Annotated in this window: 50 protein-coding genes (2 of these 50 cut by a window edge); 30 read left to right on the top strand and 20 right to left on the bottom strand. The window is 67.1% G+C overall.

Features of this window, described 5'->3' with window-relative positions; all coding sequences use genetic code 11:
* The 10 genes from Q8T13_05530 to Q8T13_05485 form a co-directional block, all read left to right on the top strand.
* A protein-coding gene (locus Q8T13_05530) for an ABC transporter ATP-binding protein (GenBank protein MDP3717216.1) crosses the window boundary here: on the top strand, positions 1-831 show its 3' portion. 135 nt of this gene lie to the left of the window's left edge; the window shows 831 of its 966 coding nt (coding positions 136-966); its start codon lies off the left edge, out of view; it ends in the stop codon at positions 829-831.
* Positions 828-1634 (top strand): ABC transporter permease, encoded by an 807-nt coding sequence (locus Q8T13_05525; protein ID MDP3717215.1) that lies wholly within the window; start codon positions 828-830, stop codon positions 1632-1634. The genes Q8T13_05530 and Q8T13_05525 overlap by 4 nt, the downstream gene beginning before the upstream one ends.
* 5 nt (positions 1635-1639) lie before the next feature.
* The gene (locus tag Q8T13_05520) at positions 1640-2569 is read left to right on the top strand and encodes a hypothetical protein (GenBank protein MDP3717214.1); all 930 of its coding nucleotides are present in this window, start codon (positions 1640-1642) and stop codon (positions 2567-2569) included.
* Positions 2566-3336, top strand: a complete 771-nt coding sequence (locus Q8T13_05515) for a prepilin peptidase (protein MDP3717213.1) — start codon at positions 2566-2568, stop codon at positions 3334-3336. Before Q8T13_05520 ends, Q8T13_05515 begins: the two co-directional genes overlap by 4 nt.
* 6 nt (positions 3337-3342) lie before the next feature.
* Positions 3343-4587 (top strand): ATP-binding protein, encoded by a 1245-nt coding sequence (locus Q8T13_05510; GenBank protein ID MDP3717212.1) that lies wholly within the window; start codon positions 3343-3345, stop codon positions 4585-4587.
* A 263-nt stretch (positions 4588-4850) separates the two neighbouring features.
* Complete coding sequence (locus Q8T13_05505; GenBank protein MDP3717211.1) at positions 4851-5351, top strand: hypothetical protein; 501 nt, start codon at positions 4851-4853, stop codon at positions 5349-5351.
* Entirely contained in the window at positions 5348-6157 is an 810-nt protein-coding gene (locus tag Q8T13_05500; protein MDP3717210.1) for a prepilin-type N-terminal cleavage/methylation domain-containing protein, read from the top strand. The genes Q8T13_05505 and Q8T13_05500 overlap by 4 nt, the downstream gene beginning before the upstream one ends.
* Positions 6154-6858 (top strand): hypothetical protein, encoded by a 705-nt coding sequence (locus tag Q8T13_05495; GenBank protein MDP3717209.1) that lies wholly within the window; start codon positions 6154-6156, stop codon positions 6856-6858. Before Q8T13_05500 ends, Q8T13_05495 begins: the two co-directional genes overlap by 4 nt.
* Before the next feature lie 68 nt (positions 6859-6926).
* Positions 6927-7541, top strand: coding sequence for a hypothetical protein (locus tag Q8T13_05490; GenBank protein ID MDP3717208.1), 615 nt, complete (start codon positions 6927-6929; stop codon positions 7539-7541).
* Entirely contained in the window at positions 7538-8929 is a 1392-nt protein-coding gene (locus Q8T13_05485) for a sigma-54 dependent transcriptional regulator (protein ID MDP3717207.1), read from the top strand. Before Q8T13_05490 ends, Q8T13_05485 begins: the two co-directional genes overlap by 4 nt.
* A 1-nt stretch (position 8930) precedes the next feature.
* On the opposite strand, the gene aroB is transcribed toward Q8T13_05485, so the two are convergent.
* Positions 8931-10016 (bottom strand): 3-dehydroquinate synthase, encoded by a 1086-nt coding sequence (aroB, locus tag Q8T13_05480; protein ID MDP3717206.1) that lies wholly within the window; start codon positions 10014-10016, stop codon positions 8931-8933.
* Positions 10017-10040: 24 nt separating this feature from the next.
* Between aroB and nadB the strand changes: the two genes are divergently transcribed.
* From nadB to Q8T13_05465, 3 genes are read left to right on the top strand one after another with little or no spacing between them, the layout of a single operon-like run.
* On the top strand, positions 10041-11618 hold the full coding sequence (gene nadB, locus Q8T13_05475) for an L-aspartate oxidase (GenBank protein MDP3717205.1): 1578 nt from the start codon (positions 10041-10043) through the stop codon (positions 11616-11618).
* Between the two features lie 9 nt (positions 11619-11627).
* Entirely contained in the window at positions 11628-13091 is a 1464-nt protein-coding gene (proS, locus tag Q8T13_05470) for a proline--tRNA ligase (protein MDP3717204.1), read from the top strand.
* 16 nt (positions 13092-13107) lie between these two features.
* Positions 13108-13470, top strand: a complete 363-nt coding sequence (locus tag Q8T13_05465; protein ID MDP3717203.1) for a DUF1428 domain-containing protein — start codon at positions 13108-13110, stop codon at positions 13468-13470.
* A 127-nt stretch (positions 13471-13597) separates the two neighbouring features.
* On the opposite strand, the gene Q8T13_05460 is transcribed toward Q8T13_05465, so the two are convergent.
* The 3 genes from Q8T13_05460 to Q8T13_05450 are packed head-to-tail and all read right to left on the bottom strand — an operon-like array spanning position 13598 to position 16389.
* A complete protein-coding gene (locus Q8T13_05460) occupies positions 13598-15205 on the bottom strand; it encodes an OmpA family protein (protein MDP3717202.1) in 1608 nt (535 codons plus the stop codon).
* Positions 15206-15261: 56 nt separating this feature from the next.
* Positions 15262-16101 (bottom strand): twin-arginine translocase subunit TatC, encoded by an 840-nt coding sequence (tatC, locus tag Q8T13_05455; GenBank protein ID MDP3717201.1) that lies wholly within the window; start codon positions 16099-16101, stop codon positions 15262-15264.
* Between the two features lie 3 nt (positions 16102-16104).
* On the bottom strand, positions 16105-16389 hold the full coding sequence (locus tag Q8T13_05450; GenBank protein ID MDP3717200.1) for a TatA/E family twin arginine-targeting protein translocase: 285 nt from the start codon (positions 16387-16389) through the stop codon (positions 16105-16107).
* A 145-nt stretch (positions 16390-16534) separates the two neighbouring features.
* Here Q8T13_05450 and Q8T13_05445 point away from each other — a divergent pair, with 145 nt between their 5' ends.
* Both Q8T13_05445 and smc read left to right on the top strand, forming a co-directional pair.
* Positions 16535-18145: a S41 family peptidase gene (locus Q8T13_05445; GenBank protein MDP3717199.1), complete on the top strand. Its 1611-nt coding sequence runs from the start codon at positions 16535-16537 to the stop codon at positions 18143-18145.
* Positions 18146-18299: 154 nt separating this feature from the next.
* On the top strand, positions 18300-22166 hold the full coding sequence (gene smc, locus Q8T13_05440; GenBank protein MDP3717198.1) for a chromosome segregation protein SMC: 3867 nt from the start codon (positions 18300-18302) through the stop codon (positions 22164-22166).
* On the opposite strand, the gene Q8T13_05435 is transcribed toward smc, so the two are convergent.
* A complete protein-coding gene (locus Q8T13_05435; GenBank protein ID MDP3717197.1) occupies positions 22163-24847 on the bottom strand; it encodes a PAS domain-containing protein in 2685 nt (894 codons plus the stop codon). The two genes, smc and Q8T13_05435, sit on opposite strands and share 4 nt — an antisense overlap.
* A 447-nt stretch (positions 24848-25294) precedes the next feature.
* Here Q8T13_05435 and Q8T13_05430 point away from each other — a divergent pair, with 447 nt between their 5' ends.
* From Q8T13_05430 to Q8T13_05415, 4 genes are read left to right on the top strand one after another with little or no spacing between them, the layout of a single operon-like run.
* On the top strand, positions 25295-26134 hold the full coding sequence (locus tag Q8T13_05430) for a BON domain-containing protein (protein ID MDP3717196.1): 840 nt from the start codon (positions 25295-25297) through the stop codon (positions 26132-26134).
* A 1-nt stretch (position 26135) separates the two neighbouring features.
* Positions 26136-26915, top strand: a complete 780-nt coding sequence (locus tag Q8T13_05425; protein ID MDP3717195.1) for an ABC transporter permease — start codon at positions 26136-26138, stop codon at positions 26913-26915.
* A complete protein-coding gene (locus Q8T13_05420; GenBank protein MDP3717194.1) occupies positions 26912-27661 on the top strand; it encodes an ATP-binding cassette domain-containing protein in 750 nt (249 codons plus the stop codon). Before Q8T13_05425 ends, Q8T13_05420 begins: the two co-directional genes overlap by 4 nt.
* Before the next feature lie 16 nt (positions 27662-27677).
* A complete protein-coding gene (locus Q8T13_05415; protein MDP3717193.1) occupies positions 27678-29051 on the top strand; it encodes an MlaD family protein in 1374 nt (457 codons plus the stop codon).
* 14 nt (positions 29052-29065) lie between these two features.
* Here the strand turns inward: Q8T13_05415 and Q8T13_05410 are convergent, their stop codons facing one another.
* Positions 29066-30892, bottom strand: a complete 1827-nt coding sequence (locus Q8T13_05410; protein MDP3717192.1) for a DUF885 domain-containing protein — start codon at positions 30890-30892, stop codon at positions 29066-29068.
* A gap of 89 nt (positions 30893-30981) precedes the next feature.
* On the opposite strand from Q8T13_05410, the gene Q8T13_05405 reads away from it, so the two are divergent.
* From Q8T13_05405 to Q8T13_05395, 3 genes are all read left to right on the top strand, one after another.
* Complete coding sequence (locus Q8T13_05405; GenBank protein ID MDP3717191.1) at positions 30982-32499, top strand: Na+/H+ antiporter NhaC family protein; 1518 nt, start codon at positions 30982-30984, stop codon at positions 32497-32499.
* Between the two features lie 39 nt (positions 32500-32538).
* Positions 32539-33990: a DASS family sodium-coupled anion symporter gene (locus Q8T13_05400; protein ID MDP3717190.1), complete on the top strand. Its 1452-nt coding sequence runs from the start codon at positions 32539-32541 to the stop codon at positions 33988-33990.
* 115 nt (positions 33991-34105) lie between these two features.
* The gene (locus tag Q8T13_05395) at positions 34106-34948 is read left to right on the top strand and encodes a hypothetical protein (GenBank protein ID MDP3717189.1); all 843 of its coding nucleotides are present in this window, start codon (positions 34106-34108) and stop codon (positions 34946-34948) included.
* Positions 34949-34967: 19 nt separating this feature from the next.
* On the opposite strand, the gene Q8T13_05390 is transcribed toward Q8T13_05395, so the two are convergent.
* Positions 34968-35627 (bottom strand): ROK family protein, encoded by a 660-nt coding sequence (locus Q8T13_05390; protein MDP3717188.1) that lies wholly within the window; start codon positions 35625-35627, stop codon positions 34968-34970.
* Positions 35628-35752: 125 nt separating this feature from the next.
* Here Q8T13_05390 and Q8T13_05385 point away from each other — a divergent pair, with 125 nt between their 5' ends.
* From Q8T13_05385 to Q8T13_05360, 6 genes are read left to right on the top strand one after another with little or no spacing between them, the layout of a single operon-like run.
* Positions 35753-37543, top strand: coding sequence for a glycoside hydrolase family 15 protein (locus tag Q8T13_05385; GenBank protein MDP3717187.1), 1791 nt, complete (start codon positions 35753-35755; stop codon positions 37541-37543).
* A 50-nt stretch (positions 37544-37593) separates the two neighbouring features.
* Entirely contained in the window at positions 37594-38970 is a 1377-nt protein-coding gene (locus Q8T13_05380) for an NfeD family protein (protein ID MDP3717186.1), read from the top strand.
* Positions 38963-39940, top strand: coding sequence for a flotillin-like protein FloA (floA, locus tag Q8T13_05375; protein ID MDP3717185.1), 978 nt, complete (start codon positions 38963-38965; stop codon positions 39938-39940). The genes Q8T13_05380 and floA overlap by 8 nt, the downstream gene beginning before the upstream one ends.
* A 3-nt stretch (positions 39941-39943) precedes the next feature.
* Positions 39944-40339, top strand: a complete 396-nt coding sequence (locus tag Q8T13_05370; protein ID MDP3717184.1) for a hypothetical protein — start codon at positions 39944-39946, stop codon at positions 40337-40339.
* A gap of 49 nt (positions 40340-40388) precedes the next feature.
* A complete protein-coding gene (locus tag Q8T13_05365; protein ID MDP3717183.1) occupies positions 40389-41525 on the top strand; it encodes a M48 family metalloprotease in 1137 nt (378 codons plus the stop codon).
* Positions 41515-42462 (top strand): glycerophosphodiester phosphodiesterase family protein, encoded by a 948-nt coding sequence (locus Q8T13_05360; protein ID MDP3717182.1) that lies wholly within the window; start codon positions 41515-41517, stop codon positions 42460-42462. Before Q8T13_05365 ends, Q8T13_05360 begins: the two co-directional genes overlap by 11 nt.
* Before the next feature lie 49 nt (positions 42463-42511).
* Here Q8T13_05360 and Q8T13_05355 read toward each other — a convergent pair whose 3' ends face one another.
* Positions 42512-42871 carry a cupredoxin domain-containing protein gene (locus Q8T13_05355; GenBank protein MDP3717181.1) on the bottom strand — a complete coding sequence of 120 codons (360 nt, stop codon included), beginning with the start codon at positions 42869-42871 and terminating at the stop codon, positions 42512-42514.
* A gap of 69 nt (positions 42872-42940) precedes the next feature.
* On the opposite strand from Q8T13_05355, the gene Q8T13_05350 reads away from it, so the two are divergent.
* On the top strand, positions 42941-43162 hold the full coding sequence (locus Q8T13_05350; GenBank protein MDP3717180.1) for a CopG family transcriptional regulator: 222 nt from the start codon (positions 42941-42943) through the stop codon (positions 43160-43162).
* Positions 43163-43166: 4 nt separating this feature from the next.
* Complete coding sequence (locus tag Q8T13_05345) at positions 43167-43616, top strand: VapC toxin family PIN domain ribonuclease (GenBank protein ID MDP3717179.1); 450 nt, start codon at positions 43167-43169, stop codon at positions 43614-43616.
* A gap of 187 nt (positions 43617-43803) precedes the next feature.
* Here the strand turns inward: Q8T13_05345 and pnp are convergent, their stop codons facing one another.
* The 12 genes from pnp to Q8T13_05285 form a co-directional block, all read right to left on the bottom strand.
* Positions 43804-46008 (bottom strand): polyribonucleotide nucleotidyltransferase, encoded by a 2205-nt coding sequence (gene pnp / locus Q8T13_05340; GenBank protein MDP3717178.1) that lies wholly within the window; start codon positions 46006-46008, stop codon positions 43804-43806.
* A gap of 36 nt (positions 46009-46044) precedes the next feature.
* Complete coding sequence (rpsO, locus tag Q8T13_05335; protein ID MDP3717177.1) at positions 46045-46308, bottom strand: 30S ribosomal protein S15; 264 nt, start codon at positions 46306-46308, stop codon at positions 46045-46047.
* 224 nt (positions 46309-46532) lie between these two features.
* On the bottom strand, positions 46533-47465 hold the full coding sequence (gene truB / locus Q8T13_05330; protein ID MDP3717176.1) for a tRNA pseudouridine(55) synthase TruB: 933 nt from the start codon (positions 47463-47465) through the stop codon (positions 46533-46535).
* 10 nt (positions 47466-47475) lie between these two features.
* Positions 47476-48045: an oligoribonuclease gene (gene orn, locus Q8T13_05325; GenBank protein ID MDP3717175.1), complete on the bottom strand. Its 570-nt coding sequence runs from the start codon at positions 48043-48045 to the stop codon at positions 47476-47478.
* 8 nt (positions 48046-48053) lie between these two features.
* On the bottom strand, positions 48054-48515 hold the full coding sequence (gene rbfA / locus Q8T13_05320; GenBank protein ID MDP3717174.1) for a 30S ribosome-binding factor RbfA: 462 nt from the start codon (positions 48513-48515) through the stop codon (positions 48054-48056).
* A gap of 1 nt (position 48516) precedes the next feature.
* A complete protein-coding gene (gene infB, locus Q8T13_05315; GenBank protein ID MDP3717173.1) occupies positions 48517-51291 on the bottom strand; it encodes a translation initiation factor IF-2 in 2775 nt (924 codons plus the stop codon).
* Positions 51292-51313: 22 nt separating this feature from the next.
* Positions 51314-52537 carry a transcription termination factor NusA gene (gene nusA, locus Q8T13_05310; protein MDP3717172.1) on the bottom strand — a complete coding sequence of 408 codons (1224 nt, stop codon included), beginning with the start codon at positions 52535-52537 and terminating at the stop codon, positions 51314-51316.
* 58 nt (positions 52538-52595) lie between these two features.
* On the bottom strand, positions 52596-53072 hold the full coding sequence (gene rimP / locus Q8T13_05305) for a ribosome maturation factor RimP (GenBank protein MDP3717171.1): 477 nt from the start codon (positions 53070-53072) through the stop codon (positions 52596-52598).
* A gap of 156 nt (positions 53073-53228) precedes the next feature.
* A complete protein-coding gene (gene rimO, locus Q8T13_05300; protein MDP3717170.1) occupies positions 53229-54608 on the bottom strand; it encodes a 30S ribosomal protein S12 methylthiotransferase RimO in 1380 nt (459 codons plus the stop codon).
* 72 nt (positions 54609-54680) lie between these two features.
* The gene (gene asnS, locus Q8T13_05295; protein ID MDP3717169.1) at positions 54681-55976 is read right to left on the bottom strand and encodes an asparagine--tRNA ligase; all 1296 of its coding nucleotides are present in this window, start codon (positions 55974-55976) and stop codon (positions 54681-54683) included.
* Positions 55977-56026: 50 nt separating this feature from the next.
* The gene (locus Q8T13_05290) at positions 56027-56893 is read right to left on the bottom strand and encodes a sugar phosphate isomerase/epimerase family protein (protein MDP3717168.1); all 867 of its coding nucleotides are present in this window, start codon (positions 56891-56893) and stop codon (positions 56027-56029) included.
* Positions 56894-56939: 46 nt separating this feature from the next.
* Positions 56940-57671 carry the 3' portion of a phosphotransferase gene (locus Q8T13_05285; GenBank protein ID MDP3717167.1) on the bottom strand. The gene runs 255 nt beyond the window's last position, so only the last 732 of its 987 coding nucleotides appear in the window; its start codon lies beyond the right edge, outside the window; its stop codon occupies positions 56940-56942.

The raw sequence follows: 57671 nt of genomic DNA, 5'->3' as shown, positions 1-57671 counted from the left end.
CCGAATGGCGCCGGCAAGAGCACGGCGCTCAAGCTGCTGATGCAGTTGCTGTATCCCACCGCCGGCGACGCCCGCATCCTGGGGCGCCCGGTGGGTGACGCCAGCATCCGGCAGCGCATTGGCTTCCTGGCCGAGAATCCTTACTACTACGACTACCTGACCGCCGAGGAACTGCTGGCCTACTTTGCGCGGCTGTTCGGGTATCGCGGCGCCGACGCGACGACGCGCGTCTCGCGGGTGCTCGATGACGTGGGCATTGGCAAGGAGCGGCGGCTGCGCCTGCGGCGGTTCTCCAAGGGGATGCTCCAGCGCGTCGGCCTGGCGCAGGCCCTGCTCAACGACCCGGAGGTGGTCTTCCTGGACGAGCCGATGTCCGGCCTCGATCCGCTGGGCCGCCGCCACGTCCGCGACCTGATTCTCGGCCTGCGCGCGCGCGGCTGCACCGTGTTCTTCAGCTCGCACATCCTGTCGGATGCCGAGGCGCTGTGCACCAGGGTCGGGGTCCTGGTGCAGGGGCGCCTCGTGGCGTCCGGTCCGCTCTCGGCCATCCTGGGCTTCGAGCTGAAGGGCTGGGAGCTGGTCGTGTCGGGCGTGACCGACACGCTCCGCCCGGAACTGGCCGCACTCGCGCGGCGGACTACCGACCTGGGCGACGGCCACGTGATGTTGCACCTGGTGCCCGACGCCGAGCCCGATCGCCTGCTGCCTGATCTGACCCGCCGCGGCGCGCACATCGTGTCGCTCAACCCGGTGCGGGAAACGCTCGAAGACTATTTCGTGGAGGCCGTCGCTGCGACCGCGGCCCGCGACGCGCGCGGGGTAGGCGCGTGAGGACGATCGCGATCGTGGCCGGCGCCGCGTTCCGTGAATCGGTTCGCGATCGTGTGCCCTACACCATGGTGGTGTTCGCGGTGCTGATGATCGCGGCGTCGTTCCTGATCGCCCAGCTCACCGCCGGGCAGGACCTCAAGATCATCAAGGACCTGGGGCTGGCCGCGCTGTCGATCTTCGGCCTGCTGATTGCCGTGTTCATCGGCATTGGCCTGGTGTCGAAAGAGGTCGAGCGCAAGAGCGTCTACGGCCTGCTGACCAAGCCGGTGACCCGCACCCAGTTCATTCTCGGCAAGTACCTCGGCCTGGTGGCCACGCTGGCGGTAAACCTGTCGGTCATGACGATCGCGTATTACCTGGTGCTGGGCTACATGGATGCCACCGCCACCGACAGCCTGCGGGCCGGATGGGCCGCCCCGGCGCTCGACCCGCGGCAACTGGTGGCGATCGTGCTCGTCATGGGCGAGCTGGCGCTCGTGACCGCCGTCGCGTTGTTCTTCTCGACCTTCTCGAGCCCGCTCCTGTCAGCCGTGCTGACCCTCGGCTTGTGGGTGGCCGGGCACTTCAACGCCGACCTGCGCCAGTTCGAGCAGGTGGTGGATCAGCCGGCGGTCGCGTGGCTGGCGCGCTCCCTGTATTACCTGTTGCCGAATCTCGCCCCGTTCAACGTGAGGGCGGAGGTGGTCTACGGAATGCCCGTCACGTTGGCGCACGTCGGCTTCACCCTGCTGTACGCCGCGGTCTACATCGCCGCGTTGCTCGTGGCGGCGGTCGCGGTCTTCCGCCGCCGCGACTTCAAGTAGCCGCCATGTCGCTGACCGCACCGCGCGCCGCCCAACGCCCCTCGAGCCGGCTGCTCGTGGCGGCGATCGTGGGGTTGCTGGCGGGTGCCACCGCCGTGCAGGTGGTCCGCGATCGCGGTTGGCAACCGTATCAGCCGGTCACGCCGGTCCTGTGGTTTCAGTCAGGGCCCCTGCTGAAGCGCGCCTCGCTCGGGTTCGAGAACCTGGTCGCCGATGTCTACTGGATGAGGGCCGTCATCTATTACGGCAGCGCGCGCCTGGCGGAAGGCGAGCGGCGCGACTACGGCCTCCTCGACCCCTTGCTGAACTTCGTCACCACCCTCGATCCGCGTTTCAAGGTGGCTTACCGCTTTGGCGCGATCTTCCTGACCGAGGGCTATCCACGCGGCCCGGGCCGGCCCGATCGCGCCATCGCGCTGCTACAGCGAGGGGCCGAGGCCAGCCCGGAGGCCTGGGAGTACATGCACGACATCGGGTTTGTCTATTACTGGTGGCTGCGGGACTACACGGAGGCCGGCCGGTGGTTCGAGAGGGCGGGCCGCCTGCCGGATGCGCCACGCTGGCTGGCGCCGCTGGCGGCGACGACCCTCGCGCAGGGCGGCGATCGCGAGTCGGCGCGCATGATGTGGCGGCAGTTTCGCGATAGCGTGGACGAGGGCTGGTTCAAGCGCAATGCCGAGATGCGTCTCGTCCAACTGGACGCGATGGATGTCGTTGACGAACTGAACCGCGCGGTGCAGCGGTTCACGGCCAGGGAAGGGCGGCCGCCCCGTGACTGGCGCGAGCTGGTCGTCGGCGAGCGGCTGCGTGGCATCCCGCTCGACCCCACTGGCATCCCTTACGCGCTCGATCCTGCGACCGGCCGCGCCGACGTGTCGCGCGAGTCGGCCCTCTGGCCGTTGCCGGCCGCGCCGATTCCCGGGCCCCCACGATGACTGCCGAAATCCAAGTGTTGATCCTGGCGTTGTTCATGGGCTTATGCATCGGCAGCTTCCTGAACGTCGTCATCTACCGCCTGCCGCTCGGGCAATCGTTGGTGTCGCCCGGGTCCCGTTGCACCAAGTGTGGCTACCAGCTGCGTTGGTACGACAACGTGCCGGTGCTCAGCTGGGCGCTGCTCGGCGGGCGGTGCCGCCAGTGCCGCACGGCCATTTCGATCCAGTATCCGGTGGTCGAAATCATCACGGGGCTGTTGTTCGTGCTGGTCGCGTGGCTCACGCCGGTGGGGCCGCTCCTGTTCAGCCGCTTGATCCTGGTCGCCATCCTCGTGGCGCTTTTCGGGATCGACCTCGAGCACCAGATTCTGCCCAACTCGATCACCCTGCCGGGCATTGTGATCGGCCTGATGTTCAGCGCCATTGCGCCACCGGGCTGGCAAGACGCGCTGCTCGGCACCCTGCTCGGCGCCGGCGTCTTGTATGGGATCGCCGCCGCTTACTACGCAGTGCGGCGTGAAGAAGGCCTGGGCATGGGTGACGTGAAGATGCTGGCGATGATCGGCGCGTTCCTGGGATGGAAGGCCGTGCTGGTCACGCTCGTGTTGTCGTCGTTCTCGGGCGCCCTCATTGGCATGGCGCTGATTGCCGCGCAACGTGGCGGCATGAAGCTGGCGTTGCCGTTCGGAACCTTCCTGGCCGTCGGCGCGGTCGCCGCGATGCTCGTGGGTGATCCGCTGATCGCCTGGTACGCCGGCTTCTTTTAATCCGCCATGGAAACACTGACCACCGCCGGACCGGCGCTGCTTGGCCTTGCGCTCATGGTGGCGTTCCTGCTGATTGTGACCGTGGTCATGGTCGTGCGTGCCGCCAGCGGCCGCCGGCGGGCGCGCCGGACCGATCGCGGCGAGACCGTGCTGTTGTCGGTGGCGCTGCAAGAAGCCGTGACCAAGCTGAAGGCGCAGGAGCGCCAGATGGCGGCGCGGGCCGAGGCGTCGGAGCGGCTGGCCAGCCAGATTGTCGAGGGACTGACGTCGGGCATGGTGGTGGTCGATCGCGACGGCGTGCTGCAGACCATGAACCCCGCGGCCCGGCGCATCCTCGGCCTCGACGCCACCGCCGGCACTGGCCCGGTGGCCGAGGTGCTGAGCCGGGTGCCGGCGCTGGCCGGCGTGATCGACGAGGCGCTGCGTACCACCACGCCGATCGTGCGCCGGACCGTCACGCTCCAGGACGGCGCCCGCACGTCACACCTCGGTGTGACCGTGTCTCCCATCACCGGCGCCGACGGCGCCATGCAGGCCGTGGTCTGCCTCTTCACCGACCTCACCGCCGTGGTCGAGCTCGAGGAGCGGCTGCGGCTGAAAGAGGCGCTGGCGCGGCTGGGCGAGCTGACCGCGGGCCTGGCGCACGAGTTCCGCAACGGGTTGGCCACCATCCATGGGTATGGCCGCCTGCTCGATCCGGCTGCGCTGCCTGAGCCGGCGCGCACCTACGTGGAGGGCATCCGCGCCGAGACCACCGCGCTCGGCGAGGTCGTCACCAACTTTCTGCGCTTCGCCAAGCCCGAGCAGTTCGCCATGGCGCCGGTGGACCTCGGCGCGATCGTGACGCGCGCGATCGACGACCTGCCGGGCGCCGCGGCCGTCACCGTCTGCAAAGGCGACTTCGCCATCGTCAACGGAGACGATGTGCTGTTGCGGCAGGCGTTCAGCAATCTGCTGCGGAACAGTCTGGAAGCCTGTACGGCCGGGCAGACCGCGATCAGCGTCTGTGGCGAGGTGATCGGCAGCGACGTCTACGTGACCGTGGACGACAACGGTCCCGGGCTGTCGCCCGCGGCCCTCAGCCGCTTGTTCCAGCCATTTGCCACGACCAAGGCCGCCGGCACCGGGTTGGGCCTCGCCATCGTGCAGAAGGTGATCGTGTCGCACAACGGCGTGGTGATCGCCGGCAGCAGTGCCGCCGGTGGCGCGCGGTTCCGGGTGCGGCTGCCGATTCATGAAGGGCAGGCCTGAGGGCGCGCGTCGCGCGTGGGGCTCGCGGCTCCGCCGCTCGTCGGGCTCGGCCGCTCCCGCGGCCATCGTAAGACTCGCCGCTCGCGCGGCTCGTGGGGAAGCGTCCCACACCGCAGCAGGATCTGCAACGGGGAAGGTCGACGTCGTACGCAGTAACTGATCGCGTCGGCTTCTCGTGCCAGGGACGGCCAGGTGAATTCCGCCAGTAACCTCACCGAACGCTCGATCCGCGAGCGGGCAGGCCGATTGCACTATCCCTCGGCATGCAGACGCTCACTCGCTCGTCGAACGACGGCTTCACGTTGCTCGAGACGGTGGTCGCGACCGGTGTCCTGGTCACGGCGCTCACTGGCCTCGCGCAACTCTTCGCGCTGACCGCGCGATCCGCCAGAGACGCTGGCGCTCAGGGCGCCGTCCTGACCGCGGCACAAGACAAGATCGAATGGCTGCGGGCGCTGGCCCTTGGCTATGGGCCGCTCGGTGAGGCCATCACCGACCCGGCGCTAGCGGTGTTCAACGCCGGCAGCCTTGGCGACGACACCGACGGCTTCGTGGATTACCTCAGCGCCGATGGAGCAGTCGTGGACATCGAGCGTGATGGACACGGCGCGGTGTGGACCCGGCGCTGGCGGATCACGCCGATCGATACCTACGCGCCGGAAGCGCTGGCGATCGAAGTGTGCCTCTTCTCATACCCGGCCGATGGACTTGCGCCGCGGGCCGCCCAGGTCTGCCTGGCCACGGTTCGGACGAGGCAGCCATGAGGTCGGGCGGGTTTTCGCTGCTTGAACTGCTGGTGGCGCTGACGGTGTGCGCGTTGCTGTCGGGCGCGATCGCTGCGGCGGCGCCGCCGGCACGGGCGCTGTTCCACGCCACCCCCGAGATACTGGACCTGCAGCAGCGCCAACGAACTGTTGCCGATGTCCTCGCCCGCTCGCTTCGGTCGGCCGCCTTCATCAGGGCCACCGACGCCGACGGCCTGGCCGGACCGGCCGCGCCGGCCGTGGCACTGCTCGATCCCGATGAGGCCGAGGAACGGTTCCACGCGCTCCAGGTGATTGCGCTCTCCGGGTTTGGACGCGGTGTGCTGGCGGCCGATCAAGCCACGCCGTCCGGTGCGCTCGTCCTTCGGCCGGGCGCGCCGTGCCCCTCGGCCGGTGACGTGTGCGGCTTCACCACGGGGATGGCGGCCGCGATCGTTGATCTCGAAGGCCGGTTCGACGTCTTCACCATTGCCTCGGTCAACAAGGGCGCCAATTCGATCACGGCCTCGCGCGCGCTCGATCGGGCCTATCCAACCGGCTCGGCGCTGTTCGCCGTGTCGGCCCACACCTACTACCTGGACGAGCAGCCGGACGGTTCGTCGAGCCTGGTGAGGCAAACGGCCGCTGGCGCCATTCAGCCAGTGGTCGATTTCGTCACCGAGTTGAAACTGGCCGGCTCGTATCGAGCCAGCCAGTTGACGCGCGTTGACGTCATGGTCCGTGTCGGCGCGCGGACCTCGTTGCCGCGACGGGCCGTACCCGCTCGCACCAGCCGCCTCGCGGTGGCGTTGAGGAACCCGTCATGAGCGCCAGCGCCCAGCGCGGCATCGCGCTCATTCTCGCGTTGCTGCTCACGAGCTTCCTCTCCGCCGTGGGCCTTGGCCTCGCCATCGTCGTGTTCATGGATCGCCTGGCCACCGGCAACGTCAAGGCAGCCGTCGGACTGATGCACGCGGCCGAGGCGGGCATTGAGCTGGCCGCACATGAACTCGCGCGCGCCGATTGGCCGGCCGTGCTCCAGGGCGCGGAGCAGGCGACGTTCTCGGACGGCAGCCCTACCGGCGTGCGCGCCATTCCCGGCGGCGGCGCCGTCAACCTCACCGCCGAAACCAACATGCTCAACTGCGGCAAGACCACCGCGTGCACGTCGGGGCACATGAATGCGAACTCTGACGAGCGCCCGTGGGGCGTCAACAACCCGCGGTGGCGTCTCTATGCGTACGGCGCGTTCGAAAACCTCGCCGCGGTGGCACGGCCGGTCCCGTGTTTTCTCGCTGTGTGGATCGCGGACGACTCGGCCGAGGTGGATGGTGATCCTGAAACCGATGGCGATCTCGAGGGTCGCGGCGTGCTGCGCGCGCGGGCGGTGGCGTACGGTCCCATGGGCGGACGCCAGGCCATTGAGGCTGAGCTGGCCCGCGTGTGTTTTGGCATCGCCGACGAGGAGATCTGCCAGCCCGGTATTCGTGTGCAATCGTGGCAGGAAGTGCGCCAGCTGGTTCCTTGACCCGCCAGCGCGCGAGGCGTACGATCACGGCAGGGGGAAATCGGCCTTCCGGCCGATAACAAACGCATATGAAGCGCGTGATTGCCATTCTGACCCTCAGCGTCCTGATCGGGCCGGTCGTGGCAGAAGCGGCCCAATCGGGATCGGCGCAGCAGCCGTCGTCGCCGACGCTGGTCGACGTGGCCAAGGCGGAGGAGGAGCGCCGCAAGGGTGTTCGCAAGCCCGCCAAGGTCTACACCAACAACGACCTGAAGCCTGACCACGGGACGGTTCGCCCCCTGCCGCCCACCCCGGCCACGCCCGCGACGCCAGAGACCCCGGGCAACGTCACGCCAGGCGCAGCCGTCGTCAACCTGCCCGGCGGGACCGGCTCCGCGCCGGCGGCCCCGACCGGCGACCAGGAATTTTGGAGCGGCCGGATCACCACCGCGCGCACCGCGCTCGATCGCTCGCGCATGTTTGCCGAGGCGCTGCAGAGCCGCATTAACGCCCTGACCACCGATTTCGTGAACCGTGACGACCCGGCGCAGCGCGCCGTGATTGAAACCGACCGCAAGTCGGCGCTGGCCGAACTGGATCGGGTTCGCGCGGAGATCGAGAAGCAACAGAAGGAGATCGCCGCGATCGAAGATGAGGCCCGCCGGGCCGGCGTGCCGTCCGGCTGGTTGCGACCCGGCGCGTGAGCGCGCGCACGGCACCGGCGGCGTCGATCCTCCTCGTCGAAGACAAGGACTCACTGCGGGCCATGCTGCGCCTGGCGCTCGAGGCGCAGGGCTACGCTGTGATCGAGGCCCGCGACGAGCCGGAAGCGATCGCCGCCCTTCGCCTCTCTCAACCCGCCATCGTGCTGTCCGATCTGCGCCTGCCGAGCGGCGACGGGCTCGGCGTGTTGCGCGCCGCCCGTGAAGCCGACCCCGAGATGCCCGTAATCGTGATGACCGCGCATGGCAGCATCCAGGACGCGGTCGCCGCCATGAAGCAGGGGGCGCTCGACTTTCTCGCCAAGCCGGTCGATCCCGATCACCTGTTGCTGCTGGTGGACCGCGCCTTGGCGCAGAGCCGCCTGCTGAGCGAGTATCGGCTGCTCAAGGAAGAAGCGGCGGCGCGTCGCGGCGGGCCCCACATCATTGGCGACTCGCCGGCCTTGCGCCAGGCCATGACCGCCATCGATCGGGCGGCCGCCAGCGACACCACGGTCTTGCTGGAAGGGGAGAGCGGCACCGGCAAGGAGCTCTGCGCCCGCGCGCTACATAACCGCAGTCCCCGCGCCCAGGGCCCGTTCGTCGCCATCAACTGCGCCGCCATTCCCGACACCTTGCTCGAGGCCGAGCTGTTTGGCTACGAACGCGGCGCCTTCACCGGCGCCAACCAGCGCAAGCTGGGTCGCTTCGAGATGGCGCAGCGGGGCACGTTGTTCCTGGACGAGATTGGCGAGATGCCCATGACCGTGCAGGCGAAGATGCTGCGCGCGATCGAAACCCACAAGATCGAACGGCTGGGCGGCGGCGCCTCGATCCAGCTCGATGTCCGCATTGTGGCCGCCACCAACCGCCGGCTGCGCGAAGCCGTAGCCGCGCGCCAGTTCCGCGAAGACCTCTACTTCCGCCTGTCGGTGTTCCCGGTGGAGGTTCCGGCCCTGCGCGAACGGCTTGAAGACATCCCCAAGCTGGCGCACCACTTCGTCGAACGGGTGGCGAAGGACGTCGGCAGGAAGATCACGCTGTCGCCCGAGGCCGTGGCCACTTTGATGGCGCACGATTGGCCCGGTAACATCCGCGAGTTGCAGAACGCCCTCGAGCGGGCGGTGATTCTGGCCGACGGCGACACCCTGCTGCCGCGTCACTTGAGCCTGTCACCGGTGCCGAGAAGCGGCTCGTCAAGCGACCCGTGGGAGCGCGTCGACCTGCACGGCAGCCTCGCCGAGGCCACCGCGAGGGCGGTGGGCGAGGTGGAACGCCGCAAGGTCCAGCAGGCGCTGTTCGAGGCCGGCGGCGACCGCGGCCGCGCGGCCGACTTGCTTCAAATCAACTACAAGGCGCTCGAAGCGAAGATGCGCGAGCTCAAGCTCTAGGTTAGCTCCGCAGCCCCAGCTTCTTCAGAGCAGCCTTCAACTCCTTGGCAGTCACGTCGGTCAGCGTCGTCGTCTCGCCGCGTCCGGTGGCCGCCACGAAGTGCAGCGTGCCGGCCACCACCTTCTTGTCGCGGCCCATCGCCGCCAGCGCTTCTTTCGACGAGATGTCCGACACCGGTGGCAGCGGCCCCAGGTGGGTGATCAGGTCCAGAACTTCGTCGTACAGGTCGGGCGGGGTCACGCCGCGCGCGGCGCCGAGCGACAACGCCGCCAGCATCCCGTAGCCGACCGCCTCGCCGTGGCGGAACCGCTTGTACTTCGTCGCCGCTTCCAAAGCATGGCCCACCGTGTGGCCGAAGTTCAGGATGCGCCGCAGGCCGCCTTCGTGTTCGTCGGCCGTGACCACCTGTGCCTTGATGCGGCAGGACGCGGCAACCAGCGGCTCCACGGCGCCGGCCTCGCGCGCGAAGATGGCCGGCAAGGTCGTGCGAATGCGATCCAGTAGCGCCGGTTCAGCGATCACGCCGTACTTGATCACCTCGTAGAGGCCGGCCCTGAACTCGCGGCGTGGCAACGTGCCCAGCACGACCGGATCCGCCACCACCAGGCTCGGGGCGTGGAACGACCCAATCAGGTTCTTGCCGAGGGCGTGATTGACGCCGGTCTTGCCGCCGATGGCGCTGTCCACCTGCGCCAGCAACGTCGTCGGCACATGGACGACGCGGATGCCGCGGAGGTAGGTGGCGGCGGCAAACCCGACCAGGTCGCCGATGACACCGCCGCCGACGGCAATGACGACCGTGGCGCGATCGGCGCCGGCCTTGACCAGAGCATCGTGGACGCGCGAGACCGTGGCGATGTTCTTGGCGCGCTCGCCGTCGTCCACGAGCACCGGCGTGCGCCCGGCACCGGCCTGGCGAAAGCGCTTGCCGTGCAGGTCCCAGACTCGCGGGCTCGACACCAGGATGCGGCGTGGGCCGAGTCCCGCGTCGTCCAGCTCGCGGCCGAGCGCGTCGATGGTGTTGGCGCCGATGACCACGGAGTAGGCGCCCGCCGCGGCGGTCACCCCGATGCGGGTGGGTGGCATGTACGACTGCTAGAATAACATTCGGTGCAACGGCGTACGGACTTCCTGGTCATCGGCAGCGGCATTGCGGGATTGCGCGCGGCCGCCGATCTCGCCATGGCCGGCGACGTCCTCATTCTCACCAAGGCCGATCCCGCTGAAAGCAACACCGGCTACGCGCAAGGCGGCATTGCCGCGGCGCTTGGTCCGGGCGACTCGCCGTCGCTGCATGCGGCCGACACGATCGCGGCCGGTGATGGGCTATGCATCGAGCCGGCGGTACGCGTGCTGGTGGAAGACGGCGTGCGTTATACCCGCGAACTGATTGCGAACGGCGCGCGCTTCGACCGCGAGCCCTCGGGCGAACTGTCGTTTGGCCGCGAAGGCGCCCATGGGCTGCACCGGGTGATGCACGCCGCCGATGCGACCGGCCGGGAGATTGGCCGCGCGCTCTGGCACCAGGTGGCCGAGCACGCGCGGGTGCGCGTCGAACGGCACGCCCGCGTCAGCCGGTTGTTGGTACGGGGCGGCCGCTGCGTTGGCGCCGCGTATGAAAACGACCGCGGCACTCACGTGGTGGAAGCTACCGCCGTGCTCGTCGCCACCGGCGGAGCCGGCCAGGTGTTCCGGGAGACCACGAACCCGTCGATCGCGACGGGCGACGGAGTGACCCTGGCCTGGCAGTGCGGCGCCCGGGTCGCCGACATGGAGTTCGTGCAGTTCCACCCCACCGCGCTCAGCGCCCTGGGGGCGCCCCGGTTCCTGCTGTCGGAGGCCATGCGCGGGGAAGGCGCGTTCCTGGTCAACGACGCCGGCGAGCGGTTCATGACGCGCTACGAACCGGCCGGCGACCTGGCGTCGCGCGACCTGGTGTCGCGCGCGATCGTGCGCGAGCAGCAACGCACCGGCAGGCCGGTTTATCTGTCGTTGCAGCATCTCGACCCGGCGTGGGTGCGAGACCGGTTCCCGACGATCGCCAGGGCTTGCCGGGAGGCCGGTTTCGACCTGGCCACCGATCACGTGCCGGTTGGCCCCGCGGCGCACTACGTGATGGGTGGCGTCGAGACCGACCTGTGGGGCCGGACCACGATTCCAGGACTGCTGGCGGCCGGCGAGGTCGCCTGCACCGGCGTCCATGGCGCCAACCGCCTGGCGAGCAATTCGTTGCTCGAAGGTTTGGTGTTTGGAGCCAGGGCGGCTCAGGCGATGTTGCTTCCGCCTGAGCCTGGACAGCTTGCCGAGGCGGTCAGGGTGCCTATGGTGCCTATGGTGCCTAAGGTGCCTAAGGTGCGCCCCCCAAACGAGGGCTCAGTGCGCGAATTGATGTGGACTGCGGTGGGGCTCATGCGCGAACGGTCGTCGCTCGAGGCTGCCATTCACAAACTCGACGCGTGGTACGCCGCCGTGGTCCCCGGGCTCGAGGCCGGCGGGCTGGCCGACGCCGACTGGCGGGTGGCCTCGATCGTCACGGTCGGCCGCCTGATGGCGCACGCGGCACTGCGCCGCGAGGAAACGCGGGGCGGGCACGCGCGGACCGACTTCCCGGCCCGAGATGACGTAAACTTTAAGGTTCATATCGTCGACAAGAACCCAGTGGTCCGGCTAAAGCCGGACACTACATAGATGTAGGCCATGGCCGCGAAACCCAATCAGGACGAAGCGTTTGTTACGGAAATCACCAAGCAGTCGGTCGACTTCTCGAAGTGGTATCTCGATGTCGTCCGCAAGGCCGAACTGGCCGACTACTCGCCGGTCAAGGGCTTCATGGTCATTCGCCCGTACGGCTACGCGATCTGGGAGCTGATCCAGCAGCAGCTCGACCAGCGCTTCAAGGCGACCGGGCACGTCAACGCGTACTTTCCGCTGCTGATTCCCGAGAGCCTGCTCGTGAAGGAAGCGCAGCACGTCGAGGGCTTCGCGCCGCAGGTGGCTTACGTCACGCACGGTGGCGGCGAGGAGCTCGAGGAAAAGCTCGTCATCCGGCCGACGTCCGAGACCATCTTCGGCGTGATGTACCAGAAGTGGATCCAGTCGTGGCGCGACCTGCCCGTCCTGATCAACCAGTGGGCCAACGTCGTTCGCTGGGAGAAGGTCACGCGGCCGTTCCTGCGCACGACCGAGTTCCTCTGGCAAGAGGGCCACACGGCCCATGAGACGGCGGACGAGGCGCAGGCCGAGACGATGATGATTCTCGGCATCTACAAGGAATTCGCCGAGAACGTGCTGGCGATGCCGGTCGTGGACGGGCAGAAGAGCGACAGCGAGAAGTTCGCCGGCGCCTCGAAAACCTACTCGATCGAAGCGTTGATGGGGGATGGCCGCGCGCTGCAGGCTGGCACCTCGCACAACCTCGGCCAGAACTTCGCGAAGGCCTTCGACATCCAGTTCCAGGGCCGCGACAAGGCGCTGCAGCACGCGTGGACCACGTCGTGGGGAGTGTCCACGCGGCTGATCGGCGGGGTGATCATGACGCACGGCGACGACAGCGGGTTGATCCTGCCGCCGGCGATTGCGCCTTTCCAGGTCGTGATCGTGCCGATTCCCCGCGGCACCTGGAAGGAAACCGTCCTGCCGAAGTGCGAGGAGATTGCCGCCGAACTGAAGGCGGCCGGCATTCGCGTGAAGCTCGACGCCGACGAAAGCCAGACGCCCGGCTGGAAGTTCGCCGAGTACGAGATGCGCGGCGTGCCGCTGCGCCTCGAGATTGGCCCCAAGGACATCGAGAAGTCCGCGGTCTTCGCGGCTCGCCGCGACACGCGCGCCAAGGCGTCGATTCCCATGGACGGCCTGACCGATGCAATCAAGGCGCTGCTGGCCGAGATCCAGGCGAGCCTGCTCGCCCGCGCCCGCGCGTTCCGCGAGGAGCACACCACGACGGCCGACAGCTACGAGGCCTTCAAGGCGTCGATGGCAGGCCGTCCGGGGTTCGTGATCGCGCCGTGGTGTGAAGACGCCAAGTGCGAGGCCGACATCAAGGCCGAGACGCAGGCGACCATTCGCAACATCCCGGTCGGTTACGACCAGGCGCCCGGCCAGCCGTGCATCAAGTGCGGCCAGCCCGGCAAGGTCAGCGCCTGGTTCGCCAAGGCGTACTAAGAGAAGGAGAGTTCACATGCCCAAGTACGTTGATGGATTTCTGCTCGTAATCCCGAAGAAGCGCCTGGCCGACTATCGCACCATTGCCAGGAAGGCGTCGAAGGTGTGGAAAGACCACGGCGCGCTGGACTACGTCGAGACGATGGGCGACGACCTGATCCACCCCGGGATGGGGACATCCTTTGCCAAGGTCACAAAACTCAAGGCCGGCGAGATCGTTATCTTCTCGTGGATCGTCTACAAGTCGCGTGCGCATCGCGATGCCGTAAATAAGAAGGTCGTGAAAGACAAGCGGATGGCGGCGATGATGACCGACGCTGCGGCTTTCGACATGAAACGCATGAACTACGGCGGCTTCACGGTTCTCGTCGACGGCTAGTCGTCTGCCGCCACCACAAAGTAAAAGGGCGGGTGAGCCTTTCGGCCACCCGCCCCTTCTTTTTGGGTCCGCCTAAAGGCGGACGCTACACTCCACTCCGCCTGAAGGCGGACGCCAAACACTCCGCCTACTGCAGGCGAATCGTCATCGCCGCGCGGCGGTTCAGGCGGCGCGTCTCTTCGCGCGAGTTGTCGTGCTTCGGACGCTCTTCGCCGTAGCTCACGCTCTGCAGCCGGTCGGCCGCGACGCCGCGGCTGGCCAGATAATCGCGCACCGCGTTCGAGCGGCGCTCGCCGAGGGCCAGGTTGTACTCGGTCGTGCCGATGTTGCAGGTGTGGCCTTCGACCGTGAGGCGCATGCTCGGGTCTTCGCTCATCGCCTTGATGGCTTCGTCGAGAATGCGGGTGGCTTCGGCGCGCAGCGTGTAGCGGTCGAAGTCGAAGTGCACGTCTTCGAACACGAACTGCTTCTTGGCGGCGGGCGCGATCACCTGCACCGTGATGGTGTCGGTGGCGGTCATGCCCTTGCCGTCGTCAACCGTCACGGTCAGCGGCACGGCGCCGACCTGGCCGGGCGCGGTCCAGGGTGTCTGGCGGTCGCCGGCGTTGCCGAACGAGCCCGTGGGGCTCGACCAGCGGTAGGTGAGCGTGTCGCCATCCGGGTCCTGCGCGTCGGCCGACGCGGTGAGCTGGCGGCCTACTTCCACCGTGCACGGCTCGCACCGCGCCTTCACGGTGGGGGGACGGTTCGCCGGCATGGGCGGTGCTACCGGTGCCGCGGGCTGCACGATCGCTGATGGCGCGCCCGGGTAGTAGCCAATCCGGACCTGCAGGCCCAAGCGGTCGAAGTCACTGTCTTCCGACACCGTGAAGTCGCTGCGGTGGCGGTAGTACGACGCGGTGTAGCCGATGCCCGCGCCAAAGTACACGCCGTTGGTGGCGGAGTACTGGAAGCCGCCAAACAGGTCGCGGGTGGCATCCGGATCCCACGCGCTCGGCATGCCGATCCCGGCCAGGGAGGGACCGGTGTAGGTCTGCTCCTGATCCACGAGGGCCTCGCCGTGCATTTCGGCGATCATCCTGAACTTCGAACGGCTCGGGTAGGCCGCGCCGATTCCCCACTTGAAGCCCTGCGTCAGGTTGTAGCCCTCGGGCTGGCCGCGCACGCGGTAGCCAGCCGACGCGGTGAGTTCGACGCGCTCGTTGTACTCGCGCGAACTGATCAGGTCGAACTGGAAGTCGGCCTTGCCGGTGCCCAGGCCATCGTCGGCGCTGGCCGTCGGCACTTTCACCGACACGCGCAACGCCGAGTTGTAGCTGTTGGCCTTCGACAGCAGGTTGAACTTGGCGCCGAGCACCATGTCGCCGATGCCGGTGCTCCACCCCTTGTTGATCAGGTAATCCTGAGGCTGCCCGTTCAGCGCGACCGGCACGAGGTCGGCATCGATCCGGCGGAAGCCAACCGTGCCGAACAACTCGACCCTGTCGCTGACGCCGAAGCCAAACATGCCACCGATGTCGGTGATGTCGCTGAAGCCCTCGCTGCGGTCGAAGTTGACCAGCTGCAGTCCGCCGCTCCACTTACCCTTGGGCAAGGTTTCGCCGGTCGACACGAACCACAGTCCGGTGTCGCCAAAAATTGTGCTACTGCCGGGTTTGGCATCTTGCGCCCAGGCTCCGGACGCAGCCACGACGGTAAGAGAGAGGCCAAACGCCAGCTGGCGAATGATTTTCATACGGACAGTTTAGAACCAGAAAAACCCCGAAGTCAAACGAAAGACGCCATTTAGGTCTAATCGTCCGCTCGATCTGGTTTTTTGGATTTACCGAACAGCCACGCGGCCGCAATTCCGAGCAAGTACAGCACGACCATGGGACCGGCCACCATGACCTGGACCACCGGGTTGCCGTCGGGGGTAATCACGGCCGCCGCGATGAAGATGAAAAGCACCGCGTACTTGAAGTTCTTGAGCAGGAAGCCGGCCGTGACGATGCCAAGGCGGGCGAGGACGAAGATCAGCACCGGCAACTGGAAAACCAGGCCCAGGCTGAGCGTCAGCTTCACATACAGGCTGAAGACCGGCGCCACCCGCGGCATGAACTCCATGAACTCGTTGGAGAACGAGGCGAAGAACTGCCACGCTGCCGGGAACACGAAATAGTGCGCAAATGCCGCGCCGCCGACGAAGAGGCTGGACGACACCAGCACGAAGGGAATGGCCAGCCGCTTCTCTTTCGAGTACAGCCCGGGAGCAATGAACAGCCACACCTGCCACATGATGTACGGCGACGAGATCAGCACGCCGGTCAGCGCCGCGATCTTGATCCACAGGAAAAACGCCTCGGCCGGCTCGGTGAAGATGAGCTTGCCGCCGGGCACGTCCTTGGCCAGGTGCAGGTAGACAAATCCAAAAATGCGCTCGATGAAGGCGAACGCGATGATGAAGCCGACGAGCAGCGCGCCAACGGCGTGCGTGATGCGCTTGCGCAGTTCATCGAGGTGCTCGAGGAACGTCATGCGGCCCTCGGCCGGTTCTTCGGGCTCCTCGAACGGCGACGTGCTCGAGACCGGCGCGGGCAGGTCTCGAGAATCGTCGTCTTGGCGTTGGCTGGGGAAGGGAACGAGCGCCACGTTCTAGGTTCTGGACACCGTCTCGCGGGGCGCGTCAGCTTCGGAACTTGGGCCGGGCGTCACCGTGTGGGGCGGCGCGGTCTGTTCGGGCTTCGCGGCGGCCTCTTTTTGCTCTTCGATCTTGATCTCCTGCTCCAGCGTGTTCTGGAGATCGGTTGACGCCTTCTTGAACTCGTTCAAGCTGCGGCCGAGCGACTTGCCCAGCTCGGGGAGCTTTCTGGGGCCAAAAATGATGAGCGCGATCACCAGGATGATGATGAGCTCGGGCATTCCGATAGAACCAAACATTGAAGAGCTCCCTTGCTAGGACGGGAAACGGCCCTTTTCAGGGCCCCGACGTCCAATATGGAGTATACCTCCCCCTTCGCCAAAGGCTACGGGGGACAGGCCTTCTGTTGTTGCGGACACCCGGGTAGTCAGTTAGCATCGCCCTATGCGTTACCGCTCCGTAGTTGCTGCCGTTCTCGCCATCGTGGTTTCCGCGGTTATTGGCGGGGTCTACGGCAAGGGCGCGCAGGCCACCACCAACACGGTGCCGGAGCACTACCGCACCTTCACGGCGGCGCTCAGCGCCATTCAGAGTCAGTATTCGCAGCCGGTCGAGTCGGACCGCATGGTCTACGGCGCCATCAACGGCATGCTGCAGACGCTGGATCCCCACTCGAGCTTCATGGACCCCCGTAGCTACGCGCAAATGCGCGAGCGGCAGGAGGGGCGGTACTACGGTCTGGGCCTGACCATTCAGTCGGTGGACGGCGACATCACCGCGGTGCGCGTGTTCGAAGGCTCGCCGGCGTTCACCAACGGCATTCGCCGCGGCGACGTGATCGCCGATGTCGAAGGCACCAGCACCAAGGGCTGGACTACCGAGGCCACCGTCAACAAGCTCAAGGGCCCGAAGGGCACGTTTGTGAAGATCGGCGTGCGCCGCAAGGGCTTCGAGCGGCTGCTCGAAATGAACGTGATGCGCGACCAGGTGAGCATCCCGAGCCTGTCGGCATCGTTCATGATCGATGCGACCACCGGCTACGTCGGCATCACCGACTTTGCCGAGCACACCGACGAAGATCTCGGCCTGGCGCTCGAGGCCCTCACCAGGCGCGGCATGAAGCGCCTGGTGCTCGACCTGCGCAGCAATCCCGGTGGGCAGCTGGATCAGGCCATTAAGATCACCAACCGTTTTGTGCCCAGGGGTTCGATGGTCGTCTACACGCGCGGCCGCGTCGCCAACTCCGACTCCGACTACCGCGCGACCGACACGCCCGGCTACCTGGACCTGCCGATGATCACGCTGGTCAACCGTAACAGCGCGAGCGCGTCGGAAATCGTCTCGGGCGCGCTGCAGGACTACGACCGCTCGCTGGTGGTCGGCGAGACGACCTTCGGCAAGGCCCTGGTGCAGTCGGTCTACAAGATCAGCGGTGGCGCCGGCCTCGCCCTCACCACCGCGCGCTACTACACGCCGAGCGGCCGACTGATTCAGCGCCCGTGGGACTCGTCGTTCGACGAGTACATCACCTATACCTACAAGGACCAGGGCGAGCGCGCGAAGACGGCCGACCAGTTGAAGCTCACGACCAGCGGCCGCAAGGTCTACTCGGGCGGCGGCATCGAACCGGACCTGCGCTTCGATGGTCCGGTCGAGGGCTTCTCGCCCACGCGCTTTGGCCGCGCCCTGCAGGGCCGCGGGCTGTTCGCCGGCTACGCCGAGCAGTACAGCGCCGATGGCGACACGCGCATCGGCCACTCCGGACCCTCGCGCAAGATCGTCAAGAAGGGCTTCGCGGTTGAGGACGCGATGGTGGCCGAGTTCAAGGCCTACGTCGCCGGCCGCAACGTGAAGATCGAAGAGGCCGACTGGACGAAGGACCTCGAATTCATCCGCGCCATGATTCGCTACCACATCGACGAGGCGGTGTTCGACATCGCCACGGCGCGTCAGCGCCTGGTCACGGTTGACCCCCAGGCCAGGTTCGCTATTTCCAAGTTCCCCGAAGCTGAGCAGTTGCAGGCCCAGTTCAGGACCCGCACCGCAAGACGGTAAACAGGACGCCGGGTTCATTTTTCAAGGCATTCTTCGAAAATTGAACCCGGCGTCTTAATACGGCAACCCCCCTAAATATTGGGGTCGTCTTCGTCCTTGCCACAATTGGCAGCGCTTGTTAGACTGGCGCCTGCTTCCTTCAAGTCATCCCGAAATGCATCTCGAACGCTTAGAAATCTCAGGTTTTAAGTCCTTCTCGGATCGCTCCGAGCTGGCATTCGACCGTGGCGTCACCGCCATCGTCGGACCAAACGGCTGCGGTAAGTCCAACGTGGCCGACGCGCTGACGTGGGTGCTCGGCGAGCAAAGCGCCAAGAGCCTGCGCGGCGACAAGATGGAAGACGTCATCTTCAACGGTTCCGATGCGCGCAAGCCCACCGGTGCCGCCGAAGTCCGTCTTCGTTTCGGCAACGTCATCGTCCCGCCATCCCTGTTGAAGGAGATGGGCGAGGACGCCCCGGTCCACGAAGCCAACGGAAATGGCAACGGCCATCACCCCGAGCTCGCCGCGATCGTCGAGCAGGCGACCCGCGAGGTCGAGGTGACGCGCCGGTTGTACCGGTCGGGTGAAAGCGAATACCTGATCGACGGCCAGTCGTGCCGGCTGAAGGACATCCACGAACTGCTGATGGATACGGGCCTCGGCCAGAAGGCCTACGCCATCATCGAGCAGGGCAAGATCGGGATGATCCTGAGCTCGCGCCCGACCGACCGGCGCCAGCTGATCGAAGAGGCCGCGGGCATCACGAAGTACAAGGCGCGCCGCCGCTCGGCCGAGCTGAAGCTCGAAGCCGCGCAGCAGAACCTCACGCGCCTCGACGACATCGTCTACGAAATCGACAAGCAGCGTGGCTCGCTGAAGCGGCAGGCCGCGAAGGCGCGCCGCTACACCCGCCTGCGCGACGAGATGCGCCGGTGGGAAAAGGTGCTGTTCGCGCGGCGTTACCGCACGCTGTCGGACGCGATCGAGACGGCCCGCACGCGCCTGCAGGACGCGCGCACCAACGAAGGTGTCGCCGCCGCCCGGCTGGCCGAAGTCGAGAACGACCTGGCGCGCATTCGCATTGAGCTGGCGTCGGCCGACAACGCCGCGACCGCTGCGCGCGAGACCGTGCACGGCCACGAACTCGAGATCAACCGCCGCCAGCAGCAGATCGCGCTCGATACGCAGCAGTCGGAGATGCTGCAGGCCCGCGCGGCCGAACTCGAAGTCGAGAAGCAGCAACTCGAAGCACGCCGCGAACCCGAGCAGCTGGCCCTCGAAGGCCGCCGCCTCGCCGCGAGCGAGGCCGCCGCGGCCCGCGACGAAGCGTCGGCGCTGGCCAGTGAGGCCGGCGACGAGTACGCGCGCGCGCAACAAGCCATCGAAGCCCTCGAGCAGGACGTGGAGCGCGCCCGCGCCGACGTCTACGCGGTGCTGAACACCATCACCGCGCTCAACGCCGCGCACGACAACGCCGGCGCCCAGCGCGATCGCGCCATGGCGACGGCGGGCCGGCTGGAACTGGAAGCCAGCGAGCTGGCGGCCGAACTCGAGAAAACCCGCGCCCAGCGCCAGATGGCGGCCGAGGCCTTGCGACGGGCGCAGGATGGCCTGGATGCCGCCAGGGTGGCGCGCGCCGCCCGCGAGTCGGAACTGGCCAGCGCCCGCATCGAGCACGAATGGCGCTCGCGGGACGTGCGCACGCGTGAGCAGGAAGTGGCCGCGATGACGGCCCGCCTGCATTCGCTCGAAGAGATCGACACCCACCGCTCCGGCTTTGCCGACGCGGCCCGCATGGTGCTGGTCAACGCCAACGGCAAGGTGGGGCAGATGGGCGCCCTCGCCGACTTCATCGAAGTCGAACCGAAGTACGAGCGCGCCGTCGAGGCCTGTCTCGGCGACCTGCTGCAGCACGTGGTGGTCGAGCGACTCGACCACGTCTCGGCCGGCCTCAAGCTGATCCGCCAGGAGAACGCCGGCCGCTGCGGCTTCATCGTCGGCCGTCCCGACGATGGGTCGGCCGTGGCGACGTATTCAGGCACCGGCGAAGGTTCGTTCGTCGAGACCGCGACGAGTTCGTTTGGTGGGCTAGTGGGCGGGTCCTCGACTGAGATGTCGGTTCCACCGGGCGCCGTCGCACTGACTTCGGTGGTCCGCATCGGTGGTCCCTTCCCGCAGGCCGTGCAGGCCGTGATGGGCGGCGCCATGATCGCCGAGTCGTTCGAGGCGGCCTCGCGCATTGCCCCGACCGTGCCGTACCCGGTGGCCACGCTCGAAGGCGACGTGTTCCGCGGCCGGCATGTCGTGACCGGCGGCGACAAGGCCGAGTCGCGCGGCATTCTCGCCACCAAGCGCGAGATCAAGGAACTGCGCGAGAAGCTCGCGGCCGCGAAGGCGGCCCTCGAGCAGCTCGTCTCCGACACCGCGGGCTTCGAGCAGACCATTGCCATGGCGACGGCGGCCATTGCCGGACTGTCGGCTGAATTCCATCGCCAGGAAAAGGCCATCGTCGGCGTCGAAGGCCAAAGCGAGCGCGCGGCCGATGACGAGTTGCGCGTGCAGCAGCGCACTGAGCTGGTGCAGACCGAGGTCAGCCGCGTCCGCGAGGAAGTCGCCGGTTTGGATGCCCGGCAGGCCGAGGCCCGCGAGTCGATCGCGCGGCTGAACGAGCAGCGCGTCGAAGCCGACCAGACGCTGTCGGAATCGCAGCGCAAGCTCTACGAGGCGCGCGAGACCGCCGAAGGGCTCAGCCAGAAGGCGGCCGAGGCCCGCGCCGCGCACGCCGGGCTGATCGAACGCAGTGCCGGCGCGCTGGCCGAAGTGGCGCGGATGGAAGAGGCCGCGGCCGAGCTCGAACGCCGGGTCCAGGCCTGCACCCGCGACGTGGCGCTGATGCGCGAGCAGCGCGAGCGGTTGATCAATGCCATTGCCGATGGCCAGCGGCTGATGGACGACGACGTCGGCCGGCTCCAGGGCCTGCGCGAGGAAATGATCGTCGCCGACGAGTTGGCGCTGACGATCAAGCAGTCGGCCGAGAAGCAAGAAGAAGTGATTCGCGATGCCCGCCGCGCCGTGGATGCGCTGCGCGCGCTCGCCGCCGAAGTGGACGTACAGCGCGCCACCGCGGAATCGGACCTGACGCACCTGGCGCAGCAGTCCATGGACACCGTCAACGCCACCCTCGACGAGATTCGCGACCAGGTGGCCGAGATGGAGGCCGCGGGCCAAATCGAACCCGACGTGCGCGCGATCCGCGCCGCGGAAGCCGCCGAACCGGACGAAGAGGAGGCATCCGCCTACGCTCCTGCCGATTCTGAGGAGCTACGGCGAGACCTCGCCGAAGCTGCCCCCGGCAGCGAAGGCGGGCCTGAGGCTCCCCAGGCACCTGCGGAACGCATGACCGCCGAAGAGGCGATCGCCGAACTACGCGACAAGATCGACCGCATGGGGCCGGTCAACATGATGGCCATCGAGCAGTCGAAGGAGCTCGAGGAACGCCACCTGTTCCTCTCGACGCAGCGTCAGGACCTGATCGACTCGATCGCCCAGACCAACGAAGCGATCAGCAAGATCGACGAGACCACGCATGCCCGCTTCCGCGAGGCGTTCAGCGCCATCAACGAGAACTTTCAGGTGACCTTTGCCACGCTGTTCGGCGGCGGCAAGGCCGGCATCACGCTGCTCGACGAGAACGATCCGCTCGAGAGCGGCATCGACATCATTGCCTCGCCTCCCGGCAAGCGGCTGCAGAGCGTCATGCTGCTCTCGGGCGGCGAGAAAGCGCTGACCGCGATCGCGTTGATGTTCGCGATTTTCCGCTACAAGCCGAGCCCGTTCTGCCTGCTCGACGAAATTGACGCGCCGCTGGACGATGCCAACATCGGGCGGTTCATCGACATGCTGCGGTCGATGATGGACAAGACCCAGTTCATCATCATCACGCACAGCCGCAAGACCATGGAGATCGCCGATCGGCTCTACGGCGTGACCATGGAAGAGCCCGGCGTGTCGAAGCTCATCTCGATTCAGCTGAACTAGCTCGCCCCGATCGACGACGCGACCAGCGCCAGCAGGCGGCCGGCGGTGTAAGGCTTGGTCAGCACCGTCACGCCATCGGTCACCGGGTGCCGGGCGGCGTGGCCGGTGGACGCCACGATGCGCACGCCCGGCCGAATTTCCTTGAGCGCGACGATCGTCGCCGGTCCGTTCATCACCGGCATGTCCATGTCAGTAATCACGAGCGCGAAGCTGTCGGGCGCCTCCGCAAACCGGTCGACCCCCTCGGCGCCGTTGACGGCGGAGACGACGCGATAGCCGTGTCGCTCGAGGACTGTGGTGCACAGCAATCGCACGCCGTCCTCGTCGTCGATCACGAGCACGCGCGCACCGTTGCCGCGCGGGCGGTGGCCGGGTGCGTCCGGTGCCGCCGGGGCGGTCTGCGCGCCGGCGCCCGGCAGGCAGACCGTGAACCGCGCGCCATGTCCAGGCGCGCTGTCGACATCGATCGAGCCGCCGTGGCTCCTGACGATGGCGGCGACCGTCGCCAGGCCGAGACCGGTGCCTTTGCCGATCTCCTTGGTCGTGTAGAACGGGTCGAAGATGCGCTCCTGCGCTGCCGACGGAATGCCGTGTCCGGTATCGGCGACGCGGACGATCACCTCGGCGCGGGGCGGGCCGCCGGCGCTGATCGGCCCCGCCCGGCTCCGGATGTCGATGTGGAGGTCGCCACCCGTGGTCATGGCGTCGCGGGCGTTGAGCACGAGGTTCATCAGTACCTGCGAGAGCTGGGTGGCGTCGCCCAGCACCGCCGGCACGCCAGGCTCGACGTCGAGGGTGAGACGAATGTCCTTCGGGAACGTTTCGCGCACGACCCGCCCCACCTCGGCGGCGAGCCGCGCGAGGTGGACGGGCTCCCGGCGTTCGTCGCGCCCGCGCGCGAAGGTCAGCAGCTGCTGGATGAGATCCGCGCCGCGCTGCGCGCTGGCATGCAAGGTGTCGAGCAGGTCGTGCTGCGCGGGCGAGGTCAGGTCGTCGCGCAGCAGATCGATCGCCATCATGATTGGCGCCAGCACGTTGTTCAGGTCGTGCGAGATGCCTCCCGCGAGCATGCCGATCGTGTCGAGGCGCTGCGCTCGCAGCATTCGCGATTCGTTCTCGCGCCGCTCCGTGACATCCAGCGCGACGCCCGCCACGCGATAGACGGCGCCGGACTCGTCGCGAACCGGGAACGCACGGTCCAGGATCCAGCGCGTGACGCCGTCCAAGCGGATGATGCGGTACTCCTCGGCGTAGTGGCCCTCGGGCTGCTGCGGCAGCGCCGCGGCCACGCGCGCGCGATCGTCCGGGTGAATCGAGTCGAGCCACTGTTGCGGGTTGGCGTAGAGCGAGGCGCACGACCGGCCCCAGATTTTCTCGTAGCCGGGACTGACGTACAGAATCGCCTGCTTGCCGACGTCGGTGAGCCAGAAGACTTCCTCGATCCGCTCCGCGAGCTGGCGGAACCGCTCATCGCTTTCGTCGCGCTCGCGCTCGGTGTCTTTCAGCTGCGTAATGTCCTGGATGGTGCCGATGATTCTTTCCGGCGCGTCGGGGGACGGGGCGATTTGCTGCTGCACGCGCCGAACGACGCCGTCGGGGCGCACCACGCGATGCTCGAGTTGGGCGGACTGCCCCAAGAGCGCCCCGTCGATCGCGGCGCGCACTGCCGCGCGGTCGTCCTCGTGCACGAGTGCCTCGAAGCCATCGACTGACGGCGTGAACGACGATGCCGCCACGCCGAGAATCTGGAAGACCACGTCGGACCATTGAAGGGCACCGGAGCCGGAGTCGAGATCCCAGTGTCCGAGCTGCGCCATGCGCTGCGCGTCACGGAGCCGTGACTCGCTCGCGCGCAGACGGGCCGCTGTGGCTTCGAGACTCTCGCGGCTCGCCCGGCGGTCGGCAAACGTTTCAAGCAGCGCCGCCAGCGACTCGACGAGGTGTCGTTCTTCAGGAAGGAACGGCCCGTCCGCACTCGCGGCCGGCACTTCCAGGTACGCAATCTCGATGCTCGCGGCCGTGCCGTCGGCCGTCGTGAACGTCCGACGCAGCATCCATGGGGTTGGAGCGAAGGCCGCAGTACGTGCCTCGATCGCGCCAATCGCGACGCGCGCTTCGGTGACTGCGGGATACTGCATGGCGGGTGGCAGCAGCTGCACGACTTGCGCGAGCGCGCTCGCGGCCGGCGAATCATCGCGCAGGACGCGGACGGCCTCGAACAGGGCGCGTTGTTCCTTGACCCGCTCGCCCAGCGCGTGCGCCAGCCGTCTCGTGCGCGCGTCGGCCGACTCGCAGCTCGTGGTCTCGGTGTGCAGGAGGAGTGCGCCGGCGTGTCCGGGCAGCGCATGGGCGGAGAGTCGATAGCACTGGGCCGGCGGCCCGGGCTGCCAGTACTCGAGCGCGAATGCCGCCCGTCGTCCCGCCACGACATCCCCGACGCCGATCCCCGCACCTCCCGCGGCCCCGTCGAACCGGTCGCCCGCAGCCTCGCAACGGTGAATTAAGTTGTCGCCTGGCCCGAGCGCCTCGCCAGGCAGCCGCGCCTCGGCGTCTTGCCAGGCCGCGTTCACGCCCGAGATGACGCCGCGGGCATCGAGCAGAGCCGCCGGCAGTGGGAGGGCCTCAATGGCCGAGGCGACCGCGTTGGCATCGAACGGGGTGCCGGCGGCGCGCTCAGTCATGTCCTCGGTGGTGCGTCGTATCGGATCAGCGGCGTCACCGGGACGCGGCTCCGGCCACGGGCGCCCGGCCAGCCAAGTTCGAGACGCCGTTCAAGGCCAGAACAGCGAGGCGTTGCATGCCACCGGTATACCACAGGGGTGCGGGCAGGGTAGCACGAGATAGGTCACCCGGTTCACGGCATGGCTGGTCAAGCGTCTCCCGCAGTTTTCTGGCGATTGCGTTGGCGGTGAAGGGCTTGTGCAGGAACGCGATACCCGGCATCAGCACGCCGTGTTGCCATCGCCTCGTCGAGTGACGACGGACCTGCGCATCAACGAAGGCGCCAACGGCCCGGTGTGGAGTGTTATTGTCAAACTGTGTCTGCGATTCGCGCTCTCATTCGTGCCTGCCGTACGCTGCTGAGCTTAGTAGCACTGATTCCGCTCGCGGCTTGCAGTACCGCCGCCGTGTCCACACTCGAGGTCGAATCCGCGCGCACGACTGGTCTGGTCATGACCGCTCTCGTCAACGATCCCGAAATCGGTGCGCGATCAATCACCGTCCGTGTGACCCGCGGCGTCGTTCAGTTGTCAGGCCTGGTCCGCAGCGAAGCCGAGGTGGCGCGCGCCGTCGCCCTCGCCGGCGCCGTGCCGGGCGTGACCCGCGTTGATGCCAGCCTCAGGGTCGGTGCCGATCGGCCGCGCTCCACTCAAGCGCCGCCCGATCAGGACACTCCCGGCGTTCGTGACCCGGCCAGTGAGTTTGCGGAGCTCGATGCGACGCCGGGCCGATTCGCCATTGGCGGGGCCTTCGTTGCAAGCCGGCCGTCGGCGGCGGCGTTCGCACCCGCATGGTCGCTCAGCCCGCTGGTTCGGCTGGGCGCCGGCAAAGGCCTGGGTGCCGCGGCGATCTTCGATTGGCATGGTGCGAGCGTCGCCGCCGCACCGGGCTCATCAGAGAGCAGATTGCGCGTGCGGCCAGTGATGGCTGGTGTTCGCTACACCGCGACGGCCGGCCGCGTGGCCATTTCTCCATCACTGGTCGGCGGCTACGCCTTCAATCGCATCATTGTCCCGAACACCGGCGCGGCGGACCGGCTGGCGGTTGACGCCGAAAACAGCCTGGTGTGGCGGCCCGGGGTGTCGCTCTGGATCGATGCGGGGCGGCGCACCGTGGTGAACCTGTCAGTGGGCCGCGTGCTCACGCGATTGAACGTGACCTTTGTCGAGGCCGGCGCGATCGAGCAGCGCACCGTCAGCGGCGACGCGACGACGGTGTCGGTTGGCCTCGTTTACCGGCTGTTCTGAGATGACCATCCTGACCAATCGTCTGACGGAGTGGCTTGCAACGGTGGGCGACGGCGCGCGGTTCGGCGCGCGCGCCTTGACGCAAGCGTTGCGCCTGCCTGACGAGCCGGCAGAAACCGGGCGGCAGTTGTATGAGCTCGGAGTTCGCTCGGTGCCGCTCATTGCCGCAGCCGGTTTTGCCGTCGGTATCGTGCTGTCGATGCACACCCGGGCCTCTTTGGCCCGCTTTGGCGCCGAGGCGCTCATTCCCGCCGGACTGGCCATTGCCTTCATCCGCGAAACCGGACCGCTCACCGCCGGGTTGTTGCTTTCGGGCCGCATCGGCGCGGGCATCGGTGCCGAGCTTGGCGCCATGAAAGTCACCGAGCAGATCGACGCGCTCGAAGCCCTGGCGGTGGACTCGTTCCGCTACCTCGTCGTCACCCGCGTCCTGGCCTGCGTCATCGCCTTGCCGCTGCTGACCACGCTGATGAACTTCACGGGCCTCCTCGGCGGCTACACCGCTGAAGCCGCCATCACCGGAATTGGCTTCGAGACCTATTTCCGCCAGGCGTTCTATTCGATCGAGTTCTCGGACCTGGTGCCGGCCACGCTCAAGACGATGGTGTTCGGTTTCATCATTGCCACGGTGTCGTCGTACCTCGGCATCAACACGACGGGTGGCACCGAAGGGGTGGGCCGCACCGCCACCAGGAGCGTGGTGCTGTCATCGATCCTCCTGATCGCCGCCAACGTCTTGCTGGTCCGGATGATCATGTTCGTCTTTCCGGTGTCCGAATGAGCGAGCCCACACCCGCCGTTGAGCTGCGGCATGTCAGCAAGGCCTTCGGCGACCTGCGCGTGCTCGATGACGTCTGCCTGACGGTGCCGGCCGGCCGCGCGATCTGCATCCTGGGCCGCAGCGGCACTGGCAAGAGCGTAACGCTCAAGCACATTGTCGGCCTGCTGGCGCCCGACTCGGGGCAGGTCCTGGTCGAAGGCGAGGACATCACGCCGCTCGAGGGCGCGGACCTCGCGCGCGTCCGCAAGCGCATCGGGCTGCTGTTCCAGCACGCCGCGCTCTTTGATTCGATCTCGGTCGGCGAGAACGTGGCGTTCCCGCTGCGTCGGCACACCAAACTGGGGGACGACGAGATCCGGGCGCGCGCGCAGGATCTGCTCAACCAGGTCGGCCTGGAGCGCGAGTACGACAAGATGCCGGCGGACCTTTCCGGCGGCATGAAGAAGCGCGCCGGCCTCGCGCGCGCGCTGGTCATGAAGCCGCCGATCGTGCTCGCCGACGAGCCCAGTGCCGGCCTCGACCCGATCACTGCCGGCGAGATCGACGCGCTGCTGGTGGCGCTCAACGACCGGGCCGCGACGACGCTGATTGTGGTGACCCACAACATTCCGAGCGCGCGGGTGATCGGTGATGAACTGGTGTTCCTGCACGAGGGCCGCATCCTCGCGCGTGGCGATGCCGCGTCGCTCGACCGCAGCGAGATTCCGCTGGTGCGGCAGTTCATGAGTTCCGAGAGTTCCGGGTAGAGGCGGGAGGCCTGAGATGCAGCGCAAACGAGCGGCGATGGTCGGCGGATTCGTACTGGTCGGCGTGGTGGTCTTTGGGCTGGGGCTGTTCCTGATCGGCGATCGCCGCCTGCTGTTCACGCGCCACTTCGAGACGGCCACCTCGTTCGGCAAGGTCACCGGGCTGGTGGTCGGCACGCCGGTGCGGCTGGCAGGTCTCCTTGCCGGCGAGGTCCTCGAGATCCGCACGCCGGCGCGGCCGTCGGAGAAGTTCTTCGTCCGCTTGCGCATCCGCGAAGACCTGCACGCGCTGGTACGCACTGACTCGGTCGCCACCATCCAGACCGACGGCATCGTTGGCAACGCGTTCGTGCAGATTGGCATGGGCACCGATGAGGCGCGCATGGTCGGGCCGGGCGAACTGCTGGTGGGCGTTGACCCAATCGAGTTCAGCGATCTCATCCAGGAGGGCCGCGACACGTTCCGGCTGGTGAGCCGTGAGTTCCTCGAGTTGACCGGCGAGGTGACCAAGACCGTGGGCGGCCTGACCGATACCATCGCGGTCACCAAGGGCGTGATTGCCGACGTCGGAGGTGAACTGTCGGTGGCCGCCGCCACGGCCCGGCGGGTCGCGGGGACCGTCGATGAGACGGTCGGCGATGTGCGTGGTCTGCTCGCGGGCGTCAAAGAGGGCAAGGGCACGGTCGGAAAGCTGTTCACCGATACCACCGTCTACGACCGCGTTGCCGAAGCCACCCGCGACGCCCAACAGACCGCGCGGACGGTGCGGGAAACGGCCGAACTGACCCGCGACGCGGTGCTGGCGTTCTCGGGTCCCGGCGGCATGGGGCCGCAGTTGACCCAGTCGATTCGCAACACGCTGGCCGGCATCGAGGAGGTGACGTTCGATCTGGCGGAAGGCACCGAGGCGCTGAAGCGCAACGTGCTGTTCCGCGGGTTCTTCCGCGACCGTGGCTACTTCGACCTCGACTCCATCTCCCGCGAGGCCTACCAGCAAGGCCTGTTGGAGCGTCAACACACCGCCGTGCGGGTCTGGATCGATGGCGCCGTGATCTTCGCGCGCGCCCCCGATGGCCGTGAGGTGTTGACCGACGATGGCCGGCGCCGGCTCGACGCGGCCATGGCGCAGCTCATGCAGTACCCGCGCAACAGCCCGCTGGTCGTCGAGGGCTACGCCGCGGACGACGAGGACGCCTATCTGGTGTCACTCGATCGCGCGCAACGCGTGCGCGACTATGTGCTCAGCCGGTTCCGCCGCCAGACGGCTTCCACGGGCGTCATGCCGCTCAGCGGCGATGCCGCCGGCAGCCCGAGCGGCGATGGCACCTGGGCCGGCGTCGCGCTGACCATGTACGTGCCCAACACCACGTTGCGAGAAGGGACGCGCTGACCCGGCCACCGGCGCTACTGTTGTTGATCGGCGATCCAGCGATCGACGCGCTTCTCCAGCACGGTCAACGGCAGCGCGCCGCCGCCGAGCACGGTGTCATGGAAGGCGCGGATGTCGAAGCGGGAGCCAAGCGCGGCTTCTGCCTTGCGACGCATCTCCTGGATGCGCAGCATGCCGATCTTATAGCTGGTCGCCTGGCCGGGGAGGACGAGATAGCGGCGAATCTCCGAGCGCGCCTGCGCTTCGGTGGTCGCCGAGTTGGCCAGGAAGTACTGCACCGCCTGCTCTTCGGACCAGCCTTTCGCGTGCATGCCGGTATCGACGACCAGCCGGATGGCTCGCCAGATCTCTGAGCCGAGCCGCCCAAACCGCGAGTACGGATCCTGGTAGGTGCCGGGCATCTCGCGCGCCAACCATTCTGAATACAGGCCCCACCCCTCGGAGTAGGCCGTGAAGCCGGCCTGCCGGCGGAAGGTCGGCACGCCAGTCAGCTCCTGGGCGATGGCGATCTGCATGTGATGACCGGGCAGGCCCTCGTGATAGGCGATCACTTCCAGCTCGTGTTTCGGCATCGCCTTCATGTCCAGCAGGTGCGCGTAGTAGACGCCGGGCCGCGACCCGTCCGGCGTGCCCGGGAAATAATGCTGCGCCGCGCCCGGCTGTTCCCGGAACGCTTCGACGCGCCGGACGACCAGGTCGGCTTTCGGCAGGATGCCGAAGTACTTGGGCAAGACCGCCTTGATCTTGTCGATCGCCGCCGTCGCGTCCGTGAGGTACGCCTGCCGGCCCTCGTCCGTGTTCGGGTAGTAGTAGCGCGGGTTGTCCTTGCTGTCGCGCAGCTCCGCGAAGAACGCGGCGAGGTCGCCCTTGAAGCCGACCTCGTTCTTGATCGCCTCCATCTCGCCACGCAGGCGCGCGACCTCCGCCAGTCCCGTGGCGTGAATCTGATCGGCGGTGAGCGTCGTGGAGGTCTGATTGGCCAGGCGTTCCGCGTAGAACGCCGCGCCGTTTGGCAGCGCGTGCACGCCGGCGGCCGGCGCGGGCGCCAGGGCGCGGTCCTCCCTCTGCCAGGCGATCAACGAGTTGTAACCGGCCTGGAAAGGGCCGGTCAGGGCGGCTTGTGCCTCGGCCAGCATCGCCTTGGCGCGGGCGTCGGTCAGCAGGCCCTTCTTCTGCAGGCCGGCGATTTTCGTCTTCGCGTCCGCCCACACGGCGCTGTCGGCGCCGGCGTCCGTGAAGGGCGGCCCGCTGATGATCTTGGTCGATTCCTCAATCACGTAGTCGTAGGCGAAACGCGGCGGCCGCACACCGGTGGTGGCGTTGGTCTTGGAGATCTCAATCAACTGGCGCAACGCCCGCCCCGACTCGCGAATGCGATTGAGGTAGCCCTCCATGTCGGAGACCGTGTCGACGCGATGGAAGGCGATCAGCAGTTGCGGCAGGAACGAGTGGATGGCCGACATCTGGTCGAAGATGTAGGCATTGGTCCGGAAGCGCGTGGCCGCCTCGGCTTGCTCGAGCTGATACAGCCACACGTCGTATGACGTCTGTGCCTCGGGGCTGAGCCTCGCGTAGTCGAACGACTGGCGCAGCTGCGCGGCAGACGCGCGTCGCCACGCCAGTTGCTGGTCCTGTGCCGCTATCGACAGGTCGTCGATCTCACTGGAGGCCTGGCCGAGGAAGGTCTGCTGAATGGGACTGAAGGCAAGCTGTTCCTTGAACTTCGCCTCGAACCAGGCATTGAGACGCGCCGTCTCGTCTCCGGCCGGCGGCGCCTGCGCCAGGGGTGTCATCAACGACAGGGCCGACAAAGCACCGACGCAGACCAGGGTTCGCAGCATGGCCCAAGATACCATGTCGATTTTCCGACGACCTGGGCCGCCGCAGTCAGCGGCCCACTGAATGTGATACACACGAGCGTCACGCGCTGATGGAAAACTACGGCCCCATCTCACTCATTCCCGTCGTCCTCACGATCGGGCTCGCGCTCTGGACGCGCCAGGTCGTCACGGCCCTGTTCATCGGGGCGTTCTCGGGTGTGCTCCTGCTGGTCGGCGGTCATCCGCTGACCGCGGCGACGACCATGGTTTCGGGCTACCTCGTGCCACAGCTCACCGACTCGTATAACGGCGGCGTGCTGGTGCTGCTGGCGTTCATCGGTGGCTTCGTGGCGTTGATGGAGCAGTCGGGCGGCGCCTCGGCGCTGGCCGCCCTGGCGGTGCGGGTGGTCCACTCGCGGGCCCGCGCACAACTGGCGGCCTGGGCCGGCGGCTGCGCCATCTTCTTCTCGGATCTTGGTACGCCCTTGATCGTCGGCCCCATCGTCGAGCCGTTGGTCGACCGCCTGCGCGTGTCGCGCGAGAAGCTGGCGTGGATACTTGACTGCACCTCGTCGCCGGTCGCGGTGCTGGTGCCCATCACCGGCTGGGGCGTCTACATCATGAGCCTGCTCGCCAAGGAGTATGGCGACGCCGCCGCGACCGGCGGTGACTGGGCCATGTTGATCCGGTCGCTGCCGTTTGCCTTCTATCCGATCGTGACGGTGGCGTTGGTGCCGGTGGTGGCGGTCTGGGGGTGGGAGTTCTCGCGCATGGCCAAGGCGGAGCAGCGGACGGCCGGCGGCGCGGTCTACTGGCCGGCGTCCAAACCGCTGCGTCCACCCGCGCCCGCGATGGTCAGCAACGCCCGGCCGGTGCTGGTGTGGCTGCCGTTGGTGGTGCTGTTCGGCACCATTCAGGTGTTGCTGAATCCGCTGGGGTTCCCGTGGCAACCGGTGCCCGGCGGCACCTTCCGTGCAGCCCTGAGCGCCGGCTACCTGTTTGCTGCGGTGGTGCTGATCGGTCTCATGGTGTGGCTGCGCACGCGCGGCCTTCGCGACGCCTTCAGCGTTTACACCGATGGCCTGCAACGCATGACGCTGGTGGCGGTGATTCTGCTTCTTGCCTGGACCATCGGCGCAGTCAACCGCAATCTCGGCACCGCCAGTTACCTCGTCGAGATCGCCCAGGGGGTGGTCGCTCCGGGATTGCTGCCGGCCATTGTCTTCGTGGTTGGTGCGGTCGTGTCGTTTGCGACCGGCACCTCGTGGGGCACCTTCGCCATCATGCTGCCGCTGGTCGTGCCCGCCGCACAGGCCATTGGCGCCGCCGAAGCCGTGACCGTCGGTGCAGTGATCGCCGGTGGCATCTTTGGCGATCACGTCTCGCCGATCTCAGATTCAACGGTCCTGTGTTCGACCGGCGCCGGCTGCGATCTCATGGATCACGTCACCACCCAGTTGCCGTACGCGTTGCTCAACGCCGCAGTGAGCCTGGTGGCGTTCGTGGTCGCCGGCTTCACCGCCAGCTACCTCGTCACGGCGATGGCCCTGGTCGCCAGCGCCGCGCTCTACCTGGCCATCTCTCGCACGTGGGGTGTGCGCATCGACCCAACCGCGGTTGGCGGTTAGGCGCTTCGTCGTGCGGACGGTGTTATTGTCGGTGGCGTCATGCTGTTGACTCGTGCGCACCTTGGCCTCGTCGGCGGCCCGCTGCTCTGCACGGCGATGTTGTTCACGGCGCCGCCCGACGACATGGCGCTGCTCGCGTGGCGAACCGCCGCCGTCGGCGTGCTCATGGCGGTGTGGTGGGTGACCGAAGCCCTCCCGATCGCGGCCACGGCCCTGCTGCCGATCGTCCTGCTGCCGGTGCTGGGGATTGCCGACGTCGCCGCCGCCACGGCGCCGTACGCCAACCCGGTGATCTACCTGTTCCTGGGCGGCTTCCTGATCGCCATGGCGCTCGAGAGCTGCGGGTTGCATCGCCGCCTGGCCCTCGCCATCCTCTCGGTCGTCGGCACCCGGCCAGCCAATCTGATCCTCGGCTTCATGATCGCGACGGCATTCATCAGCATGTGGGTGAGTAACTCGGCGACGGTCGTGATGATGTTGCCGATGGCGACCTCGGTCCTGGCCCTGGCGCGCGGCGGCAGCGACCGCTCGAGCCACGCGCCGGGAGGCGCCTTCGAGCTCGCCTTGTTGCTCGGTATCGCCTACGCAGGAAGCATCGGCGGACTAGGCACGTTGATCGGCACCCCCCCCAACGCCTTGCTGGCGGGCTTCATGTCTACGACCTACGGTGTGCAGATCGGTTTCCTCCAGTGGATGGCGCTCGGTGTGCCGATTGTGCTGATCGCGCTGCCGTTCGCCTGGGTCCTGCTGACGCGGTGGCTGTTTCGCGTGGGATCAGAACCGATCGCCGGGGGCGCGGCGATGTTGCGTGATCAACACCGCGCACTGGGGCCGATGTCGAGGGCCGAATGGACCGTCGGCACGATCACCGCGCTCACCGCGGCGGCGTGGGTGACCCGTCCGCTGGTCGAGCCGTGGGCCCCGGCCGTGACGGATACCGGTATTGCCATCGCGGGCGGGCTGTCACTGTTCATTGTGCCGCTGACCTGGCGGCCGTTGCGCGTGGCGCTGACCTGGACCCAAGCCGAGCAGCTGCCGTGGTCGGTGCTGATCCTGTTCGGCGGGGGACTGTCGCTGGCCGCAGCTATCCAGCAGACCGGCCTGGCCGGCTGGATCGGCGGCGAGCTTTCCGCCCTGAGCGGCTGGCCGGTGTTCGTGGTGGTCCTGGCCGTCACCACCGTCGTGATCTTTCTCACCGAGTTGACCAGCAACACCGCCACCGCTGCCGCGTTCCTGCCCGTCGTCGCGTCGCTGGCGGTCGGCATCGGCGCCGACCCGCTGCTGCTGGCCATTCCCACGGCGCTGGCGGCCAGTTGCGCGTTCATGCTGCCGGTGGCGACGCCACCAAACGCCATCGTCTACGGCACCGGCGCCCTGACCATTCCGCAGATGGCGCACGCGGGCATCTGGCTGAACCTCTTCTTCATTGCGCTGCTTCCGCTCATGGTCTATTACCTGGCCGGCCTGGTGTTTACGCTCGGCCAAGCCTAGCCAGATGGGGCCGGATACGGGCTAGACCCGTCCGAGTTTGGCGGACCGATGCCTGGCCGGGGCCGGAAGCCAGCCCGGGCCGAACCCCGGCCGCCCGGCCTTCGTATTACCTGTCATGCGCACCAAGATCGCCCTCATTGCCCTCATTGCGACGGCGGGCCTCGGCGTTGCCGCCTGCGACATCAAGACCGACGCCAGCGGCGACTTTTCGTTCGATATTTCAGGGGGCAAGGCCCAGGACACCTGGACCAGGACCTACACCCTGTCCGACAACGGACGCCTGGAGATCATCAACGTCAACGGCCGGATTACCGCCGAGCCGGCCACCGACGGCAAGGTGACCGTCGAGGGCCGCCGCACCGCCAAGGGCTCGTCAGACGAGGTGGCCAAGGAAAACCTGGCCAAGCTCGAGATTCGCGAAGAGGTGAGCGGCGAACGGGTCAGGGTCGAGTCGCGCCCCCCGCGCCTGCGCGGCTTCGGTGGCCACGAAATCGAGTGGACCATCAAAGTGCCGAACGGCGTGGTCGTTGATCTGCGCACCGTGAACGGTGGCGTCCGCATCAATGGCCTACAGGGCGAGGTGCATGCCAAGACCACCAATGGCGGCGTGCGCGGTAAGGACATCGGCACCCAGACCCTGAATGCCTCGTCCGTCAACGGTGGCATCGAAATCGAGTTCAACCGGCCGCTTGATTCAAGCGCCTCGGTCGAAGTTGAAACCGTGAACGGCGGCGTCGAGCTGGGCCTGACGGCCGACAGCAAGGCGACGATTTCCGCCCGTGCCGTGAACGGTGGCGTGTCGGTCACCGATCTGACAGTCGAGAAGCAGGCGCAGTCGAGCTCGTTCGAGTCGAAGCGCCGCCTCGAGGGCACCCTGAACGGCGGCGGCGCCAAGGTGAATGTCAGCACGGTGAACGGCGGCGTCCGCATCTCGCGAACGAACGGCCCCACGACTTAGCAGGAATCGGGAACAGGGATCAGGGCATCGGGTCCTTGTCCCATAGGCGGAAACCGCCGACAAAGGCGTTCGCGTTGTCGCCGGCGCGGCAGCCTGGCGGCAGCAACTGGAGCCGCTTGACGTTGCCGCCGCCGAGTACCACGTCATCGGGCTGCAGGGCCGCCACGAGCTGACTGACCGCGTCCACAACGTGGCGGCGCCATTTCTCCTTCCCGAGTCGCCGCCGTCCCCGCGCGCCGAGGTAGTGCTCGAAGGTGCGGTCGCGATACGGTAGGTGGCCCAGTTCCATGGGCGCCAGAACTCCCTCGAAGACCATCGCCGAACCCAGGCCGGTGCCCAGGCCCAGAAAGAGCAAGTTGCCCTTCCGATAGCTGCCCAAGGCCTGCATGGCGGCGTCGTTGATCAGCCGGACTGGTTTCCCGAACGCGGCCGCGAAGTCGAAGCCGAGCCAGCCCGGCGCGAGATTGTGCGGCTCCTTGACCACCCGGTCATGGCGCGCCACGCCCGGGTAGCCGATCGACACCGCGTCGTATTGCCAGTCGCTGGTCAGTTTCTTCACGCCGGCCACCATCTGCCGCGGGGTCATGTCCGGGCCCGAGGAAAACTTGCGCCGCTGCTCCTGCCCGGTCGCCAGCATCTTCACGCTCGTCCCACCGATGTCGACTACCAACACCTTCATGTCGCTGCCTCGCATTCCTCAGTATGATCACAAGCAAGTGACTACGAAGCTCTACCACTGGTGGGATAAGACACGGTCGAGCTTCTGGTTGGCTCCCGCCGTGACCGTGCGCGGCTCCTGATCACATGGCGTTGCGAATAGAAGACTACGCGTTGATTGGCGATTGCCAGACCGCTGCTCTCGTCGGCCGCGACGGCTCAATCGACTGGCTGTGCTTTCCGCGCTTCGATTCGCCCGCCTGCTTCGCGGCGCTGCTCGGCACGCCCGACCACGGCCGCTGGCTGGTCGCGCCGGCTGATCCGGTGCGCCAGGTGACGCGCCGCTACCGCGGTGACACGCTGGTGCTCGACACCACCTTTGAAACCGACTCGGGCGTGGTGACCCTCACCGATTGCATGCCGATTCGTTCGAGCCAGCCAGACGTCGTGCGGCTGGTGCGCGGCGTGCGCGGCCGGGTCCGCATGCGCACCGAGCTGGTGATTCGTTTCGACTACGGCAGCGTCACGCCGTGGGTGACGCGCGCCAGCGGCGGCTTGCGGGCCGTCGGCGGTCCCGATGCTGTCTGCCTGCGAACCCCGATCGCGCTCGGCGGCGAGGGGTGGACCACAACCGGTGAGTTCGAGGTGGCGGAAGGAGAGGAAGTGCCCTTCGTGCTCACGTGGCACCCCTCGCATCTCGAGTCACCTTCGCCGGTGGAGGCCACGCCGGCGATTGCGGCCACCACCGAGTGGTGGCGCGCGTGGTCCGCCCGCTGCACCTACCGGGGTGAGTGGCGGGAGGCGGTGATGCGTTCACTGATCACTCTCAAGGCCCTCACCTATGCCCCGACCGGCGGCATCGTGGCGGCGCCCACCACTTCGCTGCCCGAACACATCGGCGGGCAGCGCAACTGGGACTATCGCTACTGCTGGCTGCGCGATTCGACGTTCACCCTGGCCGCCCTCATGCAGTGTGGCTACCTCGAGGAATCGCAAGCCTGGCGCCAGTGGCTGTTGCGGGCGGTGGCGGGCCGGGGCGAAGAGCTGCACATCATGTACGGGTTGGCGGGCGAGCGGCGGTTGCCGGAATGGCAGCTGCCGTGGCTGCCGGGCTACGAGAACTCGAAGCCGGTGAGGATTGGCAATGCCGCGCACAACCAGTTCCAGCTCGACGTGTTCGGCGAGATCATGGACTGCCTCCATCTGGCCAGGCGCTTCAACTTGGGCGGCGGCACCAGCGACTGGCGCGTCGAGCGCGAACTGCTGCGCCGGCTCGAGGCCGTCTTCGCCGAGCCGGACGAAGGCATCTGGGAGATCCGCGGTCCGGCGCGCCATTTCACCCACTCCAAGGTGATGGCCTGGGTGGCGTTCGATCGCGCCGTCAAGGACGTCGAACGCTTTGGGTTCGACGGACCCAGCGAACGGTGGCGCCAACTGCGCGACCAACTGCATCAAGAGATCTGCGACCGCGGCTTCAACCGCGAACGCAACGCGTTTGTCCAGTACTACGGCGGCTCCGAAGTCGATGCGTCGCTGTTGATGATGGTCGAGGTGGGCTTCCTGCCGCCGCAGGATCCGCGCATCATCGGTACCGTCGCGGCGATCGAACAGGACCTGGTCCGCGGCGGCTTCGTCGATCGCTACCGTACCGAGAGCGGCGTCGACGGCCTGCCGGCCGGCGAAGGCGCGTTCTTGCTGTGTACGTTCTGGCTCGCCGATAACTACGCGTTGCTCGGACGGATGGCCGACGCCCGGCGCGTGTTCGAGCAGGTGCTGGCGATTCGCAACGACGTGGGCCTGATGGCCGAGGAATACGACCCGGTGGTCCGGCGGCAGCTCGGCAACTTCCCACAAGCGTTCTCGCACCTCGGCCTGATTAACACGGCCCGCAACCTGACCCAGCCCGACAAGCCGGCCACCGTGCGCCAGCAAGCCTGAAAGTTACGAGAGTACCGCCGCCGGGACCATCGGCGCAGTAAGATGAAGCCATGAGAGGTCGCATCGTCGGGCCACTCGTCGCGCTGTGCCTGCTGGCCGCCGGCAGCGTGGGGGTGCTGCGCGTCACTGCGGCCCAGCCGGCCCCAGCCATCGTCTACGTCGTTCACATCGAGGGCATCATCGACCTCGGCCTGGCGCCGTTCCTGGCGCGGACGATCCGCGAGGCAGAGAGCGCCGGCGCCGCCGCCGTGCTGCTCGACATCAACACCTTTGGTGGACGGGTCGATGCAGCGGTCGCGATGCGCGACACGCTGCTCAACTCGCCGGTGCGGACGATCGCGTTCATCAACCAGCGCGCGATCTCGGCCGGCGCCCTGATCGCGCTCGCCTGCCACACCATCGTGATGGCGCCGGGCGGCACCATCGGCGCGGCCGCGCCGGTCCTGGGCGGCGCCGGACCCACCCAGCCGGCCGACGAGAAGTCCGTCTCGTACGTGCGGAAGGAATTTCGCGCGACCGCGGAGACGCGCAACCGGCCGCCCGAGTTTGCCGAGGCCATGGTCGACGTCGATGTCGCCATTGCCGGTGTGATCGAGAGCGGCAAACTCCTGACGCTCACGACGACCGAGGCACTGTCCCACAAGGTCGCCGAGCTATCCGCTTCGTCAATCACCGGAGCGCTGGACGCAGCGGGGTTGCCGGGCGCGGAGTTGCGCTACGCGGCCCAGACCTGGGCGGAAACATTCGTGCGCTTCCTCACCAACCCCGTGGTCAGTTCGCTCCTGATGTCGGTCGGGCTGCTCGCGCTGTTTGTGGAGATTCGTACGCCCGGCTTTGCGATCCCCGGCTTCATCGGGCTGGTCTCGCTCGGGCTGTTTTTCTGGGGGCACTGGATCGTCCAGCTGGCGGGCTGGGAAGAACTGATGCTGGTGGGCGCCGGCCTGATCCTGATCGCGCTCGAACTGTTCGTGTTGCCCGGAACCACCATCGCCGGCCTGGCCGGCATTGGCCTGCTGGTGGCCGGACTGGGCCTCGCGCTGGTTGGCGCCGGGGCCACGGTCAACGTGGTGATCACCGCGCTTGGACGCGTGGCCTTCGCCATTCTGCTGGCCCTGGCCGGTGCGTTCGCGCTGCTGCGGTTCCTGCCGACGCTGCCGTTCGGACGCCGCCTCGTGCTCGATGCCGGCATGCCGGCATCCGGCGGCTATGTCTCGGCGCCCGCGAGCGACCACCACTGGGTGGGCCGGCGCGGCGTGGCCGAGTCGCCGCTGCGGCCGGCCGGCGTGGCCGACATCGATGGCGCCCGGGTCGACGTGGTGTCGGACGGCGAGTTCGTGGAAGCCGGCTCGGCGATCACCGTCATTCGCGCGGATGGCAACCGGATCGTCGTGCGGCGGATAACCCCTGCGGAGAATCCTGATGAATGAACTCGACTTCAGTGCGCTTGGTGCGATTGGCCTGCTGATACCCGCGATCGGCCTCCTGATCGTGGTTCTGTACCTGGTCCCGATTCCGCTGTGGATCGCCGCGTGGTCGTCGGGCGCCTACGTGGGCCTGATGACGCTGATCGGCATGCGGCTGCGCCGCGTGCCGCCGGCCACGGTGGTCAATGCCCGGATCAGCGCCGTCAAGGCCGGGATGCAGATCTCGATTGACGACCTCGAGGCGCATTTCCTGGCCGGCGGCAACGTCGTGCGCGTGGTCAACGCGTTGATCTCCGCCGACAAGGCCAACATCGAGATGCCGTTCAAGCGCGCGGCGGCGATTGATCTGGCGGGCCGCGACGTCCTCGAGGCGGTCAAGATGTCGGTGATTCCCAAGGTCATCGAGACGGCGCGGATTGCGGCCGTGGCCAAAGACGGCATCCAGCTGATTGCCGTGTCGCGGGTCACGGTGCGCACCAACATCGACCGGCTGGTCGGCGGCGCCGGCGAGGAAACCATCATTGCGCGAGTGGGTGAGGGCATGGTCAGCACCATCGGCTCGGCCGCCACCCACAAGGATGTGCTCGAGAACCCCGATCACATCTCGAAGAACATCCTGAGCCGCGGGCTCGACGCCGGCACCGCGTACGAAATCCTCTCGATCGACATCGCCGACGTCGACGTCGGCGAGAACATCGGCGCCAAGCTGCAGATCGACCAGGCCAATGCCGACAAGCAGATCGCGCAAGCCAAGGCCGAAGAACGGCGCGCGATGGCGGTGGCGCTCGAGCAGGAAATGCGCGCGCGGGTGGTGGAAGCCGAGGCCGAAGTGCCGCGGGCCATGGCCGAGGCGTTCCGGCAGGGCAACCTCGGCATCATGGACTACTACCGGATGAAGAACATCCAGGCCGACTCGTCGATGCGCGAGTCGATCGCCGAGGACGGTGACGATCAGACGCCCCCGAAGCGGTAAGCGATGTCGGTCGAAACCCTGATCCTGCTGGCGCTGTTCGTCCTGCTGCCGCTGATCGAGCGGCTGGTGCTGGCCGCGCGCCGGCGCCGGGAACGGGCCACGGCCGAAGGTCCCGGGGCCGAAAGGGAACTGCCGCCCTTCATGGTGCCGGAGGAACGGCCGCAGCCGGTGGTAATGCCACCCCCGCTACCTCCGCCGGCGTCGGCCCGGCCGAAGGCAGTGACGGCGATGCCGCGGCGGCGCGCGCCACAGCCGCCGTCGGCCGCGGTGGTGGTGGCCCGCGCTCGCGCGGCCTCGGCCGGCTCCCCGTACCGGCGCAACCTGCGCCGAGCCGTGGTGATGGCGGCCGTGCTCGGGCCGTGCCGGGCCATCAGCCCGTACGACGATCCGCGTTCGTGACCCGCAGACGCCGCCGATCGCCGTGTTACCCTGATCGCCGATCACTGAAGTGAACGAAGACAAGGCCACCCGCTATCACCGCTTGCGACGACGCGCCGACCTCCTGGGGTCGGCGGCGGCTGGCCTGGTGCTGCTCGGGCTCACGGTGTCGGGTGGCGGCCACCGCCTGCGCGAACTCGCCGCCGCCATCTCCCAGTGGGTCCCTGAAAACCTGAACGATGCGGTGATGGTGATCCTGCTCACCGTCCTGGTGATGCTGATCCTGCAGTCGCTCGAGTTGCCGTTTGCCTTCTATCAAGGGTACCGGCTCGAGCACGAATACGGCTTGTCCACGCAGTCCACCGGTCACTGGCTGTCGGACCAGGGCAAGGGCGTGCTGCTCGGCACCGGCGTGGCCGTGCTTGGCTCGTCGGTCGTGTTCAGCGCCTTGCGCAACTGGCCGGATCACTGGTGGTGGATGTCGGCGGTCGTATTCGCAGCCGGGGTCGTGGTGCTGGCGCGGCTTGCGCCGGTGGTGTTGCTGCCGATGTTCTACAAGTTCAAGCCGCTCGAGCAGCCGGCGCTCGCGGCGCGGCTGCTGGCCCTGGCCGAAAGGGCTCGCACGGATGTCGTCGGCGTGTTCGAGTGGGTGCTGAGCGGCCACACGAAGAAGGCCAACGCGGCACTGGCCGGCATGGGGCAGACACGCCGGATCCTCGTGTCCGACACGCTGCTGGCGGACTATTCCGAGGACGAGATCGAGGTCATTCTCGCTCACGAGCTGGCGCACCATGTGCATCGCGACTTGTGGCGGGGGATCGCCGTCCAAACGTTGTTGCTGTTCGGCGGCTTCTTCGTGGCCGACCTGGTGTTGCGGCGCGTCGCCGACCCGGCCGGGTTTCGCGGCCTGTCGGATCCGGCGGCGCTGCCGCTGCTGATGCTGGTGGCCGGCGCCTGGTCGTTCCTGATGTTGCCGCTCGTCAACGCCCTGTCGCGGGCCCAGGAACGGGCGGCCGACCGTTACGCCCTCGACACGACACGCAATGTTGACGCGTTCGTCACGGCGATGAAGCGGCTGTCGCAGCAGAATCTGGCAGAGGAGTATCCATCCGCGCTGGTGCGGTGGATCTTCTATTCCCACCCGCCCATCCGCGAGCGCATCGAGGCGGCGCGGGCGTTCGCTCGAGGAGATCAGAATGCAGTCTAGGTTTTTTGCGCCTGTGGAGTCCGGCTTTAGCCGGATAATCGCCCTCGGAGTCATCACCCTGCTCATGACCGCGACCGGCTCGGCGCAGTATACGAAGAAGACGTCGGTCGCGCACCGCGGCGCTTCGGCCTACGCCCCGGAACACACCCTGACCGCCTACCGCCTGGCCATCGAGCAGGGGGCTGACTACGTCGAGCAGGACCTGGCCGTCACCAAAGACGGCGTGCTGATCTGCCTGCACGATGCCAGCCTCGAGCGAACCACCAACGTCGAAGAGCTGTTCCCCGACCGCGTCAGCACCCACACCATCGAGGGCAAGACCCGAAAGGCGTGGCTGGCCAACGACTTCACCCTGGCCGAGATCAAGACCCTCGACGCCGGTTCGTGGTTCGACAAGAAGTTTGCCGGCGAAAAGGTCCCGACCTTTGACGAAGCCATTGCCGCCATTCGCGGCAAGGCTGGGATTTTCCCAGAGTTGAAGACCCCGGAGATTTACGCCGGCCGCAACGTGAAGTTCGAGGAGCTGGTGGCGGCTGCGCTCGACAAGCACGGCCTGCGCGGGCCCAAGGCGGACCCGAAGACGCCGGTCATCCTGCAGACGTTCGGGCAGGACACTGCGCGGCGGCTGGCCGAAATCAAGATCGGCGTGCCGGTGGCCCTGCTGCTCGGCAATGCCGAGGGGTTCCAAACCGCGGCGCAGGTCAAGGCCTGGAAGGGCATCGTGCAGGGCTTCGGCCCGGCGAAGCAAATCGTGCTGAAGAACCCAGACTTCGTGAAGTGGGCGCACGCCGAGGGCATGTCGGTCACACCCTACACCTTCCGCTCGTCCGACACCGGCACGTTCAAGGACGTGACGGCCGAGATGCACCACTACCTCTACACGCTCGGTGTGGACGCGCTCTTCACCGACAATCCCGACAAGTTCCCCAGGAAATAAAGACGCCGGGTTGATTTTCCTCGGCGCGCGCGAAAATCAACCCGGCGTCTTATCGCGCCTTGACGACCAGCGTGCCCGTCATGTCCTCGCAGCCCGGATCCTTGGTCAGGTTGCAGTAGAACGTGAAGGTGCCCGCCCGGTCGGCGCGGAACTCGAACGTCGTCGACAAGCCGCCGCCGGCGCGCTTGACGATGCGGTAGGCGTCGATCGCGAAGCTGGTGGGGCGGTCCTCGCTTTTCAGCGTGATCTTGACCAGGTCGTCCTGTGACACTTCCAGCTTGTTGGGCGTGAAGACGTGGTCCTTCGCAACGATGGTGAACTCGCGCCGGTTGGGCGCCTGCTCCTGCGCGCCCGCCAGGACGACGGCGAGAGCAATGCCGGTGGCGACCATGGCCCCTCTTCGCAACATGTTCCCATTGTAGCGGCTCAACCGAACGGGTCCTTGACCGCGTGATGCGTGATGCGTGATGATTGATGCATGAGGACGACCCTGGATCTCGAACTGGACGTATTGCAGGCGGCGAAAGAGATTGGCGCCGCCCGTGGAATTTCGGCCGGCCAGGTGGTGTCGGAACTGGTTCGCAAGGCGCTCGCCTCGACCACGACAGCGAAGGTGCGCAACGGCGTGCCGTTGCTCGGGCGCAAGGCCGGGTCGCCGCCGCTGACGATGGCGGCCGTCAATCGGCTGCGCGACGAGTAGCACCATGGCCACGGCGCGCGTCTCACTGCTCGACGTGAACGTGCTGGTGGCGCTCTTTTTTCCCGACCATATCCACCACGACGCGGCGCACAATTGGTTCGCCGATCATCGACACGAGGGGTGGGCGACCTGCCCGCTGACCGAGAACGGGTTCATTCGGGTGGCCTGCCAGCAACCGTCAGACGAGGTGCTGGTTCGTCCAGCTGACGTGGTTGCCGGCCTCGCGCGGTTCTGCCGTGACAAGGCTCACCGCTCCTGGCCCGATTCCGTGTCGCTGGCCGACGTCACGCTCTTCGCGCCGCAGTTCATCGGCGGCCATCGGCAGGTCACCGATGTCTACCTGCTCGGCCTGGCCAGGAAGCAGGGCGGACGGTTGGCGACCTTCGATCGGACCATTCCCGTAAAAGCCGTCCGCGGCGGCACGGCGGAGCTGCTCCACGTGATCGAACCGTAGCGGATTGATACTGCCGGGAGGGCATCACTTGTCGGGAGGGAGCTACTTGTCGGGAGGGAGTTGCTTGTCGGGAGTGTTCCCGACGAGAGGTGCCCTCCCGTCCGGCCTTCGCGCTTGCGCGCTTCGGCGAGGCAAGCAAGAAGTGCGATCCCGACGAGAGGTGTCCTCCCGTCGGGATCCGTAAGAGCTAGTTGCGCGGGCCGCGGTCGCGGCGCGGACCGCGGTCGCGGGGCGGGCGGTCGCCTTCGGGTGCTGCCGGTGCGCCGCCCTCGGCGCCGCCACCGTTGCCGGCCGGCGGTGCGCCGCCTTCTTCCGGAGTGATCAACGCCTTGCGCGACAGGCGGATCTTGCCGGTCGGGTCGATGTTGATCACCTTGACGAGGACCTGCTGGCCTTCCTTCAGCTCGTCGCGCACGTCCTTGACGCGGTAGTGCGCGATTTCCGAGACGTGCAGGAGGCCGTCGGTGCCCGGCATGATCTCGATGAACGCCCCGAAGTCGGTGATGCGCTGCACCTTGCCGAGGTAGGTCTTGTCGAGCTCCGCGGTCTGCGTCAGCTCCTGGATCATGCCGATTGCCTTGGCGGCCGCGGCTTCGTCCGCCGACGCCACGTTGACCTGGCCGTTGTCCTCGACGTCGATCTTGACGCCGGTCTTCTCGATGATGCTGCGGATCATCTTGCCGCCGGGGCCGATCACGTCGCGGATCTTGTCGACCGGGATCTTGATGGTGATGATGCGCGGCGCGTAGGCCGACATCTTCTCGCGCGTGGCCGAGAGCGCCTCGTTCATCTTGCCGAGGATGTGCATGCGGCCGGCCTTCGCCTGGGTCAGCGCGGCGCGCATGACTTCGGCGGAGATGCCCGAGACCTTGATGTCCATCTGCAGCGCGGTGATGCCCGCGGCCGTGCCGGCGACCTTGAAGTCCATGTCGCCGTAGTGGTCTTCGGCGCCGGCAATGTCGGTCAGCACCGCATACTTGCCGGTGGCCTCGTCCATGATCAGGCCCATGGCCACGCCGGCCACCGCCGCCTTGATCGGCACGCCGGCATCCATCATCGCCATCGAGCCGCCGCACACCGACGCCATCGACGAGCTGCCGTTCGATTCGAGGATGTCCGACACCACGCGCACGGTGTAGGCGAAGTCGGCTTCGGCCGGCATCATCGGCGCGAGCGCGCGCTCGGCGAGTGCGCCGTGGCCGATTTCCCGGCGGCCGGGGCCGCGCATCGGCTTCACTTCACCAACCGAGAAGGGCGGGAAGTTGTAGTGCAGCATGAAGCGCTTCCAGGTCTCGCCGTCGACCATTTCGACCTTCTGCTGGTCGTCGGCGGTGCCGAGGGTCACGGTGACCAGGGCCTGCGTCTCGCCGCGGGTGAACACGCACGAGCCGTGCACGCGCGGCAGCACGGTGTTCTCGATGGTGATCTGGCGGATCTCGTCGAACTTGCGGCCATCCAGGCGGATGCCCTTGTTCATGATCGAGTCGCGCAGCGTCTTTTCCTGCAGGTCGTGGAAGAGCGCCTTGGCCAGCGGCTTGCGGTCGGCAAACTCCTCGGGCAGGCCGGCGATCAGGTCCTTGCCGACCTTGGCCACCGTGCCGTAGTTCTCGATCTTGCCCTTGATCCGCATCGCCTCGCCCAGCGGCGCGTAGGCCTGGGACTCGACGTAGGCGGCGAGCTTCTCGTCGGTCGTCACCTCGGGCTTCGGCAGCTTCTTGCGGCCGGCGTCCTTGGCGAGCCCGTCGATCATGTCGCAGATCTGGTTGATGGCGGCCTGCGCGGTTTCGAGCGCCTGCACCACTTCGTCTTCCGACACCTCGGTGGCGCCGGCTTCGACCATCACGATGCCGTCCTTGCTGCCCGCGACGACGATGTCGAGGCGGCTTTCCTTGCGCTGCGACCAGGTCGGGTTGACGATGTATTCACCGTTCACCAGGCCGATGCGCACGCCGGCGATCGTCTTCTCGAAGGGCATCTCCGACAGCGCCAGCGCGGCCGACGCGCCGGTCAGCGCGAGCACGTCGCCGTCATTGTCGGTGTCGGCCGAGATGACCGACGCGATGATCTGCGTCTCGTACGCCCAGCCGGCCGGGAACAGCGGCCGGATTGGGCGGTCGATCACGCGGCAGGTCAGGGTTTCCTTTTCGGTGGCCTTGCCTTCGCGCTTGAAGAAGCCACCGGGAATGCGGCCCGAGGCATAGGTGTTCTCACGATAGTCAACCGTGAGCGGCAGAAAGTCGATGCCCTCGCGGGGGCTCGACGAGTGGCATGCCGAGACCAGCACCATGGTGTCGCCCAGCCGGACGATCACCGCGCCGTCGGCCTGCTTGGCCAGGCGACCGGTCTCGATGGAAAGGGTCTGCGAGCCGAGAGATAGATCACGCTTGTGCATAACTGAACCGCCTAAAATGATGGGAACCAGTCCCGGTTACTTGCGGATGCCGAGGCGCTTGATGACCTCTGCGTAGCGCGCCGTATCCTTGCTCTTCAGGTAATCGAGCAGCCGGCGGCGCTGGCCCACGAGCTTGAGCAATCCGCGGCGGGAGTGGTGGTCCTTCCCGTGTGTCTTGAAATGTTCCGTCAGGTAGGTGATGCGATCGCTGAGGATTGCGACCTGAACTTCGGGTGAGCCGGTGTCGGTATCGTGCTTCTTGAAGTCGCCAATGATGGCGGACTTCTTGTCTTTCGTCATTCCCACGTCGTAACCTCCACGCACAGCCGAGTAGCCCATCACGGGTCTACCAAGCCGCCGTATGTGGCGATAACAGCATCGCCTGTAACCTCGATATGTTACCCCGAAAGGACCTTGGCTGGTAGGGCGGCGTCGGGCTGGTAGGGCGGCGTAGGGCTGGTCAGGCAGGTAGGGGAGTTTTACCGGCCCCACCGGCCCCACCGGCCCCACCAGCCCCACCCGCCCTACGTCAGAACAATCGAAGCGTGCAGAAACCCTGGGGTTTTGCCGGCTTTCGCCAGCGCCACCAGAGTCCCATCGGCGCCCATGACGCGAACCAGCTCCGGAGCCGTGTTGAGCGGCGCCACGAGGTCGCCCGGAGCGATTTCCACCCCGTTCTTGACCCGGTCGAGGTGTTCCAGGCCCCGCAGTGTCACCATGGGCAATTCCGGCAACAGGGCGCTAAAGGGCAGGAGCCGGGTTGCCAGGGCCTCACGGTCGGCCTTCAGGACCTCGGCCAGCGGCACGGCGGCATCGAGGCCGAACTCGCCCGACCGCGTTCGCCGCAGGCCCACCAGCACGCCCCCCATGCCGAGCGCAGCTCCCAGGTCATGGGCCAGCGAGCGGACGTAGAAGCCGGCCGTGACCCGCATGTGCAGCACGGCAGTCTCTCCCGCGAACGACACCAGGTCGAGTTCGCGAACGGTCACGGTCACCGCCTTGGGCAGCACGACCACGCCGTCCTTGGCCTTGCGCGCGATTTCGTACGACCGCTCCCCGGCGATGTTCTTCGCCGAAAACGCCGGCGGCGTCTGCTCGAACGTGCCGCGGAACGCGCCCAGCGCGCGTTCGACCTGCGACCGGCTCGGCCGTTCCGCCGCGGTCGTCACCACCGTGCCCATGGCGTCGTAGGTATTGGTGGCGCGTCCGAACGCGACCGTCGCTTCGTAGTCCTTGTCGCTGGCGGTCAGGAACTGCGCCAGCCGCGTGGCGCGGCCGATCACGAGCGGCAGCACGCCAGTGGCCATGGGGTCGAGCGTCCCGGTATGTCCGATGCGCGATACGCCGAGGGCGCGGCGCGCCAGCGTCACCACATCGTGCGAGGTGGGACCCTGCGGCTTGTCAACGACCAGCACGCCGTCTGGAAAAGACGCCGGGTGTAATTGTCGTTCCGACATCAGCCGAACATCATCCCCGGCGTCTCGAGAATAGCTGCTTGTAGGAGGCGAGCTCCGCAATCGACTCTTCGATGTCGGCCAGCGCGCGATGCGTCTCGGTCTTGACCGGCGTGTAGACCTTGTCCGGACACCAGTGCGCGACGAGCTGCTTGACCGAACTTACGTCGACGATGCGGTAGTGCAGGAAGTTCTGGAAGGCGGGCATGTACTTCGTGAGAAAGCGCTTGTCCTGCCACACGGAGTTGCCGCAGAGCGGCGCCGTCCCGGCATAGCAGTGCTTGCGGACGAACCGCAGGGTCTGCCGTTCGGCCTCGGCCAGTGTCACGCCCTCGCTCGCCATGCGATCGAGCAGGCCGCTGGCCTTGTGCGTCTTGCGCGGCCACGGGTCCATTGCTCGCAGTTGCGCCGCGCTCGCGCTAATGGCCAGCTCGGGCCCACGGGCGACGAGGTTGAGATCGAAGTCGGTAATGATGGTGGCGATCTCGACGATCACGTGGCGTGACGGCTCGAGTCCCGTCATCTCACAGTCGACCCAGACCATATAGTCACGGCTGCGCCGGACGGTCGCGCGTTTCGCCATGACCTGGTTTACTTGGGCTCGTCTCCCAGCCTTCGCTCGGCGGCTTGATCGCGAGCTTCGGCGGGCTTGGTCGTGTCGGCGGGAATGTCCGCCGGGGCCGGCGCGTCCACGGCGCGCGCCGCGTCTTCGGCGTGAATTTCCTGGATGATCTCTTCGATGCGCGACTGGGCCGCGACCGATTCGTCGTAGATGAACTTCACTTCGGGGACGCGCCGCAGCGACAGCCGTTCGGCCAGCAAGTGGCGGACGAACCCGGTGGCGCGCTCGAGCGCCTTGATAGTTTTCTTGCGCTCGGCGGCGTCGCCGATGATGGTCCAGTAGATCCTTGCCAGCGACAGGTCGCCGGTCACCTTGGCGCGGGTGACCGTGACCAGGCCGACGCCGGGATCCCGCACCTCAGTGGCCAGCATCTGGCTCACTTCCTCGCGGACCTGCTCTTGAATGCGCTCGACGCGGTGGGTCAGCGCCAAGCTACACCGCCTGCGCCACGCGCTCCATGTGGAACACTTCGATCACGTCGCCGACCTTGAGGTCGTTGTAGCCCTGCAGGCCGATCCCGCACTCGAAGCCGGTCTTCACTTCGCCGACATCGTCCTTGAAGCGCTTGAGCGAGGCAATCTTGCCGGTCCACAGCTCGACGTTGTCGCGGAGCAGGCGCGCCTGCGCGTCGCCCGAGCGCTTGATCACGCCCTCGTTGACCATGCAGCCGGCGATGGTGCCGATCTTCGGCACCTTGAAGGTTTCGCGCACGGTCGCGGCGCCGATGCGCGCTTCCTTGAACGTCGGGTCGAGCAGGCCGGCCATGGCCAGCTTGATCTCGTCGGTGACGTGGTAGATGACCGTGTGGTAGCGAATGTCCACTTTCTCGCGGTCCGCGACGTCGGCGGCGTTGCGATCCGGCTTCACGTTGAAGCCGATCACGATGGCGCTCGAGGCCGAGGCCAGCAGCACGTCCGACTCGTTGATGGCGCCGACGCCCGAGTGGATGATCTTGATCTTGGTCTTCTCGTCGGTCAGCTTGACCAGCGTGTCGGCTAGCACTTCGGCCGAACCCTGCACGTCGGCCTTGATGATCAGCGCCAGTTCCTTCGCGCCGCCCTCGGCCAGCGACGCCTGCAGCGATTCGAGGGTCATGCGCGAGCCCTTCGCGCCGAGGGACTTTTCCTTGGCCTGGCCCTGGCGGAACGTGGCAATCTGCCGCGCCTTGGCCGGGTCGGCGACCATCTGGAACGAGTCGCCCGGTGAGGGCAGCGATTCGAGGCCGAGCAGTTCGACCGGCGTGGACGGCCCGGCCACCTTGATGCTGCGGCCGCGGTCGTCGATCAGGGCGCGGACCTTGCCGACCACGGGGCCGGCGATGACGTTGTCGCCGACGCGCAGCGTGCCGTCCTGCACCAGCACGGTGGCCACCGGGCCGCGGCCGCGATCGAGCTTGGTTTCGAGCACGGTGCCAATCGCGCTGCGCTTGGGGTTGGCCTTGAGGTCGTCGATTTCGGTGACCAGCAGGATCATTTCCAGCAGGCCTTCGAGGTTCTGTTTCTTCTTGGCCGAGACCTCGACGAACACGGTGCTGCCGCCCCAGTCTTCGGGCATCAGTCCGAGTTCGGTGAGCTGGCGCTTGACCGTTTCCGGGTTCGCCCCCGGCTTGTCGATCTTGTTGACCGCGACGATGATCTTCACGTTCGCGGCCACGGCGTGGTCGATCGCTTCCCGGGTCTGCGGCATGACGCCATCGTCGGCCGCCACCACCAGCACCACCACGTCGGTCACCTTGGCGCCGCGGGCGCGCATCATGGTGAAGGCCGAGTGGCCGGGGGTGTCGAGGAACACGATCTGCTTGCCGGTCTTCTCGCCGGCGCTGACGAGATAGGCGCCGATGTGCTGGGTGATGCCGCCGGCTTCGCGTTCGGCGACCCGAGTCGTACGAATCGCGTCGAGCAGCGTCGTCTTGCCGTGATCGACGTGACCCATGATGGTGACGACCGGCCAGCGGGTGACCAGGTCTTCAGGGTTGGCGGTCTTGTCGCTCTCTTCGATGATTTCCTGCTCGAAGCTGCGGGTCTGGATCTCGGCACCGAAGCTGGCGGCGAGCATCTTGGCGGTGTCGAGGTCGATGGCCGAGTTGATGGTCATCATCAGGCGGCGATCGAGCAGCGCCTTGAGCGCGTCCTTGACGCGGATCTCGAGACGATCCGCCAGGTCCTTCACCGTCATGCCTTCAGAGAAGGTGATGGTGCGCGTGATGGGCGGAGGCGGCACCACCGGCGCCGGCGCCTGTGGGCGCGCGGCGTCACGGCGCTGCGACGAGGTGCGGCCCGTCGGGCGCTGCTGATACTGGGGACGATAACCCCCGGGACGCATGCCTGGCATGCCGGGCCGCGGCGGCAGCCCCGTGCTGGGGCGCACCGGTTGCGACGGCAGCGGCCGCGGTCCGCCAAGCATGGCGGCGGTGTTGCTGACCGGACGCTGCGGTCCGTAGGCCGGACGCTGGCCGGCCGGGCGGGCGAGATTGCCGGTGGCCGCGGGCAGTGGCGCCTTGGGCGCACCCGCTGCCACGCGGGGCGGCTGCGGCACGAGCTGACGCTTGGGCTGCAGAGGCGGCGCGCTCGGCGGCGCCTTGCCGGGTTCTTCGACGCGCAGCCTGATGCTTGGCGGGACGAACCGCGCTTCCTGGCGAGCGGGCGTGGGCGCCTCGGCCGGGGCGGCCGCGATCGCCGGCTCGGGCTCGGCGGCCGGCGCGGGTTCCGGTTCGGATACGGGCGCGGGCGCTTCGATCACCGGCTCGGGCGCGGCGGCGGCAATCACCGGCTCGGGCTCGACGACGGGCGGTGGCAGTGTTCCCGAATGCGGCGGCGCCGGCATCTCGACCGCCGGGGCCTCGACGTGATGGTCCTCGACCGGCGCGTCGGCGGGCTTGGCCTTCTTGATCAGGCGCGGCGGAGCCAGCGTCGGCACGGCCGGCTTGGCCGGCTCGGGCGCCGCAACGCCTTTCTTGCCGCCGGTGGCCTTCGACTTGGCGGCGGTCTTCACGGCCTGCGTAGCCTGCTCCGAGAAGATGTCCCCTTTGGGCAGCGTGATGTTGCGCTGCTTGGCGAGACGATCCACGAACTGCCGCGCGACGATCTCCTCGAGCGTGCTCGACGCGCTCTTGAGCTCGATGCCGTGGGCCTTCTTGAGCAGCGCCAACACCTCGACCGAGGTAGTGTTCAGCAGCTCTGCGACCTTGTAAATCCTGACAGTGGACAAGCGCGTTTTCCTCTGGTCTCGACTACTTTGTTTCTGATCCTAGAGGCGGGACTTCAGTCCCGCCACCGGCAGCCGGCTCGTCGGCGACCACGTCGGCGGTGGCGGGCTCGCCCTCAACCGCTGCGGCCTCCCCCTCGACGGGGGCGTCGGTTTCGGCGCTGGCGGCCTCGATGGCGCCGAACTCCGCTTCGACTTCCTTGCGCTTCTCTTCTTCGCTCTTGATGTCGATGCGCCAGCCGGTCAGCTTCGCCGCCAACCGCACGTTCTGGCCCTTCTTGCCGATGGCGAGCGACAGCTGGCTGTCTTCGACCACCACTTCCATCACCTTGTCGACGTCGCTGACGATGGTGACGCGCTGCACCTTGGCCGGGCTGAGCGCGTTCATCACGAACTGCACCGGGTCGTCCGAGAAGTCGACGATGTCGATCTTCTCGCCGCGCAACTCGCGGATGATGGCCTGCACGCGGGTGCCCTTCATGCCGACGCAGGCGCCTACCGGGTCGACGTCGCGCTCGCGCGAGTAGACCGCGACCTTGGCGCGATCGCCGGCTTCGCGCACGGCGCCGCGGATCATCACGGTGCCGTCGTAAATCTCGGGCACTTCCTGCTCGAACAACTTGATCAGCAGGGCCGGGTCGGTGCGCGACAGCACGATCTGCGGGCCCTTGGCGCTCTTGCTGACGCCGCGGATGACGGCGCGGACGCGGTCGCCCTGGGCGTAGCTTTCGGCGCGCGACTGTTCCTTGCGCGGCAGCACCGCCTCGACACGGCCGACTTCGACAATGATGTCGCCCTGCTCGAAGCGCTTGACCAGGCCGTTCATCACGTCGCCGACGCGCTGGTTGTACTCGTCGTAGACCTTCTCGCGCTCGGCCTCGCGGACCTTCTGGAAGATCACCTGCTTGGCGGTCTGCGCGGCAATGCGGCCGAGCACGTCGGTGCGCTTCTGGAACTCGAGCTGGTCGCCCACCTCGACGCCGGCGTCGTCGCCGTAGATGCCCTTGGCCTCGGCCATGGAGATCTCCAGGTCGGGGTTGGTCACCTCGTCGACGATCGTCTTGAGCGCGAACAGTTCAATCTGCCCGTTGTCGGGGTTGAACTTCGCCTTGAGCTCCTCGCCGCCCTTGTAGAACTTGCGCGACGCGGTCACCACGGCTTCTTCCATCGCCTGGATGACAACATCCGGCTCGATGTTCTTTTCCTTGGCCAGCGCCTCGATCGTCTGCATTAACGGGTTGGTGGTCATGATTTCGGTCTTCAGCTATGCATGCCGGGGCGCGACAGCGGAGCGCCCCGCAGGAACATTAAAACTCAAGGTCGAGATGGGCTCGCTTGATCAACTGCAACGGCAGCCTCATCAGCTTCTTGCCCTCCGACTCAAACAACACGTTGTCGCCCTCGACACCTTTCAGCCGGCCGACGAACGCGGTTTGGCGTTCGACCGGCTGCGAGGTCACGACCTTGGCCCACCGCCCGGCAAACCGCCGGTAGTCGTCGGCGTGACGCAGGGGCCGGTCCAGTCCCGGCGACGACACCTCGAAGGTGTAGCCGCTCGGAATCACGTCTTCGACGTCGAGCATCGTGCTCAACTCTTCGGCGACGCGCGCGCAATCTTCGATGCTCACGCTTTCTTCCGGCTTGGACGCAGGCCCCGGCCGATCGACGATGACCCGCAGCACCTGCTGGCCACCTTCTCGCTTCAACACGACGTCGAAAATGTCGAGGCCGTAGGCCCCGGCCACCCGGGTCGCCATCTCTCGGACGCGTTCGAGCGGGCTCAAAAAAGCCCCCTATAAAACACAAAGAGTGGGCTAAAAGGCCCACTCTGGTTAACCCAGACTAAGAACCGACCTCATAGTGTAACACGGGGAAAGAACTGTGGTTTTCACCGGGTTCAAGCCCGGAGGTTCAAGCCCGGGGGTTCAAGCCCGGGGGTTCTACAGGGGGCGGGCGACCAGGTCGTAGCCCTCGGCGCCGACGATTTCCACGTCGACGAACGACCCCATCGGGAACGCCGAAGGGTCGCAGTCGGTCAGGTAGACCACGGGGTCGATTTCGGGGGCCTGGCCGGGCAGCCGGCCCTGCAGGACCAGCTCATGCTCTGGCGACGGGCCGTCCACCACCAGCCGGGTCTGTTCGCCGAGCCGGCGTTTCTGGCGGGCCGCCACGATCTTCTTCTGCCGGGCCATCAGGGCGTTCTGGCGCTTCTTCTTGGTGGCCGCGGGCACGTCATCGGCCAGGTCGTGGGCCGAGGTGCCTTCCTCGTGCGAATACGTGAAGACACCGACGTGGTCGAAGCCAATCTCGGTAATGAAGCCCTCGAGTTCGGCGAAGTCGTCGGCCGTCTCGCCGGGGAAGCCGACGATGAAGGTGGTGCGCAGGGCGACGTTGGGGATGCGGGCGCGGATGTTTTCGAGCAGGCGCACGTACGACTTGCGCGTGCCCGGCCGCTTCATGCGCTTGAGCACCGCATCGGACGCGTGCTGCAGCGGCAGGTCGATGTACTTGACCACCTTGTCGAGGTCGGCGACGGCGTCGATCACCTCGCCGGTGATGGTGGTGGGGTAGAGATACAGCAGGCGAATCCACTCGATGCCGTCGACGCCGTTCAGCGCGCGCAGCAGTTTCGGCAGCGCGCCGCGTTCGCCGCGGTCGATGCCGTAAAAGGTCGAGTCCTGCGAGATCAGCAGCAGTTCTTTCACCCCCTGGGCGGCCAACTGGTGCGCTTCCTGGACGATCGACTCGATCGGCCGGCTGCGGTAGTGGCCGCGCATCTTCGGGATGATGCAGAAGGCGCACTTGTAGTCGCAGCCCTCGGCGATCTTGACGTAGGCATAGTGCCCCGGCGTGACGCGCTTGCGCGGCGTCGACGCATCGTACAAATAGGTCGGGAGATCGACTCCGAAGACGGGCTTCTTGTGGAACGTCATCGGAATCGCGACGCCCGACCCGACTCCCGACTCCCGACTCCCGACTCCCGACATGAATCCAGCCAGGCCTTCGACCTCGCCGGTTCCGTAGATCGCATCGATCTCGGGAATCTCTAGCTTCAGCTCATCCCGGTAGCGCTCGGCCATGCAGCCGGTGACCACGAGCTTGCGCCCGGCCACCTGCTTCTTGAGCTCGGCCATCTCGAGGATGGTATCGATCGATTCCTGCTTCGCGCGATCGATGAAAGCGCAGGTGTTCACCACCAGCACGTCGGCCTGCGACGCGTCGGCGGTGATCTCGTGCCCCTCCTTCTCGGCCATGCCGAGCATGACCTCGGAGTCGACGAGATTCTTGGGGCACCCCAAGGAGACGAACCCTATCTTCATTGCCAACTACCCAGTCTAACAGGAGATCAAGAGATCAGGACCAAATGGCTCCTAAACTCCTTAACTCCTGTCTTATGGGTAGATCCGGTAGAGCATCCGCGGGTAGGGAATAGTCTCGCGGACGTGCTCCAGGCCGCAGATCCAGCTGACGCAGCGCTCGATGCCCATGCCGAAACCGCCGTGCGGCACCGAACCGTAGCGGCGCAGGTCGAGGTACCACTCGAACGCCTCCTGCGGTAGTTCGTGATCCTTGATGCGCTGCAGCAGGAGATCCAGGTCGTCGAGCCGCTGGCCGCCGCCGATGATCTCGCCGTAACCTTCCGGCGCCAGCACGTCCACGCACAGCGCCTTGTCCATCTCGTTCGGATCCGGCTTCATGTAGAACGCCTTGATCGCGGCGGGGTAGTGCGTCACGCACACCGGGCGATCGAACTGCTCCGACAACACGGTCTCGTCGGTGCCGCCCAGGTCGCCGCCCTTGACGAAGGGCAGGCCCTGATCGAGCAGGATCTTGGCGGCCTCGTCGTAATGCAGCCGCGGGAACGGCGCCTTCACCGCTTCGAGCTTGCTGGTGTTGCGCTCGAGCGTCTTCAGTTCTTTCTGCCGGCGATCCAGCACGCGCGCGACGACCGAAGTGATCAGCCCTTCGGCGAGCGTGATCACGTCGTTCAGGTCGGCGTAGGCCATCTCGGGCTCGACCATCCAGAACTCGGTGAGGTGACGGCGGGTCTTGCTCTTCTCGGCGCGGAACGTCGGGCCGAAGGCGTAGACCTTGCCGAGCGCCATGGCGTTGGCTTCGTTGTAGAGCTGTCCGCTCTGCGTCAGGTAGGCCTTCTCGTGCTCGAAATACTCCACCGGAAACAGCGTCGTCGTGCCCTCGCACGCCGCGGGCGTGAAGATCGGCGTGTCGGCGAGGATGAAGCCCTGGTCGTTGAAGAAATCGCGGACGGCATTGATGATCTCGTGGCGCACGCGCAGGATCGCCGTCTGGCGCTCGGCGCGGATCCACAGGTGCCGGCGATCCATCAGGTAGTCGACGCCGTGTTCCTTCGGCGTGATGGGGTAGTCGTGCGCCTCGTTCACCACCTCGAGCCCGCTGGCGATCAGCTCGTAGCCGCCGGCCGCGCGCTCGTCGGCGCGCACGGTGCCGGTGACGATGATGGCGCTCTCCTGGCTCAGGTGATCGGCCTTGGCAAACGTCGCCTCGTCCACGTCCTTCTTGCCCATGACGACCTGCAAGAAGCCGGTGCCGTCGCGGAGGACGAGGAAGTGAATCTTGCCGCTCGACCGCCGGTTGTGCAGCCAGCCCTTGATGGTCACCGACGCGCCGACGTGCTCACCGATCTCGTTGATGTAGGTTTGATTCATCGCTACCTGGTTGTCCGTAAGAAAATGTCTGTGTCTAATCTGCGGCTGTCTTAATCTGCGGCTGGATTCATCGGCGGCTCGTCGCCGATACTGAGCAGCGACTCGAATCGTGCTCTTGCTTTCGCGGCGCGTTCGAGCACCGGGCGGCGCTCGGCGGCGATCGCCAGTTCAAACATCCAGGCGCCGTCGTAGCCCACCTTCTGGAACGCCAGCAGCGCGGCCTCCCAATCGACCACGCCCTGGCCCGGCACCAGGTGATCGTCGGTCCGCCCGCGGTTGTCGTGCAGGTGCGTCGTCAGCAAGTGGCCCGAACAGGTTTCAATGGCTTCGACCACATCGCCCATCAGCCGGGCGTGACCGACGTCCATGCAGATGCCCAGGCCGCTCGCCTCGATCTCGCTTTCCAGCAGGTCGACGAGTGACGACGCGGTCGACAGGGCGTTGGGAATCACTTCAACGGCCAGCCTGACGCCGGCGCCGTCGGCGATCGGCGACAACTCCTCGAGACTGCGGACCATCGACGGCGCGTGATTGTCGGCCGCCGACCCGTGCGGCGCCGGCACGCCGCAGTGAAGCACCAGCACCCGGTAGGGCACCAGGGCCGCAAGATTGAGCGCCGCGGCGGTTTCTGCGACGGCGAGCTTACGCCGTGGCTCGTCCGCGGCGGCCAAGGAATAGCCTTCGCGCCACGTGCCGTTCGCGTAGGCAGCGGCGATCGGCGCATGCATCGAATGCAGCGTCAGCCGGGTATCGTCCAGCCATTCGGCGAGCGCCAGCGCGGCGCGACGGTCGTGGTAGTCGAAATGATCGCGCACGGCGAACACTTCAACCGCGTCGAATCCATGCGCCGCGATCTCGACCAGGTGGTCGCGGTCAAGACGGTCGCTCAGATAGAGGTGAGTGGATACGCCAAACACAGTGGTTTCGTCAGGCCGAGTCCCAAGCCCAAGCCCCAAGCCTATGTTACAGCCACTGGTCGAGCAGCTCGCGCAGCCGCGCGAACCGTGGATACTTCGCGAGATTCGCCTTCACGTGGCTCAGCGTGCGCGGGATGTACTGAATGTAGACCGTGTTGTTGCGGCCGGTGGTCATGTAGCCGAACGTGCCGAGCGCCTTGAGGTTGCGCTGCAGCGCCATCAGGTCGAACCGGCGGCGGAACTCGGCCTGGTCTTCGGCCCGGCGCAGGCCCTTCAGGGCCAGGAAGAACGCAATCAGCTCATCGACCTGCGGCGCCGTCAGGTCCACGTAGGCGTCGCGGAGCAGCGAGGCCAGGTCGTAGGTGTCGGGCCCCATGCGGGCGTCCTGGAAGTCGATGATGAAGAGCGAGCCGCCGTGCAGCATCAGGTTGCGGCTGTGGTAATCGCGGTGGCACAGCACCCGTGGCTCACCCGCGAGCTCCTCGACAATCGCCGACCACTCGCCGCGCAGCGCCTCGCGGTGCGCCTCGCCCGGGGCCGCCCCCTTGTAGGCGAGCAGGTAATGCTTGACGAAAAACTCCAACTCCCAGGTGAGCTTCTCGACGTCGAAGGCGATCTGGTACGGCGGATATTCCGGCGACCGCAACTCCTCGCCGCGCTGCTGCATGTGCGCGATGAACGACACGGCCTGGCGGTACAACGCGGCATGCTCGGCCGGCGTTGTCGACCCAAGGTGCGCCTGCAACGTGACGTCCCCCAAATCCTCGAGGCCCAGCAC

It is taken from the genome of Acidobacteriota bacterium, from assembly GCA_030697165.1.
Classification (GTDB): Bacteria; Acidobacteriota; Vicinamibacteria; order Vicinamibacterales; family UBA2999; genus 12-FULL-67-14b.
The sequence above is the reverse complement of the archived record's forward strand: the minus strand, read 5'-3'. Positions and strand labels throughout refer to the sequence as shown.

Coding starts and splice junctions, on each gene's coding strand:
- Q8T13_05520 (MDP3717214.1), top strand. CDS start 1,640: ATGTCGCTGACCGCACCGCGCGCCGCCCAACGCCCCTCGAGCCGGCTG.
- Q8T13_05515 (MDP3717213.1), top strand. CDS start 2,566: ATGACTGCCGAAATCCAAGTGTTGATCCTGGCGTTGTTCATGGGCTTA.
- Q8T13_05510 (MDP3717212.1), top strand. CDS start 3,343: ATGGAAACACTGACCACCGCCGGACCGGCGCTGCTTGGCCTTGCGCTC.
- Q8T13_05505 (MDP3717211.1), top strand. CDS start 4,851: ATGCAGACGCTCACTCGCTCGTCGAACGACGGCTTCACGTTGCTCGAG.
- Q8T13_05500 (MDP3717210.1), top strand. CDS start 5,348: ATGAGGTCGGGCGGGTTTTCGCTGCTTGAACTGCTGGTGGCGCTGACG.
- Q8T13_05495 (MDP3717209.1), top strand. CDS start 6,154: ATGAGCGCCAGCGCCCAGCGCGGCATCGCGCTCATTCTCGCGTTGCTG.
- Q8T13_05490 (MDP3717208.1), top strand. CDS start 6,927: ATGAAGCGCGTGATTGCCATTCTGACCCTCAGCGTCCTGATCGGGCCG.
- aroB (MDP3717206.1), bottom strand. CDS start 10,016: ATGCCACCCACCCGCATCGGGGTGACCGCCGCGGCGGGCGCCTACTCC.
- proS (MDP3717204.1), top strand. CDS start 11,628: ATGGCCGCGAAACCCAATCAGGACGAAGCGTTTGTTACGGAAATCACC.
- Q8T13_05465 (MDP3717203.1), top strand. CDS start 13,108: ATGCCCAAGTACGTTGATGGATTTCTGCTCGTAATCCCGAAGAAGCGC.
- Q8T13_05460 (MDP3717202.1), bottom strand. CDS start 15,205: ATGAAAATCATTCGCCAGCTGGCGTTTGGCCTCTCTCTTACCGTCGTG.
- Q8T13_05450 (MDP3717200.1), bottom strand. CDS start 16,389: ATGTTTGGTTCTATCGGAATGCCCGAGCTCATCATCATCCTGGTGATC.
- Q8T13_05445 (MDP3717199.1), top strand. CDS start 16,535: ATGCGTTACCGCTCCGTAGTTGCTGCCGTTCTCGCCATCGTGGTTTCC.
- smc (MDP3717198.1), top strand. CDS start 18,300: ATGCATCTCGAACGCTTAGAAATCTCAGGTTTTAAGTCCTTCTCGGAT.
- Q8T13_05435 (MDP3717197.1), bottom strand. CDS start 24,847: ATGACTGAGCGCGCCGCCGGCACCCCGTTCGATGCCAACGCGGTCGCC.
- Q8T13_05425 (MDP3717195.1), top strand. CDS start 26,136: ATGACCATCCTGACCAATCGTCTGACGGAGTGGCTTGCAACGGTGGGC.
- Q8T13_05420 (MDP3717194.1), top strand. CDS start 26,912: ATGAGCGAGCCCACACCCGCCGTTGAGCTGCGGCATGTCAGCAAGGCC.
- Q8T13_05415 (MDP3717193.1), top strand. CDS start 27,678: ATGCAGCGCAAACGAGCGGCGATGGTCGGCGGATTCGTACTGGTCGGC.
- Q8T13_05410 (MDP3717192.1), bottom strand. CDS start 30,892: ATGCTGCGAACCCTGGTCTGCGTCGGTGCTTTGTCGGCCCTGTCGTTG.
- Q8T13_05405 (MDP3717191.1), top strand. CDS start 30,982: ATGGAAAACTACGGCCCCATCTCACTCATTCCCGTCGTCCTCACGATC.
- Q8T13_05400 (MDP3717190.1), top strand. CDS start 32,539: ATGCTGTTGACTCGTGCGCACCTTGGCCTCGTCGGCGGCCCGCTGCTC.
- Q8T13_05395 (MDP3717189.1), top strand. CDS start 34,106: ATGCGCACCAAGATCGCCCTCATTGCCCTCATTGCGACGGCGGGCCTC.
- Q8T13_05390 (MDP3717188.1), bottom strand. CDS start 35,627: ATGAAGGTGTTGGTAGTCGACATCGGTGGGACGAGCGTGAAGATGCTG.
- Q8T13_05385 (MDP3717187.1), top strand. CDS start 35,753: ATGGCGTTGCGAATAGAAGACTACGCGTTGATTGGCGATTGCCAGACC.
- Q8T13_05380 (MDP3717186.1), top strand. CDS start 37,594: ATGAGAGGTCGCATCGTCGGGCCACTCGTCGCGCTGTGCCTGCTGGCC.
- floA (MDP3717185.1), top strand. CDS start 38,963: ATGAATGAACTCGACTTCAGTGCGCTTGGTGCGATTGGCCTGCTGATA.
- Q8T13_05370 (MDP3717184.1), top strand. CDS start 39,944: ATGTCGGTCGAAACCCTGATCCTGCTGGCGCTGTTCGTCCTGCTGCCG.
- Q8T13_05360 (MDP3717182.1), top strand. CDS start 41,515: ATGCAGTCTAGGTTTTTTGCGCCTGTGGAGTCCGGCTTTAGCCGGATA.
- Q8T13_05355 (MDP3717181.1), bottom strand. CDS start 42,871: ATGTTGCGAAGAGGGGCCATGGTCGCCACCGGCATTGCTCTCGCCGTC.
- Q8T13_05350 (MDP3717180.1), top strand. CDS start 42,941: ATGAGGACGACCCTGGATCTCGAACTGGACGTATTGCAGGCGGCGAAA.
- Q8T13_05345 (MDP3717179.1), top strand. CDS start 43,167: ATGGCCACGGCGCGCGTCTCACTGCTCGACGTGAACGTGCTGGTGGCG.
- pnp (MDP3717178.1), bottom strand. CDS start 46,008: ATGCACAAGCGTGATCTATCTCTCGGCTCGCAGACCCTTTCCATCGAG.
- rpsO (MDP3717177.1), bottom strand. CDS start 46,308: ATGACGAAAGACAAGAAGTCCGCCATCATTGGCGACTTCAAGAAGCAC.
- truB (MDP3717176.1), bottom strand. CDS start 47,465: ATGTCGGAACGACAATTACACCCGGCGTCTTTTCCAGACGGCGTGCTG.
- orn (MDP3717175.1), bottom strand. CDS start 48,045: ATGGCGAAACGCGCGACCGTCCGGCGCAGCCGTGACTATATGGTCTGG.
- nusA (MDP3717172.1), bottom strand. CDS start 52,537: ATGACCACCAACCCGTTAATGCAGACGATCGAGGCGCTGGCCAAGGAA.
- rimO (MDP3717170.1), bottom strand. CDS start 54,608: ATGAAGATAGGGTTCGTCTCCTTGGGGTGCCCCAAGAATCTCGTCGAC.
- asnS (MDP3717169.1), bottom strand. CDS start 55,976: ATGAATCAAACCTACATCAACGAGATCGGTGAGCACGTCGGCGCGTCG.